Here is a 56775-nt window from a genome sequence, read left to right as displayed (position 1 = left end):
GCTTTCAGGAGCTTTCCGGAGGCCGTGCGCGGGAGTTCGTCCGCGACCACCACCGACTTGGGGATCTTGTACTTGGCGAGGCGGCCGGACAGGGAGGCCAGCACCTCGTCGGGGTCGAGGGCGGCGGCCTCGCGGGGGACGACGACCGCGCGCGGCACCTCGCCCCACGTGTCGTCGGGCACGCCGATGACGGCGCACTCGACGATGTCGGGGTGGGAGAGCAGCAGGTCCTCGATCTCGGCGGGGTAGACGTTCTCCCCACCGGAGATGATCATGTCCTTCATACGGTCGACGATGTACACGTAGCCGTCCTCGTCGACCCGGGCCGCGTCCCCGCTGCGGAACCAGCCGTCGGCGAACGAGGCGGCCGTCTCCTCGGGCAGGCCCCAGTAGCCGGGCATGACGTGCGGGCCGCGCACGACCACCTCGCCGGTCTCGCCGGCCTCGACGGGCGCCAGGTCGGGCCGTACGACCCGCACGTCGCTGAAGAAGTGCGGCACGCCGGCCGAACCCGCCTTGCCGGTCGCGTGCTCGGCGTCCAGGAAGAGCGTGCCGGGGGCGGCCTCGGTCATGCCGTAGCCCTGGAGGAAGGTGAGGCCACGCTCCTGGTAGGCGGCGATCAGCGGGGTGGGGACCGGGGAGCCGCCGCAGGTGAGGATGCGCAGGGACGACAGGTCGGCGTGGGGCCAGCGCGGGTGGCGGGCGATCCGGTCGAACATCGTCGGCACGCCGAACATGAAGGTGATGCGGTGCCGTTCGACCAGGTCGAGGGTGGCCTCCGGGTCGAAGGCCTCGACCAGGACGCAGGTGCCGCCCTTGAGCAGCACGGGCAGGGTCAGCATGTTCAGGCCGGCCGTGTGGAACAACGGCGCGGAGACCAGGGCCCGTTCGTCGGCGATCAGGTCGGTGTCGACCAGGACGTTGAGCGCGTTCCAGGTGAGGTTGCCGTGGGTGAGCATGGCGCCCTTGGGGCGGCCGGTCGTGCCCGAGGTGTACATGATGACGCAGGTGTCGTCGGCGCCGACCGGCTCGTCGATCGGCTCGTCCGGCGCCGACGCCAGCGCCAGCTCGTACTCGGCGCCGACCTCGACGGAGGTCCGGACGTCTGTGCTGCCGGGCAGCCCGGCGACCAGGCCCGTGTGGGATGGGGCGTGGACGAGTGCCTTGGCGCCGGAGTCGGCGAGCTGGTAGGCGATCTCGGGGCCGGCCAGGCGGGTGTTGAGCGGGACGAAGACCGCGCCGAGCATGCCGGCCGCGAACAGGGTCTCCAGGTAGGAGGGGTGGTTCGGGCCGAGGTAGGCGATGCGGTCGCCGCGGCGGACGCCCCGGGCTCGCAGGGCGTGGGCGAGCCGTGTGGTGCGTGTGTGCAGTGTGCGGTAGTCGGTCGACTGTTCACCGTGGACCAGGGCGGTGCGGTGCGGGGTCTTGCGGGCCCGGCGTGCGGGCCACGACCCCAGTCCCTCGTTGCGCATCGTTCACGCCCCTTACGGTGTGGTGAGTCCGAGCAGGCGGGCGGCGTTCTCCTTGAGGATCTTCGGTTTCACCTCGTCCTTGATCGTCAGCTTGTCGAAGTCGGCGAGCCAGCGGTCGGGGGTGAGGACGGGGAAGTCGGAGCCGAAGAGCACCTTGTCCTTCAGCAGCGTGTTGGCGTACTGCACGAGTTGCGGCGGGAAGTACTTCGGCGACCAGCCGGACAGGTCGATGTGCACACCCGGCTTGTGCGTGGCGACGGCGAGGGCCTCGTCCTGCCAGGGGAACGACGGGTGCGCGAGGATGATCTTGAGGTGGGGGAAGTCGGCGGCCACGTCGTCCACGTGCAGCGGGTTGGAGTACTTCAGCCGGATCCCGCCCCCGCCGGGCACGCCCGCGCCGATGCCGGTCTGGCCGGTGTGGAAGAGGGCGATGGCGCCGGTCTCCTCGATCACCTCGTACAGGTCGTAGGCGACCGCGCGGTCGTCGGGGAAGAAGCCCTGGATGCTGGGGTGGAACTTGAAGCCCTTGACCCCGTACTCCTCGACCAGGCGGCGGGCCTGCCGGACGCCCGCCTTGCCGCGGAAGGGGTCGACGGAGGCGAAGGGGATGAGGACGTCGGCGTTGGCGGCTGCGGCCTCGGCGACCTCCTCGTTGGGGACGGGGGCCGTGCCGGTCGCGGACTCGGCGTCCACCGTGAAGATGACGGCGGCCATGTTCCGCTCCCGGTAGTAGGCGGCCGTCTCCTCGATCGTCGGCTTCCGCGCGCCCTCCACCTTGAAGTAGGCGGAGGAGGCCTCGTGGAGGTCGTCGTCGAGGGACGAGTGGCCCCGGGAGGAGACCTCCGCGTGGGTGTGGACGTCGATCGCGACGAGTCCGTCGACGTTCATCGAGCGCTGCATCACGCCTCCGGGAGCTTCGGCGCCGGGATGCCGACCGTCTGCAGTTCGGCGCCGACGGAGGCGGGGAAGGCGGCGGCGAGGGTCTCGGGGGTCCAGCCGCCGTCGGCGTAGGCGGCGCGGATCTCCTGCGGATGCGCCCAGAGTGCCACCTTGTCACCGCCGATGCCGATGGCCTGACCGGTGATGCCACGGGCGGCCTCCGAGGCGAGGAAGGGCACCAGGGCCGCGCAGTCCTCGGGGGTGCCGAAGCCATCGCCCTTGCGCAGGAGGTCCGGCAGCGGCTCGCCGTTCCTCATCGCCTCGACGTACGGCGCGAAGGCGGGGATGGTCTCGGTCATCGCGGTGGCGGCGACCGGGACGATCGCGTTGACGGTGATGCGCGCGCGGCCCAGCTCCATCGACCAGGTGCGGGCCATGGCGGCGATGCCGGCCTTGGCGGCCGCGTAGTTGGTCTGGCCGAAGTTGCCGCGCTGGCCGGCCGGGGAGCCGACGAGGATCAGCGTGCCGCCCTCGCCCTGCTCGCGCATCCGTACGGCGGCGGCGCGGGCGCAGGTGAAGGTGCCCTTGAGGTGGGTGGTGATCACGGCGTCGAAGTCGTCGTCGGTCATCTTCCACAGCACCCTGTCGCGCAGGATGCCCGCGTTGGTCACCAGGACGTCCAGCCGCCCGAACTCCTCGACGGCGCGGTTCACCAGCCGCTCGGCGGCCTCGGAGGTGCCGACCGGGACCACCTCGGCGACGGCCGTGCCGCCCGCCTCGGTGATGGACTTCACGGCCGCCTCGGCCACGGCCTCGTCGACGTCGTTGACGACCACGGACGCGCCGTGGGCGGCCAGGGCGTGCGCGTAGGCGAGGCCGAGGCCCCGGCCGCTGCCGGTGACGACGGCGGCCTTGCCGGTGAGATCGATGCTGGGCACGGGTGGGTCCCTTCACGAACGGTGCGGCCCCGCGGGCCACGGTCGAGTGCGGCCCCGGGGGGCGACGGTCATGTGCGGCCCCGGGGGGCCACGATGCGGTGCGGCCCCGTCGGCCACGGTGAGGTGCGGCCCGTGGGCCACGGGCAGGTGCGGCTGCGGCTGCGGCTGCGGCTGCGGCTGCGGCTGCGGCTGCGGCTGCGGCTGCGGGATCGAAGCTAAGAGCAATAATTGTGATCGTCAATAGTTGTTGTCGACCTGCGGGTGGGTCATGCTGGAATCTGCACGACGAAACACCCCCGCCGAAGGCCGACCCAGGGAGCCCGCCATCGCCCGCCAGCACGACGCCGTGAACGCCACCCCGATCGACGCGGACGAGCCGTGGATGCGCGGGCTGCACGCCGACACGGGCTACCTGCTCTACCGCCTGGGCCTGCGCTCGGGTCAGCTGTTCAACACGTTCCTGCAGGAGTCGGGGCTGCGGCTGCGCCACTACGCGGTGCTGCGGTTCCTGGCCACCGCCGAGGGCGCGCTCCAGCGCGAACTGAGCGCACGGCTCGGCTACGACCCGAGCGCGATCGTCGGCCTCGTCGACGACCTGGAGAAGCTCGGGTTCGCCGAGCGCCGGCCGGCCCCGGACGACCGCCGCAGCCGGATCGTCGTCCTCACCGAGGCCGGCCGCGCCTTCCTGCGCGACACCGACGAGGCGGGCCTGCGCGTGACGAACGAGCTGCTGGCCCCGCTCAAGAGCGCCGAACGCGAGACGCTGCACGCCCTGCTCCTGCGGATCGCGGAGGACGGGCTCACCTGATGGCCCGCGTATCACGGGAGGACGGCCGCACCTGACGTTGCGCGGATCTCGGGAGGACGGCCGCACCTGACGTTGCGCGGATCTCGGGAGGACGGCCGCACCTGGTGGCCCGCAGGTGATTGACGCCCGCGCGGCGACTGCCTAACTTCACCGGCACCCGGCGTTCGGCACCGGCCCACGCTCGGCACAGCCGCCGGCACCCCCACGGCCACCGTGACAGTGAAGTCGAGGAACCCGCTGCCATGACCACCCGCTCCGCGCCCGACCGGCTGCTGTCCGTGCTCGCCGCGTTCGACCACGCGCACCCGGCGCTGAGCCTCACCGACATCAGCCGGCGGGCCGGGCTGAGCCTGACCACCGCACACCGGCTGGTGGCCGCCCTCACGGAGTGGGGCGCCCTGGAGCGGGACGAGTCGGGCGCCTACCACGTGGGCCTGCGGCTGTGGGAGGTCGCGGCGCTCGCCCCGCGCGGCGTGGCCCTGCGTCAGGCCGCGCTGCCCTACCTGGAGGACCTGTACGAAGCCACGCACGAAAACGTGCAGTTGGCGGTGCGGGACGGCTCCGAGGTCGTCTACACCGAGTGGATCTCGGGGCATTCGGCGGTCGGCGTGCGCATCCGCGTCGGCGCCCGTTGGCCGCTGCACGTCACCGGCGTCGGTCTGGTGCTGCTGGCGCACGGCGGACCGGAACTGCAGGAGTCGTACTGCGCGGCCCCGTTGGGTTCCTACACCGACCACACGATCACCGACGCGGCCCGGTTGCGCCGGGTGCTGGCCGAAGTCCGGCGCGCGGGCGTGGCGGTGAGCGATCGTCAGGTCACCGACGACGCCCTCTCGGTGGCCGCTCCGGTGCGCGGGCCGGGCGGCGCGGTGGTCGCCGCCGTGTCGGTCGTCGTGCCCTACGCGGACGCCCAGGTGCCGGTGCTGGCGCCGACGGTGCGGCTCGCGGCCCGCGGGATATCCCGGGCGCTCGGCTGGCAGCCCGACTGACCTGTTCCCCCTCTGAGGCCGACAGCCGGACCGGCCCCCGCCCTCGACCGACAGCGGCCCGGCCTCCCCACACCACGACCGACAGCGGCCCGGCCTCCCCACACCACGACCCAGCAGCCGGACGGCGGCCTCCCCTCCCTCACCCAGCAGCCGGACCGGCCCCCCTCCCCTCGCCCGGCGCCCGGACGGCCTCCGGAACATCCCTCTCACCGGTGAGGACCGGCCGCCGGCGACTCGCGATACTGGGACGGCCCTGGCCCCGAGGAGCCGCCCATGCAGTCGCCCGCCCGGCCGCCCGACCCCGCCCCCACCTCCGACTCCGCCGCCACTCCCGGCCGCCCCCCGACCGGACGCTCGCGCCGCCCACGCCTCCGTGCCGCGCAGAGCCTGCTCGCCCGGCCCTGGTGGGCGTCCGCCGTGGCCCGGTTGCGGATGGCGAACCCGTACGCCGTCGACTCGGCGCTGGCCGCGCTGGTGCTGTTCGCCGCCTCCCTCCAGTGGATCTTCCCGGACGAGGGCGGCGAACGGCTCACCCCGGTGGGCTGGTTCCTCGGCGCCGCCACCGCCGTCCCGCTGGTGTGGCGCCGGCGGGCGCCGTTCGCCACCGCGGTGGCGGTGTCCGCGGCCACCACGGCGCAGGGCATCCACCACGCCCCGCCGCCGGACGTCATGTACGGCGGTCTGGTCGTCCTCCACGCGACGGCCGCCCTGTCCGGGCCGGCGCAGCGCCGGTTGATGCTGCTGGGCTGGTTGATCGGCGTCTCCGTCACCATCGACCACAAGGAGGGCGCCGACCCCTACAAGTACGCCTTCCAGCTCCTGGGCGTGGTCTGCGCGTACGCACTCGGTGTGCTCGCCCGCGTCCAGCGCGCCTACGCCACCGAACTGGAGGACCGCGCACGGCGCCTGGAGCGTGAGCGGGCCGCGGACACCGAGCGGGCACGGGCGCAGGAGCGGTCCCGGATCGCACGGGACATGCACGACATCCTGGCGCACGCGGTGAGCCTGATGGTGGTGCAGGCGGAGGCCGGGCCGGTCGTGGTGCGCAGCGATCCGGCGCGCGCGGAGGCCGCGTTCGACGCGATCGCGACGACGGGACGGGACGCGATGACACAGTTGCGGCGGATCCTCGGCGTCCTGAAGGAGGAGGAGGGCGGGGCGAGCGCGGGACGGCTTCCGCAGCCGCGGGTGTCCGCGCTCGCCGACCTGGTCCGCCAGGTCGCCGCCTCCACCGGCCTGCGCATCGGGTTGCGCGCCTCGGGCGAGCCGCGCCCGCTGCCGCCGGACGCCGAGGTCGCCGCCTACCGGGTGGTGCAGGAGGCCCTCACCAACACCGTCAAGCACGCGTACGCTTCCTCCGCGGTCGTCGAACTCGACTGGACCAGGGAGGCGTTGACGGTGACGGTGACGGACGACGGGCGGGGCCCCGTGCCCGGCGCGGACGGCGGGCACGGGCTGGTCGGCATCCGTGAGCGGGCCGCCGCCTGCGGGGGTACGGCCGAGGCCGGGCGCGGCCCCGACGGCGGCTTCCGGGTCGTCGTACGCCTGCCGGCCGCCGTCGACCGGCAGGCGGCCCTGGGGTGAGCGTGCGGGTGGTCGTCGCCGACGACCAGGAACTGGTGCGCAGCGGCTTCAGCATGATCCTCGAGGCGCAGCCGGACATCGAGGTGGTCGCCGAGGCCGGCGACGGGCAGCAGGCGGTGGCCGCGGTGGAGCGGCACACGCCCGACGTGGCGCTCCTCGACATCCGTATGCCGGTGGTGGACGGTCTGGAGGCGGCCCGGCGGATCTGCGCCCGGTCCACCTGCAGGGTGGTCATGCTGACCACGTTCGACCTGGACGAGTACGTGTACGAGGCGCTGTACGCGGGTGCCAGCGGTTTCCTGCTGAAGGACGTGCGGCGCGACGACCTGGTGCACGCGGTACGGGTGGTGGCGGCCGGTGACTCGCTGCTGGCGCCCGCGGTGACGCGCCGGCTGGTCGCCGACATCGTGCGCCGCCGCCGCGAGGAGGCCGCCGCCGAGGTCACCCCGCAGCGCCTCGACGTCCTCACGGCCCGTGAGGTGGAGACCCTGCGGATGCTCGCCCGCGGCCTGTCCAACGCCGAGATCGCCACGACGCTGTTCGTGAGCGAGCACACCGTGAAGACCCACGTGAGCAACGTGCTGAGCAAGCTGGGCCTCAGGGACCGGGTGCAGGCGGTGATCTGCGCGTACGAGACGGGGCTGGTGACGCCGGGTTCTCCCGGCGAGAAGGAGCGACCGTGATCGAGACCGGTGTCCTGGGCCCGGACGACCGCGCCGCCTGGGAGGCACTGGCGCGCGGCTACAAGGCGTTCTACCGCACCGAGGTGCCCGACGAGGGCTACGAGGAGATGTGGCGGCGGCTGCGGGACGGGGCGCAGGTGCGGGCCGTCGTCGCGCGGGCGGACGGAGAACTGGTCGGGATCGCGCACTACCTGTTCCACGCCACGGGCTGGATGGCGGACAGCTGTTATCTGCAGGATCTGTACGTCGGCGAGGCGGCCCGCGGCCGGGGGGTGGCGCGGGCGCTGATCGAGCACGTGGCCGAGGTCGCCCGCGGGCACGGCGCCGCCCGCCTCTACTGGACCACCCAGGAGGGCAACGCCACCGCCCGCGCCCTGTACGACAGGCTGGCGCGGTTCAACGGCTTCGTCCGCTACGACTATCCCCTCGCCCAGGGCACTCCCTCGTCGTAGCCGGGCGACGGGGGTCCTCGCCTCGCAGGGCCGGGTTTGCGTACGACTTGCGTCGGGCGCATGGTGGAAGAAGGGGGGCGACTGTGACGGTGAGCGGCGCACGGTCCGTGAAGACAGCGCCGCTTCCAGGCAGCGGCGCTGCTTTTGTGCCGGCAGGCAGGCGCGCTGCTGAACCAGCCTCCGTGAGGTCGAGGAGGCACGATGGTTGCTCTTTCCAACGTGCGGTTCGGCAAGCACAACGATGATGTGAAGGCCGCTCAAGCCGCGCTCATCGCAGTCGGAATGAGTATTCCCGCGGGCGCCACCGGATTCTTCGGCGAGCAGACGAGATCGGCGTACGCGGCGTGGCAGCGCACGCTGGGTTTCGCCGGTTCGGCTGCCGACGGATTCCCCGGCTGTTCCTCGCTGGCGGAGCTCGGTGCAAGAGCCGGGTTCGTCGTGGACTGCCGCCATCCCGGGGCCCTCGCCAAGAGCGCGGTGCGTTTCTCGAGGAATGCGGGACTGGCCGTGGACGAGGCCACGGCCCGCGCCTTCGCCGAGCAGGCGTGCGACAGGACGGGTGCGCCGAGAAGCTGGGTGACCGGCGTCGGCAACGGAGCGAACCTGCTGACGCTCGTGTTCCGTGAGTCGTCCTTCAGGCCGAACGCCGTGAACCGGGACGACGTGAACGCGACCGGCCCGGTTCAGGTGGACGGCGCCAGGCTCAACTGCTCACGCGGCTACGCCCAGGTGATCCCGGACACGTTCGCGGAGAACCACCAGGCGGGCACGTCCGACCGCATCTACGAACCCGTGGCCAACATCGCGGCAGCAATCAACTACATCTGGCGCCGGTACGGTGACCTCTCGCGTGTTCAACAGGCGAACCCGCATCGTGACCCGGCGCCTTACTGAAAGGAGCGAGGGTCATGCCCGCGCTGGCACCGTTCCCCGGAGCGGCATTCTTCCGCGAGGGACGACGCAGTCCCGTGATCGCCGCGATGGGCAGACGCCTGGTGGCGGAAGGGTGCGGGAAGTACCGGACAGGTCCCGGTCCCGAGTGGACCGAGGCCGACAAGCAGTCGTACGCCGCCTGGCAGCGCAAACTCGGGTTCAAGGGAGCTGACGCCAACGGCATTCCCGGCAAGATCACGTGGGACCGGCTCCGCGTCCCGGCGCCCAAGGCCGCCGGCTCCCACGTCACGTCTCCCGTGCCGGGACACAGGGTCACGACCCCCCACCGGAAGAAGGGGCCGCACTGGTCCCTCGGTTATCACACCGGCGTGGACTACGCCGCTCCGCAGGGCAAGCCCTGTGTCGCGGTGCGCGGCGGTTCCATAGCCCGCAGCGGACGCGACCCGAGTTTCGGCAGATTCCTCGTGCTGCGCTCCGGCGGATACGACTACTGGTACTGCCACCTCTCCGAGCAAACCGTGAACGGGGGTTCGGTCAGGGCCGGCCAGAAGATCGGAGAGGTCGGCTCCACCGGGAACGCCACCGGCCCCCACCTCCACTTCGAGAAGCGTCCGGCCGGTGGCGGCTTCGGATCCGACGTGGCGCCCGACTGGTAGCCGGACGCCCAACCCGGCCCGCCCAGCGGTCCAACTGCTCGCACAGGGCCGGCCGCGGGGCGGCCGGCGCCTCGGGGCGGCCCCGTGACTCCTCCCCCGCGGGAGCGAGCCGCGCCCCCGCCTCCCCCGTACGACGGAGGCGCGGAAACCGCTCCTCACGGCGATCCGGCGGCCACCCCTCCCGCACGAGGCTGACGGCATGTCAACCGAAAGCCCCGCCGGGAGGGACCGTGCTGTCCACCATCGCCCGGGCGGCCACCCGCCGCCCGCTCACCGTCGTCCTGCTCTGGGCGTTGTTCCTGCTGCTCGGCTTCGGCCTGGGCACGGGCGTCTTCGGGCGCCTGTCGGACAACGTCCCCGAGGTGCCGGGTACGGAGTCGGAGGCGGCCGCCCAGTACCTCGACCGCGTCGACCACTCCGGGGAGTCGATCACCGCCGTCGTCGAGGGCGTCGCCGTCGCCGACCCCGGGCTGCGCGCGCAGGTCGAGCGGGCCGTCGCCGAGGTCCGGACGATCGCCGGGATCGCCGCCGTACCCGATCCGTATGCCACCCCCCGACTCGTCGCCGGGGACGGGCGGGCCCTGATCATCCCCGTGGCCCTCGACGGCGGTCTGGACGACGACGCCGAGGAGGAGGCCGTCGACGCGGCGGCGGCCCGCATCAAACAGATCGACGCACCCGAAGTCCACGTCAGCGGCGGCCCGTTGCTCGACACGCAGATCGGGAAGCGGGCCCAGGAGGACGTGCGCAACGCGGAGTTGATCTCCCTGCCGGTCGTCCTCGTCCTGCTGCTGGTGGTGTTCGGGGGGCTGCGCACGGCCGCGCTGCCGCTGCTGATCGCGGTGAGCGGGATCGCGGGCGCGTTCCTGGCGCTGTTCGTGTTCAGCGAGGTCACCGACATCTCCGTCTACGCGATCCAGGTGACCACCATGCTGGGCCTCGGACTCGCCGTGGACTACGCCCTGTTGATACTGGTCCGCTTCCGCGAGGAGCGCCGGCACACCGAGGACGTCGTCGACGCCGTGCACCGCACGGTCGCCGCGGCCGGCCGGACCGTGCTGTTCTCCGGGCTGACGGTGGCGGTCAGCCTGACCGGGCTGCTGGTCTTCCCGAGCACCTTCCTGCGCAGCATGGGCCTGGCGGTGGCCGCCGTGGTCGTCGTCGACATGCTGGCCGCGGTGACGCTGCTGCCCGCGCTGCTCGCCCGGTTCGGCGGGAGGATCGCCCCGGCGAAGGTCCGCCCCGAGGGCGAGGAGGGCCGCGTCTTCGCCCGCCTCGCCCGCTTCTCCGCCCGCAACCGGATCGCCGTCCTGGCGGCGGTCGTCCCGGCCCTGCTCGTCCTGGCGCTGCCCGTCGCCGGTATGCGGATCAACATCGGAGACGCCCGGCAGCTCCCCTCCGACACCGAGGCGCGGCAGCTCTACGACACGGTCGACGCGCATTTCCCGCCGGGCACCGGCGTCTCCCCGGTGACGGTCGTCCTCAAGCCGGGCACGGCGGCGGCCACCGCCGACCGGATCCGTGCCCTGTCCCCGCGCGCCGTCTCCCGCGAACTGCCGGACGGCACGGCGGTCGTGGACCTGCCGCCGGGCGGCAGCGCCGACGGCGAGGCCGCCACCGGCCTGGTGGAACGGGTGCGGGAGCTGCGCGGTGACGATCCGGTGCAGGTCACCGGGCCGGCGGCCCGGCTGGTCGACTTCCGCGCGATGCTCGCCGAGCGGGCGCCGTGGGCCGCCCTGACCGTCCTGGCGGGGATCTTCGCCCTGCTGTTCGCCTTCACCGGCTCGGTGCTGCTCCCGCTGCGGACGATCGCGACCACGCTGCTCAGCCTCGGTGCGGCGCTGGGCGCGGTGGTGTGGGTCTTCCAGGACGGCCACCTGGCCGGGCTCCTGGGCGCGGAGGGCCTGGGCGCGCTCAGCCTCACCGCGCCGCCGCTGATCGTCGCGATCGCCTTCGGTCTCGCCATGGACTACGAGCTGTTCATCCTGGCCCGGATGCGCGAGGCCCGGCAGCTGACCGGCGACGACCGGGAGGCCGTGGTCACCGGTCTGCGCCGCTCCGGGCGGGTGGTCACCTGCGCGGCCCTGCTGCTCGCCGTCGTCTTCGGCGCGTTCATGACCGGCGGTTTCTCGCCCATCCTCCAGATCGGCCTCGGCCTCACCCTCGCGGTCCTCATCGACGCCACCGTCGTCCGGATGCTCCTGGTCCCGGCGACGATGGCTCTGCTGGGGCGGAGGGCCTGGTGGGCGCCGGCCCCGCTGCGGCGCGCGCACGAGCGGTTCGGCCTGCGCGAGGAGCAGCCGGCGGCCCGCCCGCCGTCGCCGGCGAACGTCTGAACCCACCCGACGCGCGGACCCGCGCCTCACCTCACAGGCGGGTCCGGGTCCGCGCGTCCGGCACACACGGGCAGTTCCCGAGCGCGACGGCGGGCCTCACACCCCCCGGCCCACGGGAACCACCCCCCGGGGGTGTCTCCGCCCGAGCCGCGCCGCCGCCCACCGGCCGCGAGCGGCAGGGTCGCCGCGCGCCGGATCGCTGATCGCCGCCGGCTCCGCCGCGGGGCGTCCCCGCACCCCTCCCGACCCCCAGCGTCCTCCGGACATCCCCGCATCCTCACCGGAATCTCAGGTTCCGCACCGTTGATTCAAAGGATCGTCCCAGGTAGGAGTCGCACCATGCACACGCAAAGGTGGACATCGCAGGAAGGCGTGCCGTGGGCGTCTCGCACATATCGAACCGGTCCGAGCAGCAGTCGGGGAGGTGGTCGCGTCGTGGAGTGCTGGCCGTGCTCGGCGCGGTGCCGGCCGCCGCGCTGACCGGGTGCGGCGCCGCGTCGGCGGACGCAGCGGAGCAGGCGGGGGGCACGACGGCAACGGTTGCGCCGGCGACGGTCGGCACGCCCACCGCGCGGGCCGCCGCCCCGAGGAAACCGGTTGTCACGGCCTCCCCCGCCGACGGCGCGAAGAAGGCGTCCTTCACCAGCCCGGTGGAGGTCACGGTCACGGACGGCACCCTCGCGTCCGTGACCGTGACCGGCAACGACGGCTCCACCCTGGACGGCGTCTTCGACGACGCCCGCACCCGGTGGACGTCGACCCGGAACCCGTACTCGGGCGTCAAGTACACGGTCACCGCGCAGGCGGAGGGCACCGAGGCGCAGACGTCGACCTTCACGACCAAGGCGCCCGGCGCGACCTTCGTCGGCTCCTTCACGCCCGAGAAGGGCTCGACCTCGGGGGTCGGCATGCCGGTCTCGATCACCTTCTCGCACCCCGTGTCGGACAAGGCGGCCGTCGAGAAGGCGATCACGGTGACCGCCGATCCGGCCGTCGAGGTCGTCGGCCACTGGTTCGGCGACACCCGGCTGGACTTCCGCCCGGAGACGTACTGGGCGGCCGGCACGACCATCACCCTCGGCCTGCGGCTGAGGGACGTCGAGGGAGCGGATGGTGTCTACGGTATACAGTCGAAGGACGTCACCTTCCGCATCGGCCGCGAGCAGATCAGCACCGTGGACCTCGCCGCCAAGGAGATGGTGGTGAAGCGGGACGGCGCGATCCTCGCCACCCACCCCGTCACCGGCGGCGACGCCGACCACACCACCTGGTCCGGGATCATGGTGATCAGCGAGCGGCTCGAGGAGACCCGGATGGAGTCCTCCACGGTCGGCCTCGGCGACGAGTACGACATCGCCGACGTCCCGCACGCCCAGCGTCTGACCACCTCCGGCACCTTCGTCCACGGCAACTACTGGGCGTCCGCCTCGGTGTTCGGCCAGGAGAACACCAGCCACGGCTGCATCGGCCTGCACGACGCGAAGGGCGGGAGCGACAGTTCCGTGCCGGGGTACGCGTTCTACGACAGTTCGATGCTCGGCGACGTGGTGATCGTCGAGAACTCGGGCGAGGGGACCGTCGATCCGGCCAACGGCCTCAACGGGTGGAACCTGTCCTGGGCGCAGTGGAAGGCGGGCAGCGCGCTTTAGCCCATTCGCACCCATTCATGGAATGAACTCACTTGCCCAGGAGGGACTTTCACTGTTTCACCTCTTGACGGTCGGGGTGGCCGGGAGCACATTGGGCCCACTCTGAGAGCGCTCTCACAGCGCCTCCGAGGCACCCGCGCACCCCACTTCCGTACCCGAGAGGCTCCCCCATGAGTGAACCCTCCGGCACTCCCCGCAGGAGACGGCGCCCCCTGAGGCGGGCGCTCGTCGCCGTCATCGGCACGCTGGGCCTCGCGGCGGCGGCCGCCACGGTCGCCTCCCCGTCCGCGAACGCCTCCGCGCCCACGCCCCCCGCCGGCTGGACGCAGGTCTTCCTCGACGACTTCAACGGCGCCGCGGGCACCGGCGTCAACACCTCCAACTGGCAGTACGCCACCGGCACCTCGTATCCCGGCGGTCCCGCCAACTGGGGCACCGGCGAGGTCGAGACGATGACGAACAGCACGAGCAACGTCTCGCTCGACGGCAACGGCAACCTGCGCATCACCCCGCTGCGCGACTCCGCCGGCCGCTGGACCTCGGGCCGTATCGAGACCAACCGCACCGACTTCCAGCCCGCCGCCGGCGGCAAGATGCGCGTCGAGGCACGTCTGCAGATGCCCAACGTGACCGGCACGGCCGCCGAGGGCTACTGGCCGGCGTTCTGGATGCTGGGCGCCCCCTACCGCGGCAACTACCACAACTGGCCCGCCGTGGGCGAGCTGGACATCATGGAGAACGTCCAGGGCCTGAACCGCGTCTGGTCCACGATGCACTGCGGCACCAACCCGGGCGGCCCGTGCAACGAGACCACAGGCATCGGCAACTCCACGGCCTGTCCCAACACCACCTGCCAGTCCGGCTTCCACACCTACTCGATGGAGTGGGACCGCTCGGTGAGCCCCGAGGCGATCCGCTTCTACGTCGACGGCGTCAACTACCACACCGTCACCGCCACCATGGTCGACGCCACCACCTGGAACAACGCCACCAACCACGGCTTCTTCATCATCCTGAACGTGGCGATGGGCGGCGGCTTCCCCGACGCCTTCGGCGGCGGCCTCGACGGCGACACCCGCTCGGGCGTCCCGATGGTCGTGGACTACGTGCAGGTGCTGCAGGCCTCCGGCGGCGGGGGCGGCACCACGCCTCCCCCGTCCGGCAACCGGGACGCCTACTCCGCCATCCAGGCCGAGTCCTTCGACGGACAGTCGGGGACGATCACCGAGACCACCACCGACACCGGCGGCGGCCAGAACATCGGCGCCCTCGCCAACGGCGACTGGGCGCTCTTCCGCGGCGTCAACTTCGGCTCCACGGCGGCCACCCAGTTCAACGCCAGGGTCGCGAGCGGCGCGGCGAACGGCGTCAGCGGCCTCGTCGAGGTGCGCCTGGACAGCCGGAGCAACGCGCCGGTCGGAAGCTTCGCGGTGGGCAACACGGGCGGCTGGCAGTCGTGGCGCACGATCCCCGCGAACACCGCCCCGGTCACCGGCACCCACGACGTCTACCTGACCTTCACCAGCGGGCAGCCGTCGGACTTCGTGAACGTGAACTGGTTCAACTTCGGCCGCTGAGCGGGAAACCGGGCCTCCGGGCCCGATGACGGCCCTCGCCCCGGCGGCGTTTCAGCGCAGTTCCGCGCGGAACGCCGCCGGAGTCATGTCCGTGTGCTGCTGGAAGAACTTGGAGAAGTTCGCCGGATCGGGGAAACCCACCGCCGCGCCGACCCGGCCGATCGGCAGATCGCTGTGGGCCAGCAGCCGTTTCGCCTCCAGGACGACCCGCTTGTCGATGAAGCCCTTGGGCGTCTCGCCGGTCGCCGCGCGCACCGCGCGCACGAGGGTGCGGCGGGAGTAGCCGAGCGCGTCGGCGTAGGCGCTGACGCTGTGGTTGGTGGCGAAGTCCCGTTCCACGGCGTCCCGGAAGAGGGTGAAGGTGGTGCCGGCCTGACGGCGGGCCGCCTCGGCGGAGGCGGCCGCGAGGTGCGCCAGGCGCAGCAGGAACGCGGTCAGGGTGTGCCGCAGCACCGAGGTGTGCAGGGCCGGGGGCAGGGTGGTGTCGTCCTCGTACTCCCGTTGCAGCTGGGCGAGGGCCGCGCACAGGCCGGCCGACTGGGCCTCGTCGGGGTGGAGCAGCGGCGCCAGGTCGTAGCGGTACAGGCCGGTGGCCTCGACCGTGGCGCGGGGCAGGAAGCCGGGTTGCATGGTCAGGACGGTTCCGCGGTACTCGCTCGACTTCGAGAAGCGGTGCACCTGGCCCGGGCGGATCCACAGGACGTCGCCGGCCGTCGCCTCGTACTCGGTGAAGTCGACCATGTGACGGACGGGGCCGTCGGTGAAGAGCAGTACGACGTGGAAGTCGATCCGGTGCACGCGGTCCAGGGGCGCGCCCGCGTGCCAGGCGCGGCCGGCGCCCATGGGGCCGACCTGCATGCCGACGCCGCCGACGCTGAGGCCGACCGGGAAGGGGAGCGTTCTGATCGGTCCGGCCCCGTCGCGGCCCCCGGCTCCGTCGTGGTCCCAGGTCCCCTCGCGGGCGCCGGTCACCTCGCGGGCGGCGGGCCCGGCGCCCGGCCCCTCGGGGGCGGCGGTCGTGCCGGGGGCGCCGGTCGTGTGGTCGTGGTCGTGGACCGTTGTGTCCGCCATGTCCGTCTCGTGCCGCCTCGATCCCGCCCCGCGCCTGCCGGGTGTCCCAGTTTCACCACAGCCTGGCACACCTGAACCTTCCCCTAAAAAAGTCAGACTTTTACTTTTGAACGCGCCAGACCCCCTACCCCTCTCTCACCGAGGACTTCTTGAAGATGAGCACGCAGATACCGGACAGCTTCGCGTGGACCGAACTCGACCGGCGTGCCGTCGACACCGCACGCCTGCTCGCCGCGGACGCCGTGCAGAAGGTGGGGAACGGTCACCCCGGCACCGCCATGAGCCTGGCGCCCGCCGCGTACACGATCTTTCAGAAGGTGATGCGGCACGATCCCGCGGATCCCGAGTGGACCGGGCGTGACCGTTTCGTCCTCTCCCCCGGCCACACCTCGCTGACCCTCTACACGCAGCTCTTCCTCGCCGGCTACGAGCTGGAGCTGGACGACCTGAAGGCGTTCCGCACGCACGGATCGAAGACGCCCGGACATCCCGAGTACGGGCACACCGCCGGGGTCGAGACCACCACCGGGCCGCTCGGCCAGGGCGTCGCCAACGCCGTCGGCATGGCGATGGCCGCCCGCTACGAGCGCGGCCTGTTCGACCCGGAGGCCCCCGAGGGCGCCTCCCCGTTCGACCACACCGTCTGGGCGATCGTCTCCGACGGCGACCTCCAGGAGGGCGTCTCCGCGGAGGCCTCGTCGCTCGCCGGCCACCAGAGGCTGGGCAACCTCGTCCTCCTCTACGACGACAACCACATCTCGATCGAGGGCGACACCGCGACCGCGTTCTCCGAGGACGTGCTGGGGCGGTACGAGGCCTACGGCTGGCACGTGCAGCGCATCGAGCCGCTGGACGACGGCGACGTCGACGTGCACGCCCTGTACGCGGCGCTGACGGCGGCGCAGGCCGAGACGGCGCGTCCCTCGATCATCGCGATGCGCACGATCATCGCCTGGCCCGCCCCGAACGCGCGGAACACCGAGGCCTCCCACGGCTCCGCGCTCGGCGAGGACGAGGTGGCCGCCACCAAGCGCGTCCTCGGGTTCGACCCGGGCCAGTCCTTCGAGGTGCCCGACGAGGTCCTCGCCCACACCCGTGCCGCCCTGGACCGGGGCGCCGCGGCGCACGCCGCCTGGGACAAGCGGCTCGCCAGGTGGCGCGGCGAGAACCCCGAGCGCGCCGAGCTGTTCGACCGGGTCGTCGCCGGCCGGCTCCCCGAGGGCTGGGAGGACGCGCTGCCGGTGTTCGAGCCCGGCAGGTCCGTCGCCACCCGCGCCGCCTCCGGCAAGGTGCTCCAGGCGCTCGGCGCGGTCCTGCCCGAGCTGTGGGGCGGCTCCGCCGACCTGGCCGGCTCCAACAACACCACCATCGACAAGACCTCCTCCTTCCTGCCGGAGGGCAACCCGCTGCCGGAGGCGGACCCGTACGGCCGGACGATCCACTTCGGCATCCGCGAGTTCTCGATGGCCGCCGCGATGAACGGCATCGCGCTGCACGGCAACACCCGCGTCTACGGCGGCACCTTCCTGGTGTTCTCCGACTACATGCGCAACGCGGTCCGCATGTCGGCGCTGATGCAGCTTCCGGTGACGTACGTGTGGACGCACGATTCCATCGGCCTGGGCGAGGACGGCCCCACCCACCAGCCGGTGGAGCACCTGGCCTCCCTGCGCGCCATCCCGGGCCTGAACGTGGTGCGCCCGGCCGACGCCAACGAGACGGCGATCGCCTGGGCCGAGATCCTCAAGCGGCACGCCACCCGCCCGGCCCCGCACGGCCTGGCCCTGACCCGTCAGGGCGTCCCCACCTACGCGCCCGACCCGGACGCGGCGAAGGGCGGCTACGTCCTGCTGGACTCCTCGACCGAGATCCCGGACGTCGTGCTCCTCGCCACCGGCTCCGAGGTGCAGCTCGCCGTCGCCGCGCGCGAGAGGCTGGAGGCCGAGGGGATCGGGACGCGGGTGGTGTCGATGCCCTCCGTGGAGTGGTTCGAGGAGCAGCCGCGCGCCTACCGCGACAGCGTCCTTCCGCCGTCCGTGAAGGCCCGCGTTGCGGTCGAGGCGGGCATCGGCCTGACGTGGTACCGGTTCACGGGTGACGCAGGACGCATCGTCTCCCTCGAACACTTCGGCGCTTCCGCCGACGCCGGCACCCTCTTCGCCTCCTACGGCTTCACCGCCGAGAACGTCGCCGCCGCAGCCCGGGAATCGCTGGCTGCCGCGCGTGGTTGATCCGATCGCCAGAAAGAAGATGATCACAGTGACCGAAGCAACCGCACCGGCGGGAGCCCTCGAGCGCCTGACCGACGAGGGCGTGTCGATCTGGCTGGACGACCTGTCGCGACCGCGGATCACGTCCGGCGACCTCGCCGAACTCGTCGCCACCCGGCACGTCGTCGGCGTCACCACCAACCCGTCCATCTTCCAGGCCGCCATCGGCTCCGGCGAGGGCTACGAGGAGCAGCTCGCCGACCTGGCCGTGCGGGGCGTCACGGTCGACGAGGCCGTACGGATGATGACGACGGCGGACGTGCGCGCCGCAGCCGATGTACTGCATCCCGTATACACCGCCACGGGGGGTCGCGACGGCCGGGTCTCCATCGAGGTCGACCCGCGTCTCGCCCACGACACGGCGGCCACGATCGCCGAGGCCAAGCAGCTCGCCTGGCTCGTCGACCGCCCCAACGTCATGATCAAGATCCCGGCGACGAAGGCCGGTCTCCCGGCGATCACCGAGGTCATCGGCCTCGGCATCAGCGTCAACGTCACGCTGATCTTCTCGCTGGAGCGGTACCGGGAGGTCATGGACGCCTACCTCGCCGGCCTGGAGAAGGCCGCCGCGAGGGGCCTGGACCTCTCCACCGTCCACTCCGTCGCGTCCTTCTTCGTCTCCCGGGTCGACTCCGAGATCGACAAGCGGCTGACGGTCCTCGGCACGGACGAGGCCCTCGCGCTGAGGGGCAGGGCGGCCCTCGCCAACGCCCGGCTCGCCTACGCCGCGTACGAGGAGGTGTTCGGCTCGGCCGGCCACCCGGCGCGGTCCGGTGACCGCTGGACCGCTCTGGGCGGTGCCCGGGCGAACAAGCAGCGTCCGCTGTGGGCGTCCACCGGCGTGAAGGATCCCGCGTACAAGGACACGCTGTACGTGGACGAGCTGGTCGCGCCCGGCACCGTCAACACGATGCCGGAGGCCACCCTCGCCGCCGTCGCCGACCACGCAGTGATCACCGGCGACACGGTGTCCGGCGGCTACGCCCAGGCCCGCGCCGACCTCGCCGCCGTGGAGGCCCTCGGGATCTCCTACGACGAGGTCGTCACCCGGCTGGAGGACGAGGGCGTCGCCAAGTTCGAGGCGGCGTGGCAGGACCTGCTGGACGCCGTCACGAAGTCGCTGAACAGCAAGGGAGTTGACGCGGAATGAACGCCCCCGTGTGGAGCAACCCGCTGCGGGACGCCCGTGACCGGCGCCTGCCCCGGATCGCCGGACCGTCCGGCCTGGTGATCTTCGGGGTGACCGGCGACCTGTCGCGCAGGAAGCTGATGCCGGCCGTCTACGACCTCGCCAACCGCGGTCTGCTGCCGCCGGGCTTCTCGCTCGTCGGTTTCGCCCGCCGCGACTGGGAGGACCAGGACTTCGCGCAGGTCGTGCACGACGCGGTGCGCGAGCACGCGCGGACCCCGTTCCGCGAGGAGGTCTGGCAGCAGCTCGCCGAGGGCATGCGGTTCGTCCCCGGCGACTTCGACGACGACAAGGCGTTCGAGCAGCTGCGCGAGGCGGTCGAGGAGCTGAACTCCTCGCGCGGCACCGGCGGCAACTACGCCTTCTACCTGTCCGTGCCGCCGAAGTTCTTCCCGAAGGTCGTCGAGCAGCTGAAGAAGCACGGCCTGGCGAACGCCCCGGAGGGCTCCTGGCGGCGGGCCGTCATCGAGAAGCCGTTCGGGCACGACCTGGCGAGCGCGCGGGAGCTGAACGCGATCGTGCACGACGTGTTCGAGCCGGACCAGGTGTTCCGCATCGACCACTACCTGGGCAAGGAGACCGTCCAGAACATCCTGGCGCTGCGCTTCGCCAACGAGATGTTCGAGCCGATCTGGAACCGTTCGTACGTCGACCACGTGCAGATCACGATGGCCGAGGACATCGGCATCGGCGGCCGCGCCGGCTACTACGACGGCATCGGCTCGGCGCGTGACGTCATCCAGAACCACCTGCTGCAGCTGATGGCGCTGACCGCCATGGAGGAGCCCGCCTCCTTCGACGCGGACTCGCTGCTCACGGAGAAGCTGAAGGTCCTCAAGGCCGTGAAGCTGCCGGAGGACCTCGGCAAGCACACCGTCCGCGCGCAGTACGCGGGCGCCTGGCAGGGCGGCGAGCAGGTGCGCGGCTACCTGGAGGAGGACGGCATCGACCCGGCGTCCGCGACGGACACGTACGCGGCCCTCCGGCTGAACGTCGACAACCGCCGCTGGGCGGGCGTCCCCTTCTACCTGCGCACCGGCAAGCGCCTCGGCCGCCGGGTCACCGAGATCGCGGTCGTCTTCCAGCGCGCCCCGCACTCCCCCTTCGACTCGACCGCCACCGAGGAACTCGGCAAGAACGCGATCGTCATCCGCGTCCAGCCCGACGAGGGCGTCACCGTCCGCTTCGGCTCCAAGGTGCCCGGCACCTCCATGGAGATCCGGGACGTCACGATGGACTTCGCCTACGGCGAGTCCTTCACGGAGTCCAGCCCGGAGGCGTACGAGCGCCTCATCCTGGACGTGCTGCTCGGCGACGCCAACCTGTTCCCGCGCCACCAGGAAGTGGAAGAGTCCTGGAAGATCCTCGACCCGATCGAGGAGTACTGGGCCGCGCACGGCAGGCCCGCCCGGTACCCGGCGGGCAGCTGGGGACCCGAGGAAGCCGACGAGATGCTCGCACGAGACGGACGGAGCTGGCGCAGGCCATGAAATTCGACCTGACCGACACCACGGCAAGCAAGATCAACAAGGCGCTGGTGCAGGGTCGCCGCGCCATCGGAACACCGGCCGTGGGCATGGTCCTGACGATGGTCATCGTCACGGACGAGGAGAACGCCTACGACGCGATCCGGGCGGCCGAGGAGGCCTCGCACGAGCACCCCTCGCGCACCCTGGTCGTCATCAAGCGGCACGCCCGCACCCCGCGCGACCGCACCCACTCGCGCCTCGACGCCGAGGTGCGGGTGGGCGCCGACGCCGGCACGGGCGAGACGGTGGTGCTGCGGACGTACGGCGAGGTGTCCGACCACGCCGACTCCGTCGTGCTGCCGCTGCTGCTGCCGGACGCGCCGGTCGTCGTGTGGTGGCCGGTGGACGCGCCCGAGAACCCCTCCAAGGACCCCCTGGGAGCGCTGGCGCAGCGCAGGATCACCGACATGTACGCCGTGGAGCGGCCGCTGGACGTGCTGGAGAAGCGCGTGCGGTCGTACGCGCCCGGTGACACCGACCTGGCGTGGACGCGGCTGACGCCGTGGCGTTCGATGCTGGCGGCGGCCCTGGACCAGGCGCGGCTGCCGGTCACCTCGGGCGCCGTGGAGAGCGAGGCCGACAACCCGAGCGCGGAGCTGCTCGCACGCTGGCTGGAGGCGCGCCTGCGCGTGTCGATCGACCGGGTCGTCACCGCGGGGCCGGTCGTCACCGCCGTACGCCTGGGCACCGAGAACGGCGAGATCGTCATCGACCGCCCCGAGGGCCCGCTGGCCACGCTGACCCTGCCGGGCCAGCCGTCGCGCACCCTCGCGCTGAAGGTCCGCCCCACCTCCGAACTGATCGCCGAGGAGCTGCGCCGCCTCGACGCGGACGAGATGTACGCCGTCGCCCTGCGGGGCGAGGGCACCGAGGAGAACGCCTGAGATGTCCGACACCCCGAAGCTCACCCGTCTGCCGGAGTGGGCCGCCCTGGAGGACCACCGCGCCCACTGGCACGCGCACCTGCGCGAGCTGTTCGCGGCGGACCCCGGGCGCGCGCAGCGGTACGTGGCCCGCGTCGGCGACCTGCGCATCGACTACTCCAAGCACCTGATCACCGACGAGACGCTCGCCCTGCTGCGAGAACTGGCCGTCGCCACCGACGTGTTCGGGCTGCGGGAAGCCATGTTCCGCGGCGACAGGATCAACGTCACCGAGGACCGCGCCGTTCTGCACACCGCGCTGCGCGCGCCGCGGGACGCGGTGATCGAGGTGGACGGCGAGAACGTCGTCCACCGGGTGCACGAGGTCCTCGACAGGATGTCCGCGTTCGCCGAGGAGGTCCGCTCCGGCCGCTGGACCGGTCACACCGGCCGGCGGATCCGCAACGTCGTCAACATCGGCATCGGCGGCTCCGACCTGGGTCCGGCGATGGCCTACGAGGCGTTGCGGGCGTACACGGCACGGGAGTTGACGTTCCGTTTCGTGTCGAACGTCGACGGCGCCGATCTGCACGAGGCCCTCCGCGACCTGGACCCGGCGGAGACGCTGTTCGTCGTCGCCTCCAAGACCTTCACCACGATCGAGACCGTCACCAACGCGACCTCGGCCCGTTCCTGGCTGCTCAGTGGCCTGGACGGGGACGAGAAGGCCGTCGCGAAGCACTTCGTGGCGCTGTCCACGAACGCCGGGAAGGTCGCGGAGTTCGGCATCGACCCGGACAACATGTTCGAGTTCTGGGACTGGGTGGGCGGCCGCTACTCGTTCGACTCGGCGATCGGCCTGTCCCTGATGATCGCGATCGGTCCGGACGCCTTCCGGGACCTGCTGAACGGCTTCCACCTGGTCGACGAGCACTTCCGCACCGCCCCCGCCGAGTCCAACGCCCCGCTGATCCTGGGCCTGCTGGGCGTCTGGTACGGCAACTTCTTCGACGCGCAGGCGCACGCCGTGCTGCCGTACAGCCACTACCTGTCGAAGTTCACCGCCTACCTCCAGCAGCTCGACATGGAGTCCAACGGCAAGTCGGTGGACCGGGCCGGGCGGCCCGTGGCGTGGCAGACCGGGCCGGTGGTGTGGGGCACGCCCGGCACCAACGGACAGCACGCGTACTACCAGCTGCTCCACCAGGGCACGAAGCTGATCCCGGCCGACCTGCTCGGCTTCGCCCGTCCCGTCGAGGAGCTGAGCGACGACCTGAAGGCCCAGCACGACCTGCTGATGGCCAACCTGTTCGCGCAGGGGCAGGCGCTCGCCTTCGGGAAGACCGAGGAGGAGGTGCGGGCGGAGGGCGTGCCCGAGGAGCAGGTCGCGCACCGCACCTTCGGCGGCAACCACCCCACCACCACGATCCTGGCGGCCGAACTGACCCCGTCCGTCCTCGGGCAGCTCATCGCCCTCTACGAGCACAAGGTGTTCGTGCAGGGCGCGGTCTGGGGCATCGACTCCTTCGACCAGTGGGGCGTCGAGCTCGGCAAGGTCCTCGCCCGGCGTGTCGAACCCGCCCTGACCGAGGGCGCCCGGGTGCCCGGTCTCGACCCCTCCACCGCCGCCCTCGTGGCCGCCTACCGTGAACTGAAGGAAGTGCACTGACATGCAGCTCGGACTGATCGGTCTCGGCAAGATGGGCGGCAACATGCGTGAGCGGATCCGCCGCGCGGGCCACACCGTCGTCGGATACGACCGCAACCCCGACCTCTCCGACGTGAGCGGCCTGGCCGAACTCGTCGCGCGGCTCGACGCCCCGCGCACCGTCTGGGTCATGGTCCCGGCCGGCGCCCCCACCCAGTCCGTCATCGACGAGCTCGGCGACCTCCTCGAGGCCGGCGACACGGTCGTCGACGGCGGCAACTCCCGCTGGACGGACGACGAGAAGCACGCCGCCGAACTCGGCGCCAAGGGCATCGGCTTCGTCGACGCGGGCGTGTCCGGCGGCGTGTGGGGTCTGGAGAACGGCTACGCGCTGATGGTCGGCGGCGAGAAGGAGCACGTCGACCGCCTCCGGCCGGTCTTCGACGCCCTGAAGCCGGAGGGCCCGTACGGCTACGTCCACGCGGGCAAGGTGGGCGCCGGCCACTTCTCGAAGATGGTCCACAACGGCATCGAGTACGCCATGATGCAGGCCTACGCCGAGGGCTGGGAGCTCCTGGAGAAGGTCGACTCGGTCACCGACGTGCGCGAGGTGTTCCGCTCCTGGCAGGAGGGCACGGTCATCCGTTCCTGGCTGCTGGACCTCGCGGTCAACGCCCTCGACGAGGACGAGCACCTGGACAAGCTGCGCGGTTACGCACAGGACTCCGGCGAGGGCCGCTGGACGGTGGAAGCCGCCATCGACAACGCGGTACCGCTCCCGGCGATCACCGCGTCCCTGTTCGCGCGGTTCGCCTCCCGCCAGGAGGACTCGCCGCAGATGAAGATGATCGCGGCGCTGCGCAACCAGTTCGGCGGCCACGCCGTCGAGTCGGCGAAGGAAGCGTAGTCCGGCCGTGGGAGATCTTCTGCTGGTCCGCCACGGGGAGACGGAGTGGAGCCGGTCGGGACAGCACACCAGCCACACCGACCTGCCCCTGACCGCACACGGTGAGGAACAGGCCAAGTCCATCGCTCCGCTCCTCTCCGGCCGGACCTTCGCGCTCGCTTTGACCAGCCCGCTGCACCGCGCGGTCCGCACCGCGGAACTGGCGGGCGTCACCGGGGCCGTGCCCGAGCCCGACCTGCACGAATGGGACTACGGGGCGTACGAGGGCATCACGACCGCCGAGATACACACCACCCGTCCCGCCTGGGACCTGTGGACCGACGGTGTGCCGCCCGGCCCGGACGGCCACCCGGGCGAGTCGCCCGAGGAGGTCGGGCGGCGCGCCGACCGGGTGCTCGCCCGCGTGGACGCGGCCCTCGCGCACGACGGCGACGTCGTCCTCGTCGCCCACGGCCACTTCCTGCGGGTCCTGACGGCTCGCCGGCTCGGACTGGCGCCCGCGCAGGGGAGGTTGTTCCAGCTGGCCACCGGCACGGTGAGCCGGCTGTCGACGGAACACGGGCGGCCGGTCGTGGCCGAATGGAACGTCCGGACATAGCCGGTTGACACCGCACAGGGGGCCCGCCAGAGTCGCGGCTGATGGAGATCGACGATCTGACACCGGCCGAACAGCGCGTCTGGCGGGCCTTCGCCACGGGCTCCGAAGTGGACTTCCGCGCGGAGGCCGACGGCTGGGGTCCCGAACGGACCCTGCGGGCCGCGGTGGTGCGGACGCTGCTCCTGAACGGGCCCACGGAACCGGGGGAGATAGCCGCCGTCAAGGTCAGGGGAGCACGCGTCACCGGGACGCTCGACCTGCGGTACGCGACGGTCGACAGCGTCGTCCACCTGACCCACTGCCGCTTCGAGGAAGCCCCCGAACTCGTCGGCGCCCACCTGCGCTACGTCAGCCTGCGCGACTCCGAGATGCCCGGCCTGTCGGTGACGCGATCCCGGCTCGACGGCAGCCTGCGGCTGACGCGCTGCCGGTTCACCGGGCCGGTCCGGCTCGACGGGGCGCAGATCTCCGGGGTGCTCTACCTGGACGAGGCGGAACTCACCGTCGACGCACCCGCACCGCCCGAGCAGCCGGGGCGGTCAGGGCAGCCGGGACCGCGGGGGCGATCGGGACCGCCGGGGCAGGCAGGGCAGCCGGGGCGGCCCGAGGGCGCGGGGCCGTCCGGGCGGCCGGTGCTCCAGCTCAACCAGATCACCGTCGACGACGACGTCTGCGCCCGCGGCCTGCGCGCGAACGGCCTGATCCGGCTCGACGGGGCCACCATCGCCGGTTCCCTCGACCTGGAGGACGCCGAGCTGAGCAACCCCGGCGCGCACGTCCTGGACGCCGAGTCCCTCGACGTGGGGGCCAACCTGCTGGGCCGGCGGCTGCGCGCGCACGGCCGGATCGACCTGCGCGGCGCGCGGATTCCCGGCCGGGTGGACCTGCTGCGGGCGACCCTCTCCAACCCGGGGGACACCGCCCTGCGCGCCAGCAGCTGCGTGATCGGCGAGATCTGGCTGCGCGGCGGCGCCCCCGTCGAGGGGCGGCTCAACCTGCGGCGCGCCGAGATCAACCAGCTCCACCTGGAGCCGGAGATGCTCCCCGACCAGGTGCGTCTGCTCGACCTCACCTACACCTTCCTCACCCCGCACGAGCCCGCCGAGCGCCGGCTGCCGATGCTGGAGCGCGACGACGACGCCTTCGACCCGCACGCCTACGAGCAGTTGACGGCCGCGTACCAGCGCATCGGCGACGACCGGGCCGCCCGGCTCGTGCAGCTCGCCAAGCAGCGCCGGCACCGCTCGACACTCCCCTGGTACGGCCGGCTGTGGGGCCGTCTCCAGGACGCCGCCGTCGGCTACGGGTTCCGCCCGCTGCGGGCCGCGGGCTGGCTGCTGTCGCTGCTCGCGGCCGGCTCGGTCGTCTTCGCGCTGGAGCACCCGCGCCCGCTCAAGGCGTCCGAGGCACCCGCCTTCCACCCGGTCTTCTACACCCTCGACCTGCTGCTGCCCGTCATCTCCTTCGGGCAGGAGTCCGCCTTCGCCCCGTCCGGCTGGTACCAGACGCTGTCGTACGTGCTGATCGTCACCGGCTGGATCCTCGCCACGACGGTCGTCGCGGGCGTGACCCGTACCGTCAGCCGCCAGTGACTCACCCGGCCGTGTGCTGGGCGGCCAGGCGCACCGGCGCGTTCACGGCGCCGTAGCCCCGGTAGCCGCCGTCGCGCTGGACGAGTTCGAAGAAGACGCGGCCGACGGTGCGGGTGTAGCAGTGCCGGAAGACGCCGTGCGCGTCCCGGTCGTAGAGGATGCCGAGCGCGCGGTAGGTCTCCAGCTCGCCGTCGGCGAACTCGTAGCGGGCCGCGAGGTCGTCGTAGTAGTTCGCGGGGATCGGCAGCAGGCGGCCGCCGGCCTCGGTGAAGCGGCGGGCCGCGGCGACCACGTCGTCGGTGGCCAGGGCGATGTGCCGGGCGTGGACGGTGTCGTCGGTGGGTGCCGCGCCGACGGTGAGCGGGATGCGGACGCCGCCGTCGGCGGTGGTGACGGCCCGGCTGCGCAGCAGCCCGTAGGGGTCGGCGACGTCGACGCTCTCCTGGGCCTCGAGGCCGAGGACACCGCGGTGGAAGAGGACGGCCTCGTCGAAGTGGTGCCAGGGCTGGGTGAGGGAGAGGTGGTCGATGCGGACGGCGTCCGGCACGGCCGCCGGGGTGTGCGGGAGGTCCTCGAAGTCGGCGCGCCAGTCGGGCAGGCCGGGTCGGCCGGTCGCGCACAGGAAGAGTTCGGTGCCGTCGGGGGCGGCCACGGCGTCCAGCGGCGCGTCCTCGGGGGCGCGGCGGCGCGGCAGGACCGGGGCGAGCAGGGCCTCGGCGCGGCGGGCGGCGCCGGCCGGGTCGGGCGACTCCAGGCCGACGGCGGCCAGGCACGTGCCGTCCGCGGATGTCCCCCCGCCCGAGCGGAGCCGGGAGTGGGGGCGGGCGGCCGGGCCGGTGTTGACCAGGACGCGGGCCCGGCCCTGCTCCCACAGTTCGACGGGTTTGCCGCGGTGGCGGGCGGTGCGGGCGAACCCGAGGGAGCCGAGGAGGGCGGAGACGGGTTCGGCGTCCGGGGTGACCAGCTCGGCGAAGGCGACGCCGGTGGGGACGACCGGCTCGGGCAGGGCGCCGAGTCCGGCCTCCTCCTGGAGCAGGAGCAGGGAGCGGCGGGCGTCCACGGCGGTCGGGCCGGCCTCGGCCTGCCGGAAGACGTCGTTGAAGACCTCCAGGGACAGCGGGCCGTCGTACCCGGCGCGCAGCACGTGCCGCAGCAGGCCCGCCACGTCGAAACCGCCCTGGCCGGGGAAGCGGCGGTGGTGGCGGGACCACTGCAGGACGTCCATGGCGGGCAGCGGGGCGTCGGCGAGCTGGAGGAAGAAGATCTTGTCGCCGGGGATGTCCTCGATGCCCTTGGGGTCCGAGCCGCGGGAGAGGATGTGGAAGCTGTCCAGGCAGGTGCCGAGCGCCGGATGGTCCGCCGTCTCGACGATGCGCCAGGCGTGGTCGTACGTGCTGACGTGCCGTCCCCAGGCGAGCGCCTCGTAGGCGACGCGGATGCCGAAGTCCTGGGCGAGGTCGGCGAGCCGGCCCAGTTGCTCGGCGGCGAGGTCGTCGTCGTCCTCGGCGAGCGGGGAGACGCTGGAGCAGACCAGGACGGTGTCGGCGCCGAGCCGGTTCATCAGCGCGAACTTGGCGCGGGCGCGGCGCAGGTTGCGGGCGAACTCGTCGGCGGGCACCGCCTCCATGTCCCGCATCGGCTGGTAGAGGTCGATGCCGAGGCCCAGGTCGGCGCAGCGGGCGCGGACCTCCTCGGGGCCGAGGGGGCTGGCCAGCAGGTCGTTCTCGAAGATCTCGACGCCGTCGAAGCCGGCCCGGGCGGCGGCGGTGAGCTTCTCGGTGAGCGAACCGCTCAGGGAGACGGTGGCGATGGACGTACGCACCTGGGTACCTCTTTTCCTGCTGGCGGGTTGTGCTGGTGCCGGTCGGGCCACAGCCGATCGGACTGCTGCCGGTGGGGCCTGCTGTCGCTTGTGGTGTGCCGGTGGGTTGCTGCCGGTGTGCCGCTGCCGGTCGGGCCACAGCCGATCGGGCTGCTGCCGGTGGGGCCTGCTGCCGCTTGTGGCGCTGCCGGTCGGGCTGCTGCCGGTGGGTTGCTGCCGCTCGGGCTGCTGCCGTTGTGCCGCTGCCGCTCGGCCACAGCCGATCGGGCTCGCCGCCTGTGCCGCTGCCGGCCGGGCTGCTGCCGGTTCTGTGGGGCCGGTTCTGCGGCGGGGGGTGCGCCGGCGGGCCGCGTCTACCCGGCCGACGGTCGTGCGTCGGCGGGCCGCGTCTACCCGGCCGACGGTCGTGCGTCGGCGGGCCGCGTCTACCCGGCCGACGGTCGTGCGTCGGCGGGCCGCGCCTACTTGGGGGCCGGGACCGCGCCGGCCAGCTCGGCGATGTCCGCGAGCATCCGCGTGCTGTCGGGTTCCCGGCCGGTGAACAGCCGGAAGGCGTCCACCGCCTGGAAGACGGCCATCCCGCCCCCGTCCAGCACGGCGCAGCCGACCGCCCGCGCGGTGCGCAGCAACTCCGTCTCCAGGGGCCGGTAGACGACCTCGGCCACCCACAGGCCGGGGTGCAGCAGCTCGGCGGGGAAGGGCAGACCGGGGTGGGCGGCCATGCCGGTGGGGGTGGCGTGCACGATGCCGTCGGCGTGCGCCAGCAGGCCGGCGAGACCGTCGGGGGTGGCGGCGTCGGCCCGGCCCGCGCCGAAGTGCCCGTTCAGGGAGTCGGCGAGGGCGGCGGCCCGCTCGGGCAGCGCGTCGACCACGGTGACGCACCCGGCGCCGAGGGTGAGCGTGGCGTGCGCGACGGCCGCGCCCGCGCCGCCCGCCCCCAGCTGGACCACGCGCTCCAGCGGGACGTCGGGCAGTCCGCGGGCGAAGGAGGCGGCGAAGCCGGTGACGTCGGTGTTGTGGCCGATCGCCCCGCCGTCCGTGAAGACGACGGTGTTGACCGCGCCGAGCGCCTGCGCCTGCGGGGCGACGCCGTCGAGGTGGGGGATGACGAGCTGCTTGCAGGGGTGCGTGATGTTCAGCCCGTCGAAGCCGAGGTCGCGCGCCGCCCGCACCAGGTCGCCGACCGCCTCCGGCGGCACACCGAGGACGTCGATGTCGAGGAGCCGGTACAGGTAGCGCAGCCCCTGGCGGTCCGCTTCCCGCTCGTGCAGCGCCGGGCTGAGCGAGGGGCCGATGCCGGAACCGATCAGTCCGACGAGATACGAGTCCTTGGTCACGCGGACCTCCTGAGCCGAGCCCTAATGTACGAACTAGTACGTTAGCTATATCAGCCGAACGGGTTCCCCCGGAAGACCTGAGGGTCTTTCCCCGTGCTGCTTCTACAATCACCGGCACTGGCCCTACGCCCGAAGGAACCCGATGACCAGCGTCGACGAACCGGCACGACCCAACGGGCGGATCCGCGACGCCGCCCGCACCCAGGCCGAGATCCTCGACGTGGCCACGCAGGAGTTCGCCCGGGTCGGCTACGCCGGTGCCCGCGTCGACGACATCGCCGCCCGCACCCGCACCACCAAACGGATGATCTACTACTACTTCGGCGGCAAGGAGCAGCTCTTCACCGCCGTCCTGGAACGGGCCTACGGCGTGATCCGCGAGGCCGAGCAGCAGCTCGACGTCGAGCACCTGGACCCGGTCGCGGCCATCCGCCGGCTGGCGGAGCTGACCTTCGACCACCACGAGCAGCACCCGGACTTCATCCGCCTGGTCAGCATCGAGAACATCCACGAGGCCGAGCACATCGCCGCCTCCGAGAAGCTCGGCCGGATCGGCTCCCCCGCGCTCGACGTGATCCGCCGCATCCTGGCCGCCGGGCAGGAGTCCGGACTGTTCACCGCCGACGTCGACGCCGTCGACCTGCACGCGATGATCAGCTCGTTCTGCTTCTTCCGGGTGGCCAACCGGCACACCTTCGGGGCCCTGTTCGGGCGGGACCTGGTCGACCCGGCCCAGCGCGAGCACTACCGCACCATGCTCGGCGACATGGTGATCGCCTACCTGACGGCGGAGCGGACGGCGGACTGAGGCCGCCGCGCACGGCGGCGGGCGGGTCGCCGACCGGTCGGCGCGACGGCGGAGCGGACGCCGTACGGAGCCGTCGGGCGGGCGGCCGACACGGCCGCCGGCCGAAACCGTCGCGCGGCACCCCTTGACACCGGCGAAACGCGGGCGCAACATCCCTACCCAACCGCTACTAACTATCCAGTGCGTTAATTAGCCGGGTAGCGCCCGGTCCAGCCGCCCCGCCACCCCAGGGATCCGGCCCCTTCTCCCCGCCTCACCCTCCCGCACTCCGCTTACGGTGGAGTCCCCCCGAAGGAGCACGCCGTGTCCGTCCCCGCCGCACCTCACGACGCCGCCTCCCCGCCCGGTCAGCCGAAGAAGGCCGCGACCGCCGCCTGGATCGGCAGCGCCCTGGAGTACTACGACTTCTTCATCTACGGCAGCGCGGCGGCGCTCATCTTCCCGAAGGTCTTCTTCGACGAGTCCGACCCGGCCACCGCGACCCTGCTGTCGCTGGCCACCTTCGGTGTGGCGTACGCGGCCCGCCCGATCGGCGCGCTCTTCCTCGGCCACTACGGCGACCGCGTGGGCCGCAAGAAGATCATGGTCTTCACGCTCATCCTCATGGGCGTGTCCACGTTCCTGATCGGCTGTCTGCCCACCCGCGCCCAGATCGGCACCCTCGCCCCGGTCCTGCTGGTGCTGTGCCGGGTCCTGCAGGGCATCTCCGCGGCCGGCGAGCAGGCCAGCGCCAACTCGATGACGCTGGAACACGCCCCGCCGCACCGGCGCGGCTTCTTCACCAGCTTCACCCTCAGCGGCACGCAGGGCGGCCAGTTGCTGGCCACGCTGGTCTTCATCCCGATCGCCGCGCTCCCCGAGGAGCACCTGCTGTCGTGGGGCTGGCGCGTGCCGTTCTGGCTGAGCATCGCGGTCGCCGTCGTCGGCTACGTCATCCGCCGCAAGCTCGACGAGACGCCGGCCTTCGCCCAGCAGGCCACCGGTGAGGGCGTCGTCAAGCTGCCGCTGGCGGTGCTGCTGCGCGAGCACTGGGCGGACGTGCTGCGGGTCGTCGCGGGAGCGCTCGTCGCCTCCGTCTCCACGATCTTCACGGTGTGGGCGCTGGCGTACGCCACGAGCGACTCGGTCGGGATGAGCCGCTCCTCCATGCTGTGGGTGGGCGCCCTCGCCAATGTGGTCGCGCTCGCCGCGATCCCGCTGTGGGCCTCCCTCTCCGACCGCATCGGCCGCCGTCCGGTGTTCCTGATCGGCGCGGCCGGCAGCGCGGCGGCGATGTTCCTCTACCTGTGGGCGATCTCCACCGGCTCCTACCCGCTGGCCCTGGCGTCCGGCATCCTCGCCTTCGGCGTCGTCTACAGCGCCGCGAACGGCGTGTGGCCCTCCTTCTACGGCGAGATGTTCTCCACCCGCGTCCGCCTGTCCGGCATGGCGATCGGGACGCAGATCGGCTTCGCCGTGGCCGGTTTCGCGGTGACCTTCGCCGCGCAGATCGCGGGCCCGGACGGTGACGACTGGCTGTCGGTGGCCCTGTTCACGGCGGCGCTGTGCGTACCGCCGGTGATCGCGGCCCTGTCGGCGCGGGAGACCGCGAAGGTCCCGACGGAGCAGCTCGGCGAGGGGACCCGCAAGGAGGCGGCCCAGCCGGAGACGGTGACCGCCTGAGCCCACACCGAGCGCACCCGCGCCGACCGCTCGACCTCCCGGGCCCCCGGACGCCTTCGCGGCTCCGGGGGCCGGGGCGCGCTCGCTCCACGGCCTCGACGCCCCCCGGCTCGGCGAAGGGCAGCGTCTCCCGGCCGGGGGGGCGACCCCGAGGCCGGGGCTCCCCCGGCTCGGCGTGCAGGATCCGCGGCGCGCGCCGGGTCCGCCACTGCCCCGCGGCCTCCTCGTGCCCCGGAACGGGTCCGTCGACGGGCATCGTGACCTCCGGCCCTACCCGGCGAAGGCCCCCCGGGGAATGCCGTACGCCCGCTCCACGCGGAGCCGCAGCACCAGGCGGCGGTCGCGGACCATGGCCGCGCGGTAGTCGTCCCAGTCGGGGTGCTCGCCCAGGACGTCCCGGTAGAGGCGCACGAGTTCCTCGACGGTCTCGTCGTAGGGATGCGCGGCGACGGGCGAGAGCTCGGCGGTGCCCTCGACGACCGTGTACGCGCGGCGGTCGGGGCTGGACACGTGGTACGACGCCCGGGGATCCCGGCGCAGGTTGCGGGTCTTGGCGCGGTCGTCCGTGACGGAGATCCGGACCACGCCCTCCTCCGGGTGGTAGTGGTGGCTGACGTTCGACAGCTGGGGACGTCCGTCGCGCTTGAGGGTGACGAGTACCCCGTCGCGGCCGTCGGAGAGCAGCGCCAGCAGCGCGTGCTGCGTCGTGTCGGGAGTCATGTCCGGCACAACGGGCGGGAGCGTCGCCCCATTCCCGTTCGGCCCGCCCGCCCTGCGTGGCGCCACGACGCGCGCGCTCGGTAGACAGTGTCTACTACCGGGTGGTAGACACTGCCCGTGGACCGGGTGAGCGGTACGGAGAGGCCGGAGCCGGACCTGCGGGTCCGGCTCGTGGACGTGGGTGCGGAGCTGCTGGCCCACGAGGGCGCGGGAGCCCTGACACTGCGGGAGATCGCCCGCCGGGCGGGCGTCTCGCACGGCGCGCCGCGCCGTCACTTCCCCACACACCTGGACCTGTTGTCGGCCATCGCCCACCGGGGCTTCACCGACCTGGCGGGCCGGGTGACGACGGCTCTGGGCGACGGCACCGCTCCGCCACGCGCGCAGCTCACCGAACTGGCGCGCGTCTACCTGCGGTTCGCACGGGACAACCCCGGCATGTACGAGCTGATGTTCCGCCACGACCTGCTCGAAAGCGGTCACTTGGGGCTGAGGGACACCAGCCTGCCGCTGTTCGGTGTCCTGGTGGAGCTGACGGCACGTGTCCGGCCCGCCGCCGACGCCCGCGCGGTCGCGGGGTCGCTGTGGGCGAACCTGCACGGCATCGCCCAGCTGTGGCGCTGGGGCAGTCTCCGACTCGCCACCGGCGCCGACGACGTCGAACCGCTGCTGCGGACGGCTCTCGACGCGCACCTGGGGCCCGAGGCGGGCCGGTGAACCGCGCCCGGACCCTCTCGAGCAGTGTGGCGGGCGCGGTGGTCGTCGCCCTGGACGGCACCGTCCTCACCGTCGCCCAGCCCACCCTCCAGCGCGACCTGCACGCCTCCTTGGCGCAGGTCCAGTGGACCAGCACCGGCTATCTCGTCGCCGTGGCGAGCCTGCTGGTGTTCGCGGGGCGGCTCGGTGACCTCTACGGGCACCGGCGCCTGTTCGCCGTCGGCATGCTCGGCTTCGGAGCGGCCTCCGCGGGCATCGCCCTGGCGCCCGGCGTGGGCTGGGTGATCGGACTCCGGGTCGTTCAGGGCCTGTTCGGGGCCCTGCTGCAGCCGGCGACGCTCGGGATGCTGCGGCCGGCGTACCCGCCGGAGGGGCTGCGGCGGCCGATCGCGGTGCGGACGGCCGCGATCGGGGTGGCGGCCGCGGCCGGTCCGGTGGTGGGCGGGGCGCTGACGACCGCTCTCGGGTGGCGGTCCGTGTTCCTGCTGAACGTCGTGCCGTGCCTGGCCTTCGGCGCGCTCGCCCTCGCCTCCCGGGAGGGGGCGCGGACGGGGCGGAAGCCGCCGCGTGCCGCCGTAGCGCTGGACGTGCCCGGTGCGCTGCTGCTCGCGGTCGCGCTGGCGTGCCTGGTGCACACCCTGGTCACCCCGCTCGGCGTGACCGGCGCGGCCGGCGCCGCGGTGGCCGCCGTCGCCGGTTGCGTCTTCGTCCGGCACGAGCGCCGCACTCCCTCCCCGCTGCTGCCCCCGGACGTCGTCGGCTCCCCGGCGGTGGGCGCGGCGCTGGCCCTGCTGGTCACCGCGTCGGCGGCCCTCAACGGCGGGCTCTTCGCCTGTGTCTACGTCCTCCAGGACGATCTGGGGCTCACCCCGCTGCGCACCGCGCTGCTCAGCCTGCCGCTGGCCGTGCTGCTGATCGCCGCGGCGCCCGCGTCCGCCGTCCTGTCGCGCCGGGCCGGCGCCCGCCACACGGTCGTCACGGCGACGGCGGTCCTCTCCGGCGGCCTCCTCATCCTCGCCCACGCGTCCGTCCCGGCGGTCCTGGGGTTCGGGTTCGCCCTGCTGGGCGCGGGTTTCGGCGCGGTGATGGTGGTGGCCACCCATGTCGTCGCACGCCGGGCTCCCGCCCGGGCGGCGGGGGTGGCGGGCGGGTTGCAGCAGACGGCGATGAACGTCGGGCCGGTGCTCGGTGTGGCGTCCGCGACCGTCCTCATGGACGTCGGCGGCGCCCGGTCCCCGCTCGTCGTACTGGCCGTCGCGGCCGCGGCGGCGGTCCCTCTCTGCGGCGCGCTGCCGGGCCGGACGCGCGCCGTCCCCGGCGGGGTCACGACGGGCCGCGCCGAGGCTCCGTCCGCAGGTGGGAGCGACACAGAGCACATCCGTCACGGCGCCGAAAGGAGTCCTTTCCCGCCGTCCCTGCGCGACGATGAGGTCTGAGGCCGTTCCGGTGGCGCGTGCCGGACCGCGCCTCGGACGAACGCACCGGAGGAGAGCGATGGCACAGCTGCGACAAGAGGCCGACCCGAGCGAGGTCGGGCTGGACGCGAGGGCACTGGACCGCCTCGACCGGCATGTCGCCCGGTACGTCGACGAGGGCCGCCTGCCCGGCTTCCTCGTGGCCGTCGCCCGCGGCGGCCGGATCGCGCACCTCACCACGTACGGCCACCGCGACCTCGCGGCCGGACTCCCCGTCGGGACGGACACCCTGTGGCGGATCTACTCGATGACCAAACCGGTCACCTCGGTCGCCGCGCTGATGCTGGTGGAGGAGGGCCGGCTCTCCCTCGACGACCCGGTCGCCGACCACCTCCCGGCCTTCGCCGACCAGCGGGTGTACGCCGGCGGCTCCGGCGCCGACCTGACGACCCGCCCGGTCCGGCAACCCGTGCTGGTGCGGCACCTGATGACGCACACCGCCGGCCTGACCTTCGCCTTCTACCACTGCCACCCCGTGGACGCCCTCTACCGCGAGGCCGGCCTGGAGTCGGCGGTGCTGCCGGGGTCGGACCTGGCCGAGACCGTCGAGGCGTACGCGCGGCTGCCCCTGCAGTTCGAGCCGGGCACGCAGTGGAACTACTCGGTGGCCACCAACGTCCTGGGCCGCATCATCGAGGTCGTCTCCGGACAGGCCCTGGACGAGTTCCTCGCCGAGCGGGTCTTCCGCCCGCTCGGCATGCCGGACGCCGGCTTCCAGGTCACCGGCGGACAGGCGGGCCGGCTGGCCGAGCTGTACGGGGACACCGACGACGGCCGTCTCGAGCCGATCCCCGGGCTGCCGCTGTCCGGGCGCCCCCGGTTCCTGTCGGGCAGCGGCGGCATGGTGGCGACCGCATACGACATCCACCGTTTCATGGAGCTGCTGCGCCGCCGCGGCGAACTCGACGGCACCCGCCTGCTCACGCCCGAGACGGTGGACCTCATGACCCGCAACCACCTGCCCGGCGGCGCCGACCTGCGTACCGTCGGCAGCCGCCCCGCGCACGACGAGCCGGGCAACGACGGTGTCGGCTTCGGCCTCGGCGTCTCCGTGGTGATCGACCCGGAGCGCACCCAGGCCCCTTCCGGACTCGGCACCTACGGCTGGAGCGGGGTGGCCACGACGACGTTCTGGGTCGACCCGGGCCGGGACCTGACGGTGCAGTTCCTGACGCAGGTGAGGCCGAGGAAGTCGCTGAAGCTCTACCCCGACCTCAAGCGCCTGGTCCACGAGGCCGTCCTGGACTGACCGGTCCGCCAAGGGGTGCCGTGCGGAGCACGCACCCCCCGGACCCCGGCGGCACCCCTACGCCTCGGGCGGACCCGGACGGCATCCCCTACGCCCCGTCCGGCCCGTCCGGCCCGTCGTCGACACGCAGGGTGAACGGCACGCCGTCGCGGGCGAGTTCGTCCAGCCACTGCCGCGACCGCTCCTGCGTCTCGGCGGCACGGTTCAGCCCCGGCGGCAGGGAGCCGTCGAGGACGTGCCGGACGCCGAGCGCGAGGGGCCGGGACACGCACCGGGCCATCGCGCTCTCCTCCTCGTCGCCCACCAGGTCCAGCAGGTGACCGCCGGACCAGGAGCCGCCGTCGCGGGCGTGCACCGCCAGGGACACGGCGAGGACGACCCGGTCCCGGTCGGCGTCCGTGGTGGGGTGGGCGGCCGCCAGCTCCCGGGCCAGCGCGGCGATCCGGGCGTCGTCGCCCGCCCTCAGTTCGTCGAACACCGCCTCCCAGGCCCGCCGCCACCCGCCCAGGCGGAGGGTGCCGCGCACGAAGGTCCGCGCCTGCCAGGCGGCCGGCAGCCCGTACTGCTCCACGAACGGGACGCTGTCGCGGTTGGGGTAGACCTCGAAGGTTTCCCCGTCGACGAGGTGCGCGCGGGTGGCCTCCCAGGGCCGCCCGGCGGTCGTCTCGACGCCGTCCTCGATGTAACGGGCGGGCGAGCGCAGGGCGTTGAGGACGCCGAGCGGCGCCCAGCTGAACCGGTAGCGGAAGTCGTTCGGGACGGCGGGGACGCCACCGCAGTACGACGTGAAGCGGTAGGAGGCGGGCGTGCCGTCGCCGATCGCGGCCCGGGCGCGGCCGACGAGGTCGTGCGCGAAAAGGTGGTCGATGCCCGGGTCGAGCCCGGCCTCGGTCAGCACGACGACGCCCGCGCCGAGGGCTGCGGGCACCTGCTCCTGCACCGCGTCCGAGACATAGCTGGAGCAGGCGAAGTGGGCGCGCCGGCCCACGCAGGCCCGCAGCAGCGGGGCGTGCTCGGGAGCGGGCAGCATCGACACCACGACGTCCCCGGGCGCCAGTTCGGCGGTGAGCGTGTCGAGGGTGTACCGGCGTGGCTCGGCGCGTCCGGTCAGGCCCAGCCGGTCGAGGGCCTCGGCGGCGCGCTGCTGCGTACGGTGCCACAGCCGCACGCGCCCGGCGGCCTCGCACAGGGCTGCCAGGCCGCTGCCGGTGGACAGGCCGGCGCCGATCCAGTGGACGGTCCCGCTCGCGGCGACCCGCTCACGCATCGCCGGACTGCCCTTCGGCCAGGCCGAGTTCGCGGCAGGCCTGGCGGAAGCGGTCCCGGCAGCGCCCCCACGGGCCGCCGGCACCGAAGTCGAGCAGCTGCGGCAGCAGGGCGGCGGAGAAGTCGTCGCTGGACTCGCGCGGCAGCAGGGACGGCACATTGTCGATGGCGATCAGGTCGAGCGGGGGCTCCTTGCGCAGCCGCCGCACCGGGTCGGTCCACTCGGTCGTACGGTCGTAGACCGGGAGCACGTTGAGGGGTGAGCCGACGTCGCAGGTGACGTCGGAGAGGGTGCGCAGCCGGCGGGCGGAGTCGTCGAGGTCCTCCTCCCGGACGAAGGGCGGGACGGGCGTCGTGGCCAGGACGCAGTTGACCATGACGTCGTGGTCCAGCAGGGCGCGGCGGTCCAGGTCACGGGTCTCCGCGAGGTCCCAGCAGTCCGGGTCCACGCCGGCCGTGGCGAACGCGACGCGGGCGCCCCGGCCGCTGCGCCCCAGGGCGCCGACGACGAGGGCGGAGAAGTGCTCGTCGCCGGGGGCCCGGACGAGGGTCTCGTCCAGCCGGTCCTTGTCGGTGGGGCGCAGGGGCGCGGTCAGGCGGCCCCGGTGCTGCAGCACGGCCAGGGCGGCGCCCAGGTAGCCCGCCCAGAAGCCGAACGCGGCGAGGCGACGGCCCTGGTCGTCCACCAGGTACTCCAGGTCGAGGAGGGTCCCGCCGCCCGCCGTGAACCGGCCGAGCAGGCCGGCCGCGCCCGGCTGCCGCTTGTAGGCGTGCCCGAAGAAGACGTGACGGTGGACCAGTTCAGCCGGGTGTTCGGGGAGTTCCTTCAGACCGAGGATCACGGCGTCCGGCGGCGCCGACACCCAGGAGCCGGCGGGCACGATCCGGGCGCCGGCCGCCTCGTACTCCCGCGCCTCGAAGATCCGCTGCGGGGACTCCTCGACGGTCAGTTCCACTCCGGCGTCCACGAGCCGCCGGGCGTCGTGGGGCACGATCGGGGTGCGGCGTTCGGTGGAACGTACCTCGTGGCGCAGCCACAGGTGGAGTTCGGTCATACGCGATTGACCTCCGGACGCGGGGCGTCGGCGGCGAACCGGCCGGCGCCGAGGGGGGTGACGTCCACGAAGGGTACGCGGCCGAGGCAGAGGTCGCGGACGACCTCGCCGACCGCCGGTCCCTGCAGGAAACCGTGGCCCGAGAATCCGGTCGCATACAGAAAACGGGATACCGAAGTCGCCTCGCCGATCAGGGCGTTGTGGTCGGGGGTGACCTCGTACAGGCCCGCCCAGCCGCCCGTGCGGCGCAGGTCGAGCAGGGCGGGGGCGCGGCGCTCCATCGCCGCGGCCAGGCGGGGGATCCACCGGTCGTGGGTGTCGGTGGCGAAGCCGGGTCTCTCGTCGGGGTCGGACATGCCGACGAGGAGGCCGGGGCCCTCGGCGTGGAAGTAGAGGCTGCTGGTGAAGTCGATCGTCATCGGCAGCGCGGGCGGCAGTCCGCCGGGGACCGGTTCGGTGACCGCGATCTGGCGGCGCAGCGGCCGTACCGGCAGGTCCACGCCCACCATGGCGCCGACCGCCCGGGACCAGGCACCCGCCGCGCAGACCACCGTGCCGGTGGTGACGCGGCCGAGGGTGGTCCGCACGGCGGTGATGGCGGTGCCGTGCGTCTCGATGCCGGTGACCTCGGTGTGCCGCAGGATGCGCGCCCCGTGCCGGCGGGCGGCGGCCGCGTAGCCGTGGACGACGGCCTCGGGGGTGCAGTGCCCGTCGTCGGGCGAGAACGCGGCCGCCAGCAGCCCGTCGGTGCTGATCAGCGGCGACAGGCGGCGGGCCTCGGCCGGGTCGATCAGCCGGCTGGGCACGCCCAGCGCGTTCTGCAGCCGCACGCTCGCCTCGAAGGAGGCGACCTCCTCGGGCGTCGACAGCAGGAACAGGTAGCCGACGCGGCGCAGTCCGATGTCCGCGCCGATCTCCTGCCCGAACCGTGCGAACGCCTCCAGGCTGCGCGCCCCCAGCGCGATGTTCACCTCGTCGGAGAACTGGGCCCGCACTCCCCCGGCGGCCTTGGAGGTCGAGCCGGCGCCGAGTTCGTCCCGCTCCACCAGGAGGACGTCGGGCACGCCGGCGGCGGCCAGGTGGTAGGCGATGCTGGTGCCCATCACTCCGCCGCCGATGACGACGACCGAGGCATGCGTGTTCACGCGGGCGGCTCCTTTCGGCGGCGGCCCCGGCCCGGGTACCGAGGCCGGGGCGGTCGTATGCCGTGGCCGTCGTGATCCCTACCCGTCGGGGACCGGCGATCCCCTCCCGCGTCGGGGACCGGTGATCCCTCCCCGCGTCCGGGACCGGCGATCCCCTCCCGCGTCGGGGACCGGTGATCCCTCCCCGCGTCCGGGACCGGTGATCCCCTCCCGCGTCGGGGACCGGTGATCCCTCCCCGCGTCCGGGACCGGTGTTTCCTCCCCGTCGGGGCGACGGCCCGGACCGCGCTCAGGACCAGTGCGCCACCGCGTCCAGGTGGGGCAGACGGTGGTCCATCCGCTCCCGCTTGGTGCGCAGGTACGTGATGTTGTTCTCGCACGGCTCGATCAGCAGCGGCACCTCCTCGGCGACCTGGATGCCGTTGTCCACCAGCGCCTCGCGCTTGCGCGGATTGTTCGACATGAGACGGACCGAACGCACGCCCAGGTCGCGCAGGATGTCGGCGGCCGCCTTGTAGTCGCGGGCGTCCACCGGGAAGCCGAGCGCCACGTTCGCCTCGACGGTGTCCAGGCCCTCCGCCTGCAACGCCATCGCCCGCAGCTTGCCGAGCAGCCCGATGCCCCGGCCCTCGTGCCCGCGCAGGTAGACGACCACACCCCGGCCCTCGGCGACGACGGCCCGCAGCGCGGACTCCAGCTGGTCGCCGCACTCGCAGTGCTGGGAACCGAAGGCGTCACCGGTCAGGCATTCCGAGTGCAGCCGGGTCAGCACGTCCTCGGTTCCGATCTCGCCGTAGACCAGGGCCACTTGCTCGTCACCGCGGTCGTGATCGAGGTAACCGACCGCCTGGAATTTCCCGTACACGGTGGGCAGGGGGGCGCTCACCACGCGTTCCACACCGGTACGCTGCGGGCTCTTCTTGCCGAGTACGCCAATTTTCTCTGTCATGATCTGATTCCTAAGCGGAGACGAAAGGCCGTGAAAAGATGAGTGGTTCGGACATACGGTCGGCGGCATACGGTCCGTTGCCGGCGGACACCACGGAGGACGTCCGGGCACGCGGGGCCGGCGTCGCAACGCAGGTGGCGGTCCTCCCCGTCGGAAGCTTCGAACAGCACGGCCCGTACCTGCCGTTGGCCACCGACACCCTGGTCGCCTGCGCCATCGCCCGGGAGATCGCCGAGGCGTACCCGGTGCACCTCCTTCCGCCGGTGACCATCGCCTGCTCGCACGAGCACGCGGCCTGGCCGGGGACCGTCAGCATCTCCTCCGTCACCCTTCACGCGGTGGTACGGGACATCGCGGCGTCGCTGCGCCGCTCGGGCGTCGAGGCCCTGGTGCTGGTCAACGGACACGGCGGGAACTACGTCCTGGGCAACGTGGTCCAGGAGTCCTCCGCCCGCGGTGAACGGATGGCGCTCTACCCGGCCCCGGAGGACTGGGAGACGGCGCTCGAGCGGGCCGGGGTGTCGACCTCTCCGCTCACCGACATGCATGCCGGGGAAATCGAGACCTCGATCCTGCTGCACGCCCATCCGGAAGTCGTCCGGCCGGGTTACGAGTCCGCCGATTTCACCGCGGACGACCGTCGCCATCTGCTCACGCTGGGAATGTCCGCCTATACCGATTCGGGCGTCATCGGCCGTCCCTCCCTGGGGTCCGCGGAAAAGGGGAAGGAACTCCTGGCGAGCCTGGCGGATTCCTTCGGGACGTATTTCTCCTTGCTGACGTCGCAGACCGAGCCGCAGGCCGTGCGGCCCGGGTCGACCGCCGCGCGATCCGGCTCGACCGCCGAACGATCCGGCTCGACCGCCGCGCGGTCCGGGTCACCCGCCGTGGGGCCCGCGGCGGCCGACTCCGTGTAGGGCCCGCCGGGTCGGGGGCCGGCCTCGCCGGCTCCGTCCCGCAGCCCCACGTACCAGCGCGCGACGAGGACGACGGCGCCCGGCAGCGCCGCCACGAGGGTCAGCACCCCGTACACGACGGCGACCGCGAGACCGGTGTGCGCGCCGAGACCGGCCGCCCCGAACGCCCAGGCGGTGACGCCCTCGCGGGGGCCCCAGCCGCCGACGTTGAGCGGCACGCTCATCGCGAGCAGGGCGAGGACCGCGAGCGGCAGCAGCGCGACGACGGAGGCGGCGGAGCCGGTGACCCGGGCGGCGACGACGAACGTCGCGATGTGCCCGGCCAGGACCACCAGGGACGACAGGGCGACGCCGGGCCCGTTGCGCCGGGACAGCAGCCCCTCGCGCGCCTCGGCCAGCGCCGCCCGCAGCCTCCCGCCCGGGCGCCCCGCCGGGGAGTTCATCCGGACGGCGAGGACGACGGCGAGCGCGCCCACCGCCCCGAGGGCGGCGAGCGGCGCGAAGTGCCGTACGTCCGCCATGACCGGCGACGGCACGACCAGCAGGACCGCCGCTCCCGCGACGGCGAGGGCGAGCTGGCCCGCGGTGCGCTCCAGCACCACGGCCCGCACCCCGCGGCCGACGTCCCCCGCGCTGCGGCCGTGCCGTACCGCCCGGTGCACGTCGCCGAGGATGCCGCCGGGCAGGGCCGCGTTGAGGAACAGCGAACGGTAGTAGTCGGCGACGGCCGCGCCGAGCGGCAGCCGGATGCGCAGCCCGCGCGCCACCAGCGCCCACCGCCACGCGCTGAACACGGTGGTGACCGCGCCGATCCCGAGCGCCACCAGCAGCGTGGGCAGGTCGATCCGGCGCAGCCCCTCCAGGAAGACGCCGGTACCCATCCGCCACAGCAGTACGGCGAGGATGGAGACACCGGCGAGGGTGCCGAGGTGCGGACGCACGGCGCGCAGCACGCGCCGTGCGCGCGCCCCGCGGGCGGCCGGGGCGGCTTCGGACCGTGCCTCGGAGGATGCCCCGGACCGTGCCTGCGCGGAGGTCACGTCGATGGGTTCCGTGGACGCGGCCGCGCCCGTACACCCTGCGACCGCACCCCCGGGCGCACCGACCCCGGCCGCGGTCACGGTCACGGTCGGGCCGGAACGGGCCGCCGGGACGCCGGCGCCCACCTCGTTGGATTCCGCGGACACGGCCACACCCGCGCCACCCGGCCCCGACGCCGACACCGGGTCCGGCACCGGCACGTCCGTACCACCGGCCGCACCAGCATCCCGGCCCGCGCCCGTGGCGTCCCCGCCACCCGCGCCGAGCACGACCACACAGGAACGGGCCGCACGCACGGCGACGACATCACCCGTCCCCCTTACGCCCGCCGCCCCGTTCGGTTCCGCGGACACGGCCGCACCCGCGCCACCCGGCGCCGGCCTCGGCGTCGGCACGTTCGTACCGACCGCACCCGCGCCGGCATCCCGGCCCGCGCCCGTGGCGTCCACGCGACCGGCGTCCACGCGACCGGCGCCGACCACCACCACGCAGGAACGGGCCGGACGCACGGCGACCACACCGCCCGCCCCGCTCGGAGCGGCCGGCGAACTCGCGCCCGGCGCCCCGCTCGGGGCGGTCGTGCCGCGCCGGGCCGCCGCGGCGGACCGCCGGCGCCGAGCGGGTGGCGGCGCGCCCTCGGCGCGTGCCGCCGGCGCCGTGTGCGGGCGCGCGCCCGCCGTGTCCGCGCCCATCACGCGCCGCCCGTCGGCCGGGCCAGGGCCAGCAGGTCGCTGTGGTGGACGGTGACGCCGAGTTCGCCGGCCGCGCAGGCGGCGAGCCGGGCCGCGAGGTACTTCTCGGCGCGGGCGGCGAGTTGGGGGCGCTGTTCGACGGCCGCGCCGACCCAGCCGCGCAGCCACTGCGCGGTCAGGGCGGCCTCGTCGGGGCCGAGCCGCCAGGGGCTCGGGTGCACCTTGACGGTGGCGCCGTGGCCGGTGAACGCCTCGCAGGCGACGGTCACGGCGTCGGGGCCGAGGAGGCCGCCGCGCCGCTGATGGTCGTTGAAGGCGGCGGCTATCTCCTCGTCCAGCGGATCCGGGTCGCTGAGGTCGACGCGGCCGGCGACCGAGAGGGTCAGCAGGGCCGGGCAGCCGGCGCCCGCGCAGGCCGCGGCGAGGGTCTCGACCTCCTCGCGGGTCAGGACGTCGAGCAGTGCCGACGCGGTGACCAGGGAGGCGCCGACCAGGGCGTCCGGGGTCAACCGGGCGACGTCGCCGCGCCGGGTCTCGACGGTGACCCGGCTGCCGTCGGCGGCGGCCCGCGGGGAGGCGACGGCCGCGAAGTGCAGCAGGTAGGGGTCGCGGTCGTGCAGGATCCAGTGCTGGGCGCCGTCCAGGCGGGGCGCCAGCCAGCGCCCCATGGAGCCGGTGCCGCAGCCCAGGTCGTGAACGGCCAGTCCGCCGCTGCGGCCGGGCAGGTTGGCGAGCCGGATCCGCAGCGGGTCCAGCAGGTCCGCCGACCGCGCGGCGGCGTCGGCGGGCTCGCGCAACTGGAGCCACTCGGGGGCGTAGCGGGGCGCCTCGTCGGTCCCGGCGTCGTCGCGCAGCCGTACGGTGGGCCGCTCGCCGGGGCGGGCCACCGGCCCGGCGCCCGCGATGACGGCCGACGCGTCCGCGTCCATGCCCGCGTCCGTGCCCATGCCCGCGTCCGTGCCCGCGTCCGTGCCCATGGCTGTGTCCGTCTCTGTGGCCAAGGGAGCCTCCCGCGGGCCGGGTTGGGCCGGGACGTGTCCCACGCGTCGCGCCAGGTCCGCCGGGGTCGCCGTCGTCTTCCTCATGCCGCCCTCCGGGGTTCGCTCGGCAGCCGGCCCAGGACGCCGGCCAGGCTCTGGGCGGTCGACGCCCAGCCGTTCAGGGCGGCCCGGCGGCCGCGTGCGGCGGCCTTCAGCCGGCGCCGTACGTCGGCCTCGCCGAACCAGCCGCGCAGTTCGGCCGCGAGGGCGGCCGGGTCCTCCGGCGGGACGAGGATGCCGGGGACGCCGCCGTCGGGGGCGCGGCCGACCGCCTCGGGCAGACCGCCGACGTCCGTGGCGAGGACGGGGATGCCGCGCGCGAGCGCCTCGGTGACCGCCATGCCGTACGTCTCGGCGTAGGAGGTGAGGACCATCAGGTCGGCGCTCGCGTAGGCGGCGTCGAGTGCGGCGCCGGTCTTCGGGCCCGCCAGCTCCAGCCGGTCCTGAAGGCCGTACTTCTCGATGAGGCCGCGCAGACGGCCGACGTACTCGGGGTCCTGGCCGAGGCCGCCGACGCACACGCAGGTCCAGGGCAGGTCGGTCACCGCGGCCAACGCCTCCACCAGCCGGTGCTGGCCCTTGCGCGGGGTGACGGAGGCCACGCACAGCAGGCGGGAGACGCCGTCGGTGCCGGAGGCGAGGGGGGCGATGTCGGCGCCGGGGGCGGCGACATGGACCTTCTCCGGAGCGAGGCCGTGGTGGGAGACGAGGCGGCGCACCGCCCAGTCGCTGGTGGCGACGACCGCGGGCACGGCCCGCAGCACCTCGCGTTCCCGGGCGTCGAGTCCGGCCGCGACCTCCGGGTCGAGACCGCGCTCGTCGCCGAGCGGGAGGTGCACGAGGACGACGAGCCGCAGGCGTTGCGCCTCGGGAACGACGACCTCCGGAACACCGCAGGCGACGAGCCCGTCCATGAGCACGACCGTGCCGTCGGGCAGTTCCCGCAGGGTGCGCGCGAGGTCGGCGCGGGCGGCCGCCCCGGGGCGGGGCCACTCACCGGTCACCAGGTGCTTGTGGACCTGCCAGCCGAAGCCGGGCAGGTCCAGGCAGATGCGCCGGTCGTAGGCGTTGCCGCCGCTGGGGTTCGCCGGGTCGTCGACGCCGTCCGGCATGACGAAGTGCACGGAACGCAGGGACATGGGGATGATCCCGCCGATCTTCGGAGCGGCCGTCTGCGCATGCGCCGTCTGCGCGGGCACGTACGCGAGGGGGGCCTGCTGCAGGGCCTTCTCCAGGGTCACGTCGGTCACAGGGCACGCTCGTAACTCGCCCAGGCGACGTGCGACTCGTGCAGGGTGACGGAGATGCCGGCGACGCCCCGGGCGCCCTCGCCGAGGGCGCCCTTGTGGATGCGCTCGGCGAGCCGGTCGGCGATCACCTTCGCGAGGAACTCGGTGGAGGTGTTGATCCCGGCGAAGTCGGGCTCGTTGTCGAGGTTTCTGTAGTTCAGCTCGCTGACGACGGCGCCGAGTTCCTGGGTGGCCAGTCCGATGTCGACGACGATGTTGTCGTCGTCCAGCTGCTCGCGGCGGAACGTGGCGTCCACCAGGAACGTCGCTCCGTGCAGGCGCTGCGCGGGTCCGAAGACCTCGCCGCGGAAGCTGTGGGCGATCATGATGTGATCGCGGACGGTGACACTGAACAACGGACGACCCTCCAGGTGCGGCGCGTCTGGTCCCCCGGCCGTTGGCCGCCGGGGGATGCCGTGTAGTACGGCTCCTCGCTTCCCCGCGTTCAGCCGGATCTCAGTCTTTTCTCAGGTCAGGCGCTCCTGCTCGTACCTGACGCGGTGACACAGCGCCGGGATCTCCCCGGACGCGAGCCGCGGCATCACCTCCGGCAGCTCCTCGAACGCGCTTTCTCCCGTGATGAGGGCGTCGAGCGCGGGATCGGCGAGCAGGTCGAGCGCGAGCGCCAGCCGGTCGGCGTACGTCCGGTTCGCGCGGGCCGGGGAGACGGTGCCGACCTGGCTGCTGCGGATGACCAGGCGCCGGGAGTGGAAGGCCTCGCCGAGCGGGAGGGAGACCTGCCGGTCGCCGTACCAGCTCAGTTCGAGGACCGTGCCCTCGGCGGTGAGGAGTTCCAGGGAACGGACCAGGCCCTGTTCGGTGGCGCTGGCGTGCACGACGAGGTCGCAGCCGCCCAGGGCCTCCGCCGGGGAGGCGAAACCGACGCCGATCGCCTCGGCGATCTTCGCCCGCGTCGGGTCGGCGTCGACCAACTGCACCCGCACGCCAGGGAAGCGGGCCAGCAGCGCGGCCACCGAGCAGCCCACCATGCCGCCGCCGACCACCGCGATCCGGTCCCCGACCAGCGGCGCCGCGTCCCACAACGCGTTCACGGCGGTCTCCACGGTGCCGGCGAGCACGGCCCGTTCGGCGGGCACGGCGTCCGGGACGACGGTCACGGCGCTCGCCGGGACGACGAAGCGGGTCTGGTGCGGGTAGAGGGAGAAGACGGTACGACCGGCCAGCTCCGCCGGGCCCTCCTCCACCACGCCCACGTTGAGGTAGCCGTATTTCACCGGCGCCGGGAAGTCGCCCTCCTGGAACGGCGCCCGCATCGCGGTGTGCTGACTGACCGGAACCCCGCCGCGGAAGACGAGGGTCTCCGTGCCGCGGCTCACGCCGGAGTACAGCGAGCGGACGAGGACCTCGCCGTCGGCCGGCTCCCGCAGGGTGACGTCACGGATCTCGCCGTGACCGGGCGAACCGATCCAGAACGCACGCGCGGTGCGGTTCATCGGCGTCCTCCTGAACGATCGGGATGTTGTTCACGTACCGAGGTGTGCACAGGCCGCGCACAGTACGCGGCGCTGATCGACTCTGTCACCTGGCCGGAGGATGTGCGGTGGCCCTGAACAACATTGACGACGCGAGGCTGGTCCAGCAGGAGACCGCCGTGGGAGCGGGCGTGCAGATCCTGGTACTGGCCCTGCTCGGCACGGCGATCGGCATGGGGCCGGCGGGCTGGGTGACCGGACTCGTCTTCGCCGTCGCCCTGTGGGCGGTGCTCTCCCGGGCGCTGCACCGCTCGCGGCTGCGGTCCTTCGGCCCGGCCAACCGGGTGACCCTCGGCCGCGCCACGCTGGTCGGCGGGGTGACCGCGCTGGTCGCGGACTCCTTCGTCAGCGCGCCGCCGGTCTCCCTGCTGGTGGGCCTGACGGCGGTGGCGCTGCTGCTCGACGGCGTCGACGGCAAGGTCGCCCGCCGCACCGGCACCTCGACGGCGCTGGGCGCGCGCTTCGACATGGAGGTCGACGCATTCCTGATCCTGGTGCTGAGTGTGTACGTGTCGACGGCGATGGGCCCGTGGGTGCTGCTGATCGGCCTCATGCGCTACGCCTTCGTCGCCGCGGCCCGCGTCGCCCCGTGGCTGAACGCCCCACTCCCGCCGAGCATGGCCCGCAAGACGGTCGCCGCGATGCAGGGCATCTGCCTGCTCGTCGCGGGCGCCGGCCTGCTGCCGTACGCCGCCGGCTTCGGCGTGGCGCTCCTGGCGCTGGGTCTGCTGGTGTGGTCCTTCGGCCGGGACGTCCTGTGGCTGTGGCGGACCTCGCGGCTCACGGCGTCCGAGGCGGCACCGGTGCAGCGCGTGCTGGAGCTGGCGGGCCGCTGACCCGTCGAAACCGCGGGCATGCGTGCCGCCTGGGGCGGCACGGGTGGGCGCGGCGGCACCCCGCAAGCGCCGGACTGCGCGACCCACCCCCCGCACCGGCCCGACGGCACCCCGCAGCGCCGGGCCGCGCACCCCACCCCGACGCCGGGCCGCGCATCCGCACCGGTCACCCGCTCAGTCCCTTCGCGGCAACAGAGCGACCGCGGCGGCCGGTACGGCGGCCAGAAGCAGCCACGGCACGGCCACCGGCAGCCCCGTGTCGAGGAGCGCACCGGTGCCCGCGCTGCCGGCCAGGACGATCAGCCCCGAGACGGACGACAGCGCGCCCGTGTACAGACCGAGCCGGCCGTCGTCGGCGAGGTCGGGCACCCAGGCGCGTGCGGCGGGAGCGACGAGCATCTGACCGAGTGTCAGCAGCACCACGAAGCCGGCCGCGGGCAGCAACCCCACCGTCCCGGTCCGCCCGGCGGGCAACGCGGCGGCCACGACCGCGAACCCGGCGGCGATCAGCGCCAGCCCGGCGCCCATCGAACGCCGCAGGGTGAGCCGCTCCCCCACCCACCGGGTGACCGGCAGCTGCGCGGTCACCACGAGCAGGGAGGACAGCGCGAACAGCCAGGCCAGCGGCGCCTGCGAGCCGGCCGCGCGTTCCACCTCGGCGGGCAGGGCGAGGTAGAGCTGGTTGTAGGCGAGCAGGTAGGCGCCGTACGCGCAGCACAGGGAGAGGAAACGGCGGTTGCGCAGCAACGGGCCCACGCCGCCCCGGGCCTGGACGCGGGTGCGGCCGGGGATGTGCTGCGGCAGCAGCCACGCGTGCCCGGCGAGGACGAGGACGAAGACGCCGGCCCCGGCCAGGCAGACCGCGCGGAAGTCGACCGACAGCAGCAGCGCGCCGAGCAGCGGGCCGACGAACGCCCCGGCCTGCCCGGCGACCGTGAACAGCGCCAGCACCCGGGTGCGCGGGCCGCCGCCCGACTCCTCCCACACGACGGCCTGCCGGGCCACCTCGGACTCGACCGCGGGGGAGAACAGCGCGGCGGCGAACCCGATCAGCACCACCGCGCCGACGACCGTCCAGGCCCGCCCGGCGTACCCGAGCCAGCCGAACCCGGCGACGCGCAGGGCGCATCCGGCGAGGACGACGGGCCGGACGCCGTACCGGTCGGCCAGCGCCCCGCCCACCACGAACAGCCCCTGCTGGCTGAAGGTCCGCAGCCCCAGCACGAACCCGACCATCCCGCCCGCCATGCCGACCGCCCCGCCGAGATGCTCCGCGAGGAAGGGCAGCACGGCGAAGAAGCCGATGTTGAACGCCAGTTGGGTGAGGATCAGCAGCCGCAGGAGGGGCGAGAGCGGGGCGGCCTTCTTCGAACGCGAACCCGGCGACAAGGACAGCAAGGTCATCGGACACCGGCCAACTCGTTCGCACGCGCCGATTGTTCATCCCTGCGCTTCTCGGCCGTACGAAGCGGCGCCCACCGCCGTGCCCACCGCCGCGGTCCTCCCCCGGCTCCGGACCGGAAGGACCCCCACGTCGCTCCGCTCGCCGCCGTCACCGCGAGCGCGCCGAGCAGGGCGAGGGCGGCGGCGGGGGCGAGGACGGCCCAGGGGGCGCGTTCGGCGTAGGGCTGGTTCTCGGCGAGCAGCAGGCCCCACTCGGGGGACGGCGGCTGGGCGCCGAGGCCCAGGAAGCCGAGGGAGGCGAGGGCGAGGGCCACGCCGGGCAGGCGCAGGAGGGCGTGACGGGCGACGGGCGGCAGGACGGCGGGCAGGAGTTCGTTCCTCAGCAGGTACCAGCGGCCGGCGCCCAGGGCGCGGGTGGCGGTGAGGTGGACGGTGGCGCGTTCCTGCCGCAGCAGCGCGGAGGTGTGCGCGGCGAGCGGCGCCCAGGCCACGACGGCGACGGCGAGGACGGGCGTGGTGGCGCCGCTGCCGCGGACGGCGGTGACGAGGAGGGCGGCGAGCACGGGCGGGACGGCGTTGACGGTGTCGACGAGGGGCCCGGACAGTGTGGGCAGGCATCCGAGCAGCAGGCCGGCGAGCAGGGCGACGGCGCTGACGGCGAGGGCCAGGAGGAGGGTGTCGAGGGCGCCGTGGGCGACCCGGGCGAGCACGTCCCGGCCGAGCGCGTCGGTGCCGAAGGGGTGGGCCGGGGAGGGAGGTCGGAGGCGGGCTCGGGTGTCGAGGGCGAGCGGGTCACGGGGAAGGCCGAGCGCGATGACACCGAACAACAGAAGACTGTATGCAAAAGGCAGGATCCTGCGGACGGGTGGTGCGGGCCGGTGCGACGACTGCAGGGCGCCGTCGCGCAGGGCCGGCCCGATGAGCCGGCGGGCGGCGAGGCGGGCGGCGGCCGTGGTGGTGGCGGCGAGGGCGACGAGGACGAGGGTGCCGGCCTGGAGGACGGGCAGGTCCTGGGCGATCGCGGCCTGGAGGGTGGTGCGGCCGAGGCCGGGGATGTCGAAGATCTGCTCCACGGCGACGGAGCCGCCGGTGAGGCCGACGGCGAACAGCCCGAGGTTGGGCAGCAGTCCGGGCACGCAGCGGCGCAGGGCCTGCCGGGCGATGCTGCGGCCGGGCAGCCCGCGGGCGGCGGCGGCCAGCGCCCACGGCTCGGCGAACGCGCCGGGCAACTGGTCGTCGAGGAGCCGCCCGAGCACCGCGCCCGCGGGCAGACCGAGGGCCAGCGCGGGCAGCACCGTCCACTGCGGGCCGTACCAGCCGAGTGCGGGCAGCCAGCCCAGGTGCACGCCGACGACGGTGGCGAGGACGGAGGCGGTGAGGAACTCGGGCAGCGCGGCGAGCGCGGCCGAGCCGGACCCGCCGGCGGGCCGTCCGCCGAGACGCCGGTGCGCGCCGAGGTACAGGGTGCGCGCGCACACGACCGCCGCGGTGCCCAGGGCGACGACGAGCGCCACCGCCATCAGCAGCAGGGAGGCGCCGAGCGCCTGGAGCACGGCGGGCGTGACCTCGGAGCCGGAGATCCACGACCGTCCGGCGTCCCCGCGCGGCAGTCCCGCCAGCCACCGGCCGAGCAGAGGCAACGGCCCGTCGTCCAGGCCGAGTCGGGCGCGGACGTCGGCGAGGACCTCGGGGGTCGGGTCGCGGTCGGCGGACCGGGCCTTGAGGACCGTGAGCGCGGGGTCGGTGTGCGTGAGCCAGGGCAGCAGCCCGATCCCGCACACCAGCAGTGCGGCCAGTCCCACGCGCCACAGCAGCGCGCCCGTCCTGCTCCCCACGGTCAGCGCCGGGTGCCGGTGCCGACGAGGGTGCGCTCGTACGGGTCGAGGATCACGCCGCTCACCTCGGCGCCGACGCCGGTGATGACCCGCTGGTGGACCAGGGGGACGACGGCGTCGGTGCCGAGGATCGCTGCCTCGGCGGCCAGGGCGGCGTCCTGCCGCTCGCCGGTGTCGGCGACCGCCTGCGCCTCGGCGACGGCCCGGTCGACGGCCTTGTCGCAGAGCAGGGCGAGGTTGTAGCCGCCGTCGCAGGTGAAGTCGCTCGCGAGGAGGGAGACGGGGTCGCCGGTGTCGAGGAGGCTGTTGCGGGCGCCGATGAAGGCGTCGAACTTCCCGGCGAGCGCGTCGCTCTCGAGCCGCGAGTACTCGCGCACCTCCAGCTTCACCGTGAAGCCGGCCTTCTCCAGCTGCTGCTTCACGACCTGCGCGACCTCGGGGAGTTCGGGCCGGTTGTCGTAGGTGGCGAGGGTGACCGGGGCGCCGGCCGGCCTGCCGGCCCGGGCACGTTCCGCGGGCTGCGGGCGCTTGCCCTCGGCCCAGGTCACGGCGGGTCCGTAGATGCCGGCGCCGGCGTCCGCGTGCCCCTCGTACACGTCCTTCGCGAGGGCGGAGGTGTCGACGGCCGCGCGGGCGGCGGCGCGCAGGGAGGGGTCCTCGAAGACGCCGGACGCGGTGTTGAGGAGCAGGCTGGTGGTGCGGGTGGTGGCGGTCTCGCGGCGGGTGTCCGCGTCGAGGGTGGCGGCCTGGGCGACGGGTATCGCCTCGGCGACGTCGACCTGGCCGGTGCGCAGGGCGTTGGCGCGGGCGGTGCCGTCGGCGACGAAGCGGGCGTCGATGCCGGAGGCCTGGGCGCGGCCGCCCCAGTAGTCGTCGAAGCGGTCGAGTGCGGCGCTGGTGCTGCCGTTGACCTTCGTCAGTTCGAAGGGTCCGGTGGCGTTGCCGACCGGGTCGACGGTGCCCTTCTTGCCGTAGGCCTTCGGGGAGAGGACGGCGAGGCTCGGGCTGGACAGGCGCAGCGGCAGGACGGGGTCGGGGGCACCGGTGGCTATGCGGACGCCGTTGCCCTCGGCGTTGGCGGTGAGGGTGACGCCGGCGAGGGCGGCGGGGGCGGGCTCGGCCTCGGTGGCGTGGGTGAGGGCGGCGGCGACCGCGGCCGGGGTGACGTCCGTGCCGTCCTGGAAGACGGCCTCGCGCAGGGTGAACAGCCAGGTGCGGTCGTCCTCGCGGCGCCAGGACGCGGCGAGCGCGGGGGCGGCGGCGCCGTTGGCGTCGAGGGCGGTCAGCCCTTCGGTGACGCCGAGGCGGCTGAGGAGGGTGGCGTCGGCGCCGTACGGGGAGAGGTTCTCGGCGGGCGGGAAGGCGAGGGCGACCCGCAGCCGGGAGCCGTCCTTCGCTTCGGCCGTCGTGCCCCCGTCACCGGCGGAGGCGAAGCAGCCGGCGAGCAGCGGCGTGAGGAGGAGGCCGGCGAGGAGCCGCGGCCGGCGGGGGAAGCGCATGAGGTTCACCGGCCTGTGGAGTGGGGGGAGCGGGAGGGAACGACGGCGGGGAGCAGGGCGTCGAGGGGGACGTCGAAGTGCACGATCCCCTGCCCGCGGCCCGGGTCGTCGCGTTCGTCGTGCACGACGGTGCCGATGGACCGCCAGAAGCCCTCGGCGCCCTCCACGGTGGGGTCCGTGTGCAGGTAGACGGCCCGGTAGCCGCCGTCCGCGGCCGCGAACGCGAGGAGATCGGCGACCAGTCGGCGGGCGAGACCGCGCCGGCGGTGCTCGGGGCGGACGTAGACGCGGCGCAACTGCGCGGTCGTGCCGGAGGGGTAGCGCGCGGCGACGTGGCGCGGGTTCGGCGGATGCAGGGGGCCGCGGGAGTCCAGGGCGCCCGTGCCGACGATCTCGCCGTCGGCGTCGACCGCGACCAGCAGGGTGTGCCGGTCGGGCGCCAGGTACGCGGTGGCCGGATCGATGATGTCGCCGTGCCAGCGGGGCACGTAACCGGTGCCGAAGTCGCGGTAGACGGTGTCGAGCATGACGGCTCGGGCGCCGTCGAGATCGTCGGGCCCGGCGGGCCTCACGCAGTAGTCACGCACTTGCACATCATATGCATCAAGCGGAACGAGCTTGATCACTTCGGGACCCTCACCGATTTGACAGAGATCACCCCCCACCCCTAAACCTAACCACATGACATTCATTTTCAAAAAGGCGGCCCTTGGCGAGGCGGCCCTTGGCGAGGCGGCCCTTGGCGAGGCGGTCCGCGGCAAGGCGGTCCTTGGCGAGGCGGTCCGCGGCAAGGCGGTGCACTGATGCGCGTCGCCTTCGTCGGGAAGGGCGGCAGCGGCAAGACGACCCTGTCGGCCCTCTTCGCCCGCGAACTGGCCCGGTCCGGCGCACCGGTGCTCGCCATCGACGGCGACATCAACCAGCACCTGGCGGAGGCGCTGGACCCCGCCGGCGCCGCCGACTTCACGGCCCCTGCCCTGGCCGAACACCTGACGGACATCAAGAACCTTCTCCGCGGCACCAATCCGCGCATCCCCTCCGCCGAGGCGATGATCAAGACCACCCCGCCCGGCCGCGGCTCACGGCTGCTGCGCCCGCTCGGCGACGACCCGCTCCACACCCGCCACGTCCAGCGGGTGGGCGGTGTACCGCTCATGGTCACGGGCGAGTTCGACGAGAGCGACCTGGGCGTGGCCTGCTACCACTCCAAACTCGGCGCGGTGGAGCTGTACCTCGGCCATCTGGTGGACGGCCCCGGCGAGTACGTCGTCGTCGACATGACGGCCGGCGCCGACGCCTTCGCCTCCGGCCTGTTCACCCGCTTCGACATGACGTTCCTGGTGGCCGAACCCACCCGCAAGGGCGTCTCCGTCTACCGCCAGTACCGCGACCACGCCCGCGAGTTCGGCATCCCGCTCGCCGTGGTCGGCAACAAGGTGACCGGCGAGGACGACCTCCTCTTCCTCAAGGAGCACGCGGGCGACGACCTCCTCACCCACCTGGTCCTCTCCCCCTGGGTCCGCTCGGCCGAACGGGGCAGCCCCCGGGGTGACCTGGAGGACGCCAACCGCCACGCCCTGCGCGTCCTGCGCGAGGCCGTCGACACGCGCGTCAAGGACTGGCAGACCCTGCACCGCCACGCCGTCGAGTTCCACCTGCGCAACGCCCGCGCCTGGGCGGACGCGGCGACGGGCCAGAACCTGGCTGCACAGGTGGATCCGGACTTCGTACCGGGACCGGCGTCACTGACGTGAGACCACCCGTCCCCTCCACCCTCCTTTTCTCCCCTCCTCCCTCTCCCCCAGCAAAGGAACAGGACACCCATGTCTCTCGACGTCTCCCCGAAGCTCCTCGCCGAGGCCGAAGCCGGTGACATCCGCGAGGAGGACTTCGTGGACACGGTGCGTACGTCCCTCCCCTACGCCTACGACCTCATCGCCTCCCTCGCCGCCGAACTCCGCGACGGCACCGCCGAGTTCACCGACAACCAGACGCCGCCCCCGTCCGAGCGGGAACGCGGCCAGCTCCTGCGCGCCCTCGCCAGCGACGCGATCCGCGGCAGCCTGGAACGCCACTTCGGCGTGACCCTGGCCTTCCAGAACTGCCACCGGGTGGCGGCGTTCCGGCCCGGGGCCGAGGGCGGGAAGACCTATGAGCGGTTCACGTCGACGCGGGCACAGGTGCTGAACCAGTCGGCGGAGTTGAGGGACTGCTGACGACGCGCTGACCGACGGCGGCGTCGTCCGGCAGATGGACAGCCGCCGGAGACGCCGCACCACCCACCGTCACCCGAGCATCAGCTCCGTGTTGACGGCGTCCACGAGCGCGTACAGGGGTCCCGCGGTGATGACACCCGCACCCCGTCCCCGGCGCCACGGGTCTACGTCGATCACGGTGACGAGCGCGTTGCCCAGCCCGACCACCACCCACCAGTCCCGCTCGTCCGCCCGCACCCGCCATGTCGACTTCACCCACTTGCCGGTGTCCGTGCGCACTTCGGCCGAGACCAGCTCCCAGCTCTCCGGGTCCAGGCGGGTCAACTCGTCAACGGGTGCGTCCCGTTGCCGGAGTCGCTCGGTCACGTGTGTGCCGTGGGCCTTCAGTCGTACCGGTGCGCTCAGGATGTGGCGGACCCGCGTGAAGAGGGATTCGGGGCCCGACTCGACGTGGAAACGGGCGGTTTCGAAGCGGGGTGACACGGTGAACTCCTTGAAGGGGGCTAAGGGGTGGCCGGTGGTCTTGATCAGCGACGGAGCCGGAGCTGGTGGAGCCCTGGCTCGGCGGCCGCGGCCGAACAGTGAGGACGGCGGTACCGGCGCACACCCTCGCGCGACCGCGGACCGGGGCCGACGCGCTCCCGGGATCCGTCCGCCCGAGAACTCCGGAACGCCGGCCGGCAGGCGACGTCGCGGGGGAAAATGACCGTCATGACGGCTGAAGGCTCCTCCATCGACTCCACCAGGCCCAGCATCGCCCGCGTCTACGACTACCTGCTCGGCGGCAAGGACAACTACGCCGTGGACCGGGAGGTCGGCGACGTGTTCCTCCGTGACCTCCCCGGTTCGGTGGCCATCGCCTTCGCCAACCGCGCGGCCCTGACACGGGCGATCGCGCACATCGTGACGACCACCGGCGTGCGGCAGTTCATCGACCTGGGCAGTGGTCTGCCGACCGCCGACAACGTCCACCAGGTCGCGCAGCGGCACGCCCCGGAGTCCCGGATCGTGTACGTCGACAACGACCCTCAGGTGCTGGTCCACGGCTGTGCGCTGCTGGAGCAGAACGACCGGACCCGGGTCGTCCGGGCCGACATCCGCGACCCCGAAGGCGTCCGCACGCACCCGGACACCCTGCAACTGATCGACTTCGACCGCCCCGTCGCCGTCATCTTCAGCGCCGTCCTCCACCACATCAACGACGATGAGGACCCGGCCGGAATCGTCCGCCACTGGCGCGACCACGTGCCCTCCGGGAGCCACTTCTTCGTCAGCCACTTCCGTTCCGGCGACAACCCGGAGACCACGGAGGCCGAGCGGGTCCTCCAGCGAACCTTCGGCCGCGGCCGGTGGCGCACCGACGAGGAGATCGCCTCCCTGCTGGACGGCCTGGAGATCCTCGACCCCGGGATCGTTCCCGCACCCCTGTGGCGACCTGACACGGCCGACAACCCATGGAGCGACGGCGGCGAGCAACGGGAGCTCACCGTTTGGGAACACCTCATCGCCGCCGGGCTGGCCCGGAAGGCCTAGACGAGTAGTTCCGATGTGGCTCAGTGGTCGTAGGCGATGAGTGACCTGGTGACGACTGCGCCGATGGTGCGGTTGTGCCAGATCGCGCAGGTCATCGCCAGGATCCGCTGAGCCACGCGGACAGCGACGCCTTCGATGGTCCGGCCGCCGTGTTGTTCGAGGTCGAGCTGGCCCTTGAGGGTGTCGTTGAC

50 protein-coding genes and 3 pseudogenes (1 of these 53 only partly in view) are annotated in these 56775 nt (G+C 73.4%); 31 read left to right on the top strand and 22 right to left on the bottom strand.

Annotation, left to right across the window (positions count from 1 at the left end; genetic code table 11):
- The 3 genes in view from menE to ACIHAR_RS14435 are tightly spaced (at most 12 nt apart) and all read right to left on the bottom strand, a layout consistent with a single transcriptional unit that may run on beyond the window.
- Positions 1–1472 carry the 5' portion of an o-succinylbenzoate--CoA ligase gene (gene menE / locus ACIHAR_RS14445; protein ID WP_400019488.1) on the bottom strand. It extends 64 nt beyond the left edge of the window, so the window shows 1472 of its 1536 coding nt (coding positions 1–1472); it begins with the start codon at positions 1470–1472; its stop codon lies beyond the left edge, outside the window.
- A gap of 12 nt (positions 1473–1484) precedes the next feature.
- On the bottom strand, positions 1485–2360 hold the full coding sequence (locus ACIHAR_RS14440) for an amidohydrolase family protein (RefSeq protein ID WP_365458561.1): 876 nt from the start codon (positions 2358–2360) through the stop codon (positions 1485–1487).
- 11 nt (positions 2361–2371) lie between these two features.
- Entirely contained in the window at positions 2372–3289 is a 918-nt protein-coding gene (locus ACIHAR_RS14435) for an SDR family NAD(P)-dependent oxidoreductase (RefSeq protein WP_400019485.1), read from the bottom strand.
- 93 nt (positions 3290–3382) lie between these two features.
- Here ACIHAR_RS14435 and ACIHAR_RS14430 point away from each other — a divergent pair, with 93 nt between their 5' ends.
- From ACIHAR_RS14430 to ACIHAR_RS14375, 12 genes and pseudogenes are all read left to right on the top strand, one after another.
- A complete protein-coding gene (locus tag ACIHAR_RS14430) occupies positions 3383–3508 on the top strand; it encodes a hypothetical protein (protein WP_400019483.1) in 126 nt (41 codons plus the stop codon).
- Positions 3509–3671: 163 nt separating this feature from the next.
- Positions 3672–4097: a MarR family transcriptional regulator gene (locus ACIHAR_RS14425; protein WP_365458558.1), complete on the top strand. Its 426-nt coding sequence runs from the start codon at positions 3672–3674 to the stop codon at positions 4095–4097.
- Positions 4098–4339: 242 nt separating this feature from the next.
- Entirely contained in the window at positions 4340–5086 is a 747-nt protein-coding gene (locus ACIHAR_RS14420; RefSeq protein WP_365458099.1) for an IclR family transcriptional regulator, read from the top strand.
- 432 nt (positions 5087–5518) lie between these two features.
- Positions 5519–6670 (top strand): sensor histidine kinase, encoded by a 1152-nt coding sequence (locus ACIHAR_RS14415; protein WP_400019667.1) that lies wholly within the window; start codon positions 5519–5521, stop codon positions 6668–6670.
- Positions 6667–7353: a response regulator transcription factor gene (locus tag ACIHAR_RS14410; protein WP_365458093.1), complete on the top strand. Its 687-nt coding sequence runs from the start codon at positions 6667–6669 to the stop codon at positions 7351–7353. Before ACIHAR_RS14415 ends, ACIHAR_RS14410 begins: the two co-directional genes overlap by 4 nt.
- Positions 7350–7805: a GNAT family N-acetyltransferase gene (locus ACIHAR_RS14405; RefSeq protein ID WP_365458090.1), complete on the top strand. Its 456-nt coding sequence runs from the start codon at positions 7350–7352 to the stop codon at positions 7803–7805. Before ACIHAR_RS14410 ends, ACIHAR_RS14405 begins: the two co-directional genes overlap by 4 nt.
- 219 nt (positions 7806–8024) lie before the next feature.
- Positions 8025–8699 (top strand): transglycosylase SLT domain-containing protein, encoded by a 675-nt coding sequence (locus ACIHAR_RS14400; RefSeq protein WP_365458087.1) that lies wholly within the window; start codon positions 8025–8027, stop codon positions 8697–8699.
- Positions 8700–8716: 17 nt separating this feature from the next.
- A pseudogene (locus ACIHAR_RS14395) lies at positions 8717–8959 on the top strand (peptidoglycan-binding protein); the annotation flags it as partial.
- Between the two features lie 36 nt (positions 8960–8995).
- Positions 8996–9355: a M23 family metallopeptidase gene (locus ACIHAR_RS14390; protein WP_365458556.1), complete on the top strand. Its 360-nt coding sequence runs from the start codon at positions 8996–8998 to the stop codon at positions 9353–9355.
- A gap of 230 nt (positions 9356–9585) precedes the next feature.
- Positions 9586–11691, top strand: coding sequence for an MMPL family transporter (locus ACIHAR_RS14385; RefSeq protein WP_400019477.1), 2106 nt, complete (start codon positions 9586–9588; stop codon positions 11689–11691).
- Between the two features lie 377 nt (positions 11692–12068).
- Positions 12069–13340 (top strand): Ig-like domain-containing protein, encoded by a 1272-nt coding sequence (locus ACIHAR_RS14380; protein WP_400019475.1) that lies wholly within the window; start codon positions 12069–12071, stop codon positions 13338–13340.
- A 170-nt stretch (positions 13341–13510) separates the two neighbouring features.
- On the top strand, positions 13511–14917 hold the full coding sequence (locus tag ACIHAR_RS14375) for a glycoside hydrolase family 16 protein (protein ID WP_365458081.1): 1407 nt from the start codon (positions 13511–13513) through the stop codon (positions 14915–14917).
- Between the two features lie 51 nt (positions 14918–14968).
- On the opposite strand, the gene ACIHAR_RS14370 is transcribed toward ACIHAR_RS14375, so the two are convergent.
- Positions 14969–15988 (bottom strand): AraC family transcriptional regulator, encoded by a 1020-nt coding sequence (locus ACIHAR_RS14370; protein WP_400019472.1) that lies wholly within the window; start codon positions 15986–15988, stop codon positions 14969–14971.
- Positions 15989–16143: 155 nt separating this feature from the next.
- Between ACIHAR_RS14370 and tkt the strand changes: the two genes are divergently transcribed.
- The 8 genes from tkt to ACIHAR_RS14330 are packed head-to-tail and all read left to right on the top strand — an operon-like array spanning position 16144 to position 26584.
- Complete coding sequence (gene tkt, locus ACIHAR_RS14365; protein WP_365458075.1) at positions 16144–18219, top strand: transketolase; 2076 nt, start codon at positions 16144–16146, stop codon at positions 18217–18219.
- 19 nt (positions 18220–18238) lie between these two features.
- Complete coding sequence (tal, locus tag ACIHAR_RS14360; protein ID WP_365458072.1) at positions 18239–19408, top strand: transaldolase; 1170 nt, start codon at positions 18239–18241, stop codon at positions 19406–19408.
- A complete protein-coding gene (zwf, locus tag ACIHAR_RS14355) occupies positions 19405–20937 on the top strand; it encodes a glucose-6-phosphate dehydrogenase (protein WP_365458069.1) in 1533 nt (510 codons plus the stop codon). Before tal ends, zwf begins: the two co-directional genes overlap by 4 nt.
- Entirely contained in the window at positions 20934–21860 is a 927-nt protein-coding gene (gene opcA, locus ACIHAR_RS14350) for a glucose-6-phosphate dehydrogenase assembly protein OpcA (RefSeq protein ID WP_365458066.1), read from the top strand. Before zwf ends, opcA begins: the two co-directional genes overlap by 4 nt.
- A 1-nt stretch (position 21861) precedes the next feature.
- Complete coding sequence (gene pgi, locus ACIHAR_RS14345) at positions 21862–23508, top strand: glucose-6-phosphate isomerase (protein ID WP_400019469.1); 1647 nt, start codon at positions 21862–21864, stop codon at positions 23506–23508.
- Between the two features lies 1 nt (position 23509).
- Complete coding sequence (gnd, locus tag ACIHAR_RS14340) at positions 23510–24394, top strand: phosphogluconate dehydrogenase (NAD(+)-dependent, decarboxylating) (protein WP_400019467.1); 885 nt, start codon at positions 23510–23512, stop codon at positions 24392–24394.
- A gap of 7 nt (positions 24395–24401) precedes the next feature.
- Complete coding sequence (locus tag ACIHAR_RS14335) at positions 24402–24992, top strand: histidine phosphatase family protein (protein ID WP_400019465.1); 591 nt, start codon at positions 24402–24404, stop codon at positions 24990–24992.
- A gap of 41 nt (positions 24993–25033) precedes the next feature.
- Entirely contained in the window at positions 25034–26584 is a 1551-nt protein-coding gene (locus ACIHAR_RS14330; protein WP_400019463.1) for a collagen-like protein, read from the top strand.
- A gap of 1 nt (position 26585) precedes the next feature.
- On the opposite strand, the gene ACIHAR_RS14325 is transcribed toward ACIHAR_RS14330, so the two are convergent.
- A complete protein-coding gene (locus tag ACIHAR_RS14325; protein ID WP_365458051.1) occupies positions 26586–28406 on the bottom strand; it encodes a TIM barrel protein in 1821 nt (606 codons plus the stop codon).
- A gap of 461 nt (positions 28407–28867) precedes the next feature.
- On the bottom strand, positions 28868–29743 hold the full coding sequence (locus ACIHAR_RS14320) for a shikimate dehydrogenase (protein ID WP_365458048.1): 876 nt from the start codon (positions 29741–29743) through the stop codon (positions 28868–28870).
- Positions 29744–29885: 142 nt separating this feature from the next.
- On the opposite strand from ACIHAR_RS14320, the gene ACIHAR_RS14315 reads away from it, so the two are divergent.
- A complete protein-coding gene (locus ACIHAR_RS14315) occupies positions 29886–30551 on the top strand; it encodes a TetR/AcrR family transcriptional regulator (RefSeq protein ID WP_365458045.1) in 666 nt (221 codons plus the stop codon).
- Positions 30552–30854: 303 nt separating this feature from the next.
- On the top strand, positions 30855–32213 hold the full coding sequence (locus tag ACIHAR_RS14310; RefSeq protein ID WP_400019460.1) for an MFS transporter: 1359 nt from the start codon (positions 30855–30857) through the stop codon (positions 32211–32213).
- Between the two features lie 270 nt (positions 32214–32483).
- Here the strand turns inward: ACIHAR_RS14310 and ACIHAR_RS14305 are convergent, their stop codons facing one another.
- Positions 32484–32933, bottom strand: a complete 450-nt coding sequence (locus ACIHAR_RS14305; RefSeq protein WP_400019458.1) for a PPOX class F420-dependent oxidoreductase — start codon at positions 32931–32933, stop codon at positions 32484–32486.
- 126 nt (positions 32934–33059) lie between these two features.
- Here ACIHAR_RS14305 and ACIHAR_RS14300 point away from each other — a divergent pair, with 126 nt between their 5' ends.
- Genes ACIHAR_RS14300 through ACIHAR_RS14290 form a run of 3 tightly spaced genes read left to right on the top strand, consistent with a single transcriptional unit; the run spans position 33060 to position 36374 of the window.
- Positions 33060–33650, top strand: coding sequence for a TetR/AcrR family transcriptional regulator (locus ACIHAR_RS14300; RefSeq protein WP_400019665.1), 591 nt, complete (start codon positions 33060–33062; stop codon positions 33648–33650).
- Positions 33647–35086, top strand: a complete 1440-nt coding sequence (locus ACIHAR_RS14295) for an MFS transporter (protein WP_400019455.1) — start codon at positions 33647–33649, stop codon at positions 35084–35086. The genes ACIHAR_RS14300 and ACIHAR_RS14295 overlap by 4 nt, the downstream gene beginning before the upstream one ends.
- A gap of 58 nt (positions 35087–35144) precedes the next feature.
- Positions 35145–36374 carry a serine hydrolase domain-containing protein gene (locus tag ACIHAR_RS14290; RefSeq protein WP_400019453.1) on the top strand — a complete coding sequence of 410 codons (1230 nt, stop codon included), beginning with the start codon at positions 35145–35147 and terminating at the stop codon, positions 36372–36374.
- Between the two features lie 88 nt (positions 36375–36462).
- Here the strand turns inward: ACIHAR_RS14290 and ACIHAR_RS14285 are convergent, their stop codons facing one another.
- From ACIHAR_RS14285 to ribA, 4 genes are all read right to left on the bottom strand, one after another.
- A complete protein-coding gene (locus ACIHAR_RS14285; protein ID WP_400019451.1) occupies positions 36463–37641 on the bottom strand; it encodes a saccharopine dehydrogenase family protein in 1179 nt (392 codons plus the stop codon).
- Positions 37634–38695 carry a saccharopine dehydrogenase gene (locus ACIHAR_RS14280; RefSeq protein WP_400019449.1) on the bottom strand — a complete coding sequence of 354 codons (1062 nt, stop codon included), beginning with the start codon at positions 38693–38695 and terminating at the stop codon, positions 37634–37636. The genes ACIHAR_RS14285 and ACIHAR_RS14280 overlap by 8 nt, the downstream gene beginning before the upstream one ends.
- Positions 38692–39840, bottom strand: a complete 1149-nt coding sequence (locus tag ACIHAR_RS14275; protein WP_365458020.1) for an FAD-binding oxidoreductase — start codon at positions 39838–39840, stop codon at positions 38692–38694. Before ACIHAR_RS14275 ends, ACIHAR_RS14280 begins: the two co-directional genes overlap by 4 nt.
- A gap of 289 nt (positions 39841–40129) precedes the next feature.
- Positions 40130–40789, bottom strand: coding sequence for a GTP cyclohydrolase II (ribA, locus tag ACIHAR_RS14270; protein WP_365458017.1), 660 nt, complete (start codon positions 40787–40789; stop codon positions 40130–40132).
- A 38-nt stretch (positions 40790–40827) separates the two neighbouring features.
- Between ribA and ACIHAR_RS14265 the strand changes: the two genes are divergently transcribed.
- The gene (locus tag ACIHAR_RS14265; RefSeq protein ID WP_400019446.1) at positions 40828–41706 is read left to right on the top strand and encodes a creatininase family protein; all 879 of its coding nucleotides are present in this window, start codon (positions 40828–40830) and stop codon (positions 41704–41706) included.
- A 137-nt stretch (positions 41707–41843) separates the two neighbouring features.
- On the opposite strand, the pseudogene ACIHAR_RS14260 reads toward ACIHAR_RS14265, so the two are convergent.
- The 5 genes and pseudogenes from ACIHAR_RS14260 to ACIHAR_RS14240 form a co-directional block, all read right to left on the bottom strand.
- Positions 41844–42587: pseudogene (locus tag ACIHAR_RS14260) on the bottom strand (YbhN family protein); the annotation flags it as partial.
- 851 nt (positions 42588–43438) lie between these two features.
- Positions 43439–44386 (bottom strand): SAM-dependent methyltransferase, encoded by a 948-nt coding sequence (locus ACIHAR_RS14255; protein WP_400019663.1) that lies wholly within the window; start codon positions 44384–44386, stop codon positions 43439–43441.
- A 134-nt stretch (positions 44387–44520) separates the two neighbouring features.
- The gene (locus tag ACIHAR_RS14250; protein ID WP_400019445.1) at positions 44521–45729 is read right to left on the bottom strand and encodes a glycosyltransferase family 4 protein; all 1209 of its coding nucleotides are present in this window, start codon (positions 45727–45729) and stop codon (positions 44521–44523) included.
- Entirely contained in the window at positions 45726–46124 is a 399-nt protein-coding gene (locus ACIHAR_RS14245; protein WP_400019443.1) for a 6-pyruvoyl trahydropterin synthase family protein, read from the bottom strand. The genes ACIHAR_RS14250 and ACIHAR_RS14245 overlap by 4 nt, the downstream gene beginning before the upstream one ends.
- 111 nt (positions 46125–46235) lie before the next feature.
- Entirely contained in the window at positions 46236–47222 is a 987-nt protein-coding gene (locus ACIHAR_RS14240; RefSeq protein WP_400019441.1) for a zinc-binding alcohol dehydrogenase, read from the bottom strand.
- A gap of 107 nt (positions 47223–47329) precedes the next feature.
- Here ACIHAR_RS14240 and ACIHAR_RS14235 point away from each other — a divergent pair, with 107 nt between their 5' ends.
- The gene (locus tag ACIHAR_RS14235) at positions 47330–48097 is read left to right on the top strand and encodes a CDP-alcohol phosphatidyltransferase family protein (RefSeq protein WP_365458003.1); all 768 of its coding nucleotides are present in this window, start codon (positions 47330–47332) and stop codon (positions 48095–48097) included.
- Positions 48098–48271: 174 nt separating this feature from the next.
- On the opposite strand, the gene ACIHAR_RS14230 is transcribed toward ACIHAR_RS14235, so the two are convergent.
- The 4 genes from ACIHAR_RS14230 to ACIHAR_RS14215 are packed head-to-tail and all read right to left on the bottom strand — an operon-like array spanning position 48272 to position 53422.
- A complete protein-coding gene (locus ACIHAR_RS14230; RefSeq protein WP_400019439.1) occupies positions 48272–49501 on the bottom strand; it encodes an MDR family MFS transporter in 1230 nt (409 codons plus the stop codon).
- The gene (locus ACIHAR_RS14225; RefSeq protein WP_400019437.1) at positions 49498–51336 is read right to left on the bottom strand and encodes an ABC transporter permease subunit; all 1839 of its coding nucleotides are present in this window, start codon (positions 51334–51336) and stop codon (positions 49498–49500) included. The genes ACIHAR_RS14230 and ACIHAR_RS14225 overlap by 4 nt, the downstream gene beginning before the upstream one ends.
- Positions 51337–51338: 2 nt before the next feature.
- Positions 51339–52835 (bottom strand): ABC transporter substrate-binding protein, encoded by a 1497-nt coding sequence (locus ACIHAR_RS14220; RefSeq protein ID WP_400019436.1) that lies wholly within the window; start codon positions 52833–52835, stop codon positions 51339–51341.
- A 5-nt stretch (positions 52836–52840) separates the two neighbouring features.
- Complete coding sequence (locus ACIHAR_RS14215) at positions 52841–53422, bottom strand: GNAT family N-acetyltransferase (protein WP_400019434.1); 582 nt, start codon at positions 53420–53422, stop codon at positions 52841–52843.
- A gap of 94 nt (positions 53423–53516) precedes the next feature.
- Here ACIHAR_RS14215 and ACIHAR_RS14210 point away from each other — a divergent pair, with 94 nt between their 5' ends.
- From ACIHAR_RS14210 to ACIHAR_RS14200, 3 genes are all read left to right on the top strand, one after another.
- Positions 53517–53639 carry a hypothetical protein gene (locus tag ACIHAR_RS14210; RefSeq protein WP_400019432.1) on the top strand — a complete coding sequence of 41 codons (123 nt, stop codon included), beginning with the start codon at positions 53517–53519 and terminating at the stop codon, positions 53637–53639.
- Positions 53639–54589 (top strand): ATP-binding protein, encoded by a 951-nt coding sequence (locus tag ACIHAR_RS14205; protein ID WP_365457988.1) that lies wholly within the window; start codon positions 53639–53641, stop codon positions 54587–54589. Before ACIHAR_RS14210 ends, ACIHAR_RS14205 begins: the two co-directional genes overlap by 1 nt.
- A gap of 69 nt (positions 54590–54658) precedes the next feature.
- Positions 54659–55051, top strand: coding sequence for an SCO5389 family protein (locus tag ACIHAR_RS14200; RefSeq protein ID WP_365457985.1), 393 nt, complete (start codon positions 54659–54661; stop codon positions 55049–55051).
- 69 nt (positions 55052–55120) lie between these two features.
- Here the strand turns inward: ACIHAR_RS14200 and ACIHAR_RS14195 are convergent, their stop codons facing one another.
- Entirely contained in the window at positions 55121–55534 is a 414-nt protein-coding gene (locus ACIHAR_RS14195; protein ID WP_400019429.1) for a hypothetical protein, read from the bottom strand.
- A 228-nt stretch (positions 55535–55762) separates the two neighbouring features.
- Here ACIHAR_RS14195 and ACIHAR_RS14190 point away from each other — a divergent pair, with 228 nt between their 5' ends.
- Positions 55763–56584 (top strand): SAM-dependent methyltransferase, encoded by an 822-nt coding sequence (locus ACIHAR_RS14190; RefSeq protein ID WP_400019427.1) that lies wholly within the window; start codon positions 55763–55765, stop codon positions 56582–56584.
- Between the two features lie 20 nt (positions 56585–56604).
- Here ACIHAR_RS14190 and ACIHAR_RS14185 read toward each other — a convergent pair.
- Positions 56605–56775, bottom strand: a pseudogene (locus tag ACIHAR_RS14185) (IS982 family transposase); the annotation flags it as partial.

Origin of the sequence: Streptomyces sp. NPDC052016 (genome assembly GCF_044548445.1) — a bacterium.
Classification (GTDB): Bacteria; Actinomycetota; Actinomycetes; order Streptomycetales; family Streptomycetaceae; genus Streptomyces.
Note: the sequence above shows the minus strand (reverse complement) of the source record. Positions and strands in the feature narration are given on the sequence as shown.

What these genes read in the sequence shown, in the direction of transcription:
- ACIHAR_RS14440 (WP_365458561.1), bottom strand. Translation starts at nt 2,360, where the DNA reads ATGAACGTCGACGGACTCGTCGCGATCGACGTCCACACCCACGCGGAG.
- ACIHAR_RS14430 (WP_400019483.1), top strand. Translation starts at nt 3,383, where the DNA reads ATGCGGTGCGGCCCCGTCGGCCACGGTGAGGTGCGGCCCGTGGGCCAC.
- ACIHAR_RS14425 (WP_365458558.1), top strand. Translation starts at nt 3,672, where the DNA reads ATGCGCGGGCTGCACGCCGACACGGGCTACCTGCTCTACCGCCTGGGC.
- ACIHAR_RS14420 (WP_365458099.1), top strand. Translation starts at nt 4,340, where the DNA reads ATGACCACCCGCTCCGCGCCCGACCGGCTGCTGTCCGTGCTCGCCGCG.
- ACIHAR_RS14415 (WP_400019667.1), top strand. Translation starts at nt 5,519, where the DNA reads ATGGCGAACCCGTACGCCGTCGACTCGGCGCTGGCCGCGCTGGTGCTG.
- ACIHAR_RS14375 (WP_365458081.1), top strand. Translation starts at nt 13,511, where the DNA reads ATGAGTGAACCCTCCGGCACTCCCCGCAGGAGACGGCGCCCCCTGAGG.
- ACIHAR_RS14370 (WP_400019472.1), bottom strand. Translation starts at nt 15,988, where the DNA reads ATGGCGGACACAACGGTCCACGACCACGACCACACGACCGGCGCCCCC.
- tkt (WP_365458075.1), top strand. Translation starts at nt 16,144, where the DNA reads ATGAGCACGCAGATACCGGACAGCTTCGCGTGGACCGAACTCGACCGG.
- tal (WP_365458072.1), top strand. Translation starts at nt 18,239, where the DNA reads ATGATCACAGTGACCGAAGCAACCGCACCGGCGGGAGCCCTCGAGCGC.
- zwf (WP_365458069.1), top strand. Translation starts at nt 19,405, where the DNA reads ATGAACGCCCCCGTGTGGAGCAACCCGCTGCGGGACGCCCGTGACCGG.
- opcA (WP_365458066.1), top strand. Translation starts at nt 20,934, where the DNA reads ATGAAATTCGACCTGACCGACACCACGGCAAGCAAGATCAACAAGGCG.
- pgi (WP_400019469.1), top strand. Translation starts at nt 21,862, where the DNA reads ATGTCCGACACCCCGAAGCTCACCCGTCTGCCGGAGTGGGCCGCCCTG.
- gnd (WP_400019467.1), top strand. Translation starts at nt 23,510, where the DNA reads ATGCAGCTCGGACTGATCGGTCTCGGCAAGATGGGCGGCAACATGCGT.
- ACIHAR_RS14330 (WP_400019463.1), top strand. Translation starts at nt 25,034, where the DNA reads ATGGAGATCGACGATCTGACACCGGCCGAACAGCGCGTCTGGCGGGCC.
- ACIHAR_RS14315 (WP_365458045.1), top strand. Translation starts at nt 29,886, where the DNA reads ATGACCAGCGTCGACGAACCGGCACGACCCAACGGGCGGATCCGCGAC.
- ACIHAR_RS14305 (WP_400019458.1), bottom strand. Translation starts at nt 32,933, where the DNA reads ATGACTCCCGACACGACGCAGCACGCGCTGCTGGCGCTGCTCTCCGAC.
- ACIHAR_RS14290 (WP_400019453.1), top strand. Translation starts at nt 35,145, where the DNA reads ATGGCACAGCTGCGACAAGAGGCCGACCCGAGCGAGGTCGGGCTGGAC.
- ACIHAR_RS14285 (WP_400019451.1), bottom strand. Translation starts at nt 37,641, where the DNA reads ATGCGTGAGCGGGTCGCCGCGAGCGGGACCGTCCACTGGATCGGCGCC.
- ACIHAR_RS14280 (WP_400019449.1), bottom strand. Translation starts at nt 38,695, where the DNA reads ATGACCGAACTCCACCTGTGGCTGCGCCACGAGGTACGTTCCACCGAA.
- ribA (WP_365458017.1), bottom strand. Translation starts at nt 40,789, where the DNA reads ATGACAGAGAAAATTGGCGTACTCGGCAAGAAGAGCCCGCAGCGTACC.
- ACIHAR_RS14265 (WP_400019446.1), top strand. Translation starts at nt 40,828, where the DNA reads ATGAGTGGTTCGGACATACGGTCGGCGGCATACGGTCCGTTGCCGGCG.
- ACIHAR_RS14255 (WP_400019663.1), bottom strand. Translation starts at nt 44,386, where the DNA reads ATGGGCACGGACGCGGGCATGGACGCGGACGCGTCGGCCGTCATCGCG.
- ACIHAR_RS14240 (WP_400019441.1), bottom strand. Translation starts at nt 47,222, where the DNA reads ATGAACCGCACCGCGCGTGCGTTCTGGATCGGTTCGCCCGGTCACGGC.
- ACIHAR_RS14230 (WP_400019439.1), bottom strand. Translation starts at nt 49,501, where the DNA reads ATGACCTTGCTGTCCTTGTCGCCGGGTTCGCGTTCGAAGAAGGCCGCC.
- ACIHAR_RS14220 (WP_400019436.1), bottom strand. Translation starts at nt 52,835, where the DNA reads ATGCGCTTCCCCCGCCGGCCGCGGCTCCTCGCCGGCCTCCTCCTCACG.
- ACIHAR_RS14210 (WP_400019432.1), top strand. Translation starts at nt 53,517, where the DNA reads ATGACATTCATTTTCAAAAAGGCGGCCCTTGGCGAGGCGGCCCTTGGC.
- ACIHAR_RS14205 (WP_365457988.1), top strand. Translation starts at nt 53,639, where the DNA reads ATGCGCGTCGCCTTCGTCGGGAAGGGCGGCAGCGGCAAGACGACCCTG.
- ACIHAR_RS14200 (WP_365457985.1), top strand. Translation starts at nt 54,659, where the DNA reads ATGTCTCTCGACGTCTCCCCGAAGCTCCTCGCCGAGGCCGAAGCCGGT.
- ACIHAR_RS14190 (WP_400019427.1), top strand. Translation starts at nt 55,763, where the DNA reads ATGACGGCTGAAGGCTCCTCCATCGACTCCACCAGGCCCAGCATCGCC.